Origin of the sequence: Neobacillus sp. DY30 (assembly GCF_030123065.1) — a bacterium.
In the GTDB taxonomy this organism is placed as follows: domain Bacteria; phylum Bacillota; class Bacilli; order Bacillales; family Cytobacillaceae; genus Neobacillus.
In genome coordinates, this window is sequence record NZ_CP126093.1 from 4,311,372 (window position 1) to 4,368,656 (window position 57,285).

General features: G+C 37.1%; 70 protein-coding genes and 1 riboswitch (2 of these 71 running past the window's edge). Of the genes, 7 read left to right on the forward strand and 63 right to left on the reverse strand.

Translation table 11 applies throughout. The annotated features are described in order from the left end of the window. The 14 genes from aroC to QNH29_RS21290 form a co-directional block, all read right to left on the reverse strand. Nucleotides 1–106, reverse strand: the start of a protein-coding gene (aroC, locus tag QNH29_RS21225; protein ID WP_283865705.1) for a chorismate synthase. The gene continues 1,067 nt to the left of window position 1, outside the view; 106 of the gene's 1,173 nt are visible here — the first part of the coding sequence; its start codon is at nt 104–106; its stop codon lies beyond the left edge, outside the window. A gap of 243 nt (nt 107–349) precedes the next feature. Further along, nucleotides 350–796 (reverse strand): nucleoside-diphosphate kinase, encoded by a 447-nt coding sequence (ndk, locus tag QNH29_RS21230; protein WP_283861301.1) that lies wholly within the window; start codon nt 794–796, stop codon nt 350–352. A gap of 157 nt (nt 797–953) precedes the next feature. Continuing rightward, nucleotides 954–1,916, reverse strand: a complete 963-nt coding sequence (gene hepT / locus QNH29_RS21235; RefSeq protein WP_283861302.1) for a heptaprenyl diphosphate synthase component II — start codon at nt 1,914–1,916, stop codon at nt 954–956. Nucleotides 1,917–1,960: 44 nt separating this feature from the next. After that, nucleotides 1,961–2,665, reverse strand: a complete 705-nt coding sequence (locus tag QNH29_RS21240; RefSeq protein WP_283861303.1) for a demethylmenaquinone methyltransferase — start codon at nt 2,663–2,665, stop codon at nt 1,961–1,963. A gap of 4 nt (nt 2,666–2,669) precedes the next feature. Beyond that, nucleotides 2,670–3,491 carry a heptaprenyl diphosphate synthase component 1 gene (locus QNH29_RS21245; protein ID WP_283861304.1) on the reverse strand — a complete coding sequence of 274 codons (822 nt, stop codon included), beginning with the start codon at nt 3,489–3,491 and terminating at the stop codon, nt 2,670–2,672. A 167-nt stretch (nt 3,492–3,658) separates the two neighbouring features. Further along, nucleotides 3,659–3,895, reverse strand: a complete 237-nt coding sequence (gene mtrB, locus QNH29_RS21250) for a trp RNA-binding attenuation protein MtrB (protein ID WP_283861305.1) — start codon at nt 3,893–3,895, stop codon at nt 3,659–3,661. A gap of 12 nt (nt 3,896–3,907) precedes the next feature. Next, the gene (gene folE / locus QNH29_RS21255; RefSeq protein ID WP_283861306.1) at nt 3,908–4,474 is read right to left on the reverse strand and encodes a GTP cyclohydrolase I FolE; all 567 of its coding nucleotides are present in this window, start codon (nt 4,472–4,474) and stop codon (nt 3,908–3,910) included. A 141-nt stretch (nt 4,475–4,615) separates the two neighbouring features. Further along, the gene (gene hbs, locus QNH29_RS21260; protein ID WP_034676225.1) at nt 4,616–4,888 is read right to left on the reverse strand and encodes a non-specific DNA-binding protein Hbs; all 273 of its coding nucleotides are present in this window, start codon (nt 4,886–4,888) and stop codon (nt 4,616–4,618) included. A gap of 362 nt (nt 4,889–5,250) precedes the next feature. Beyond that, the gene (gene spoIVA / locus QNH29_RS21265) at nt 5,251–6,729 is read right to left on the reverse strand and encodes a stage IV sporulation protein A (protein WP_283861307.1); all 1,479 of its coding nucleotides are present in this window, start codon (nt 6,727–6,729) and stop codon (nt 5,251–5,253) included. A 325-nt stretch (nt 6,730–7,054) separates the two neighbouring features. After that, nucleotides 7,055–7,765, reverse strand: coding sequence for a YphF family lipoprotein (locus QNH29_RS21270; RefSeq protein WP_283861308.1), 711 nt, complete (start codon nt 7,763–7,765; stop codon nt 7,055–7,057). A 22-nt stretch (nt 7,766–7,787) separates the two neighbouring features. Next, nucleotides 7,788–7,973, reverse strand: a complete 186-nt coding sequence (locus tag QNH29_RS21275; RefSeq protein WP_283861309.1) for a DUF2768 domain-containing protein — start codon at nt 7,971–7,973, stop codon at nt 7,788–7,790. A gap of 240 nt (nt 7,974–8,213) precedes the next feature. After that, nucleotides 8,214–9,269 (reverse strand): NAD(P)H-dependent glycerol-3-phosphate dehydrogenase, encoded by a 1,056-nt coding sequence (locus tag QNH29_RS21280; RefSeq protein WP_283861310.1) that lies wholly within the window; start codon nt 9,267–9,269, stop codon nt 8,214–8,216. Between the two features lie 22 nt (nt 9,270–9,291). Further along, nucleotides 9,292–10,602, reverse strand: coding sequence for a ribosome biogenesis GTPase Der (gene der / locus QNH29_RS21285; RefSeq protein WP_283861311.1), 1,311 nt, complete (start codon nt 10,600–10,602; stop codon nt 9,292–9,294). A 322-nt stretch (nt 10,603–10,924) separates the two neighbouring features. Next, nucleotides 10,925–11,533, reverse strand: coding sequence for a YphA family membrane protein (locus QNH29_RS21290; RefSeq protein WP_283861312.1), 609 nt, complete (start codon nt 11,531–11,533; stop codon nt 10,925–10,927). Between the two features lie 110 nt (nt 11,534–11,643). Between QNH29_RS21290 and QNH29_RS21295 the strand changes: the two genes are divergently transcribed. After that, nucleotides 11,644–11,787, forward strand: a complete 144-nt coding sequence (locus QNH29_RS21295; protein ID WP_283861313.1) for a YpzI family protein — start codon at nt 11,644–11,646, stop codon at nt 11,785–11,787. Between the two features lie 30 nt (nt 11,788–11,817). On the opposite strand, the gene fni is transcribed toward QNH29_RS21295, so the two are convergent. The 16 genes from fni to QNH29_RS21375 form a co-directional block, all read right to left on the reverse strand. Then, nucleotides 11,818–12,876, reverse strand: coding sequence for a type 2 isopentenyl-diphosphate Delta-isomerase (gene fni, locus QNH29_RS21300; protein ID WP_283861314.1), 1,059 nt, complete (start codon nt 12,874–12,876; stop codon nt 11,818–11,820). 12 nt (nt 12,877–12,888) lie between these two features. Continuing rightward, complete coding sequence (rpsA, locus tag QNH29_RS21305) at nt 12,889–14,028, reverse strand: 30S ribosomal protein S1 (protein WP_283861315.1); 1,140 nt, start codon at nt 14,026–14,028, stop codon at nt 12,889–12,891. A 127-nt stretch (nt 14,029–14,155) separates the two neighbouring features. Further along, the gene (locus QNH29_RS21310; protein WP_283861316.1) at nt 14,156–14,737 is read right to left on the reverse strand and encodes a lysophospholipid acyltransferase family protein; all 582 of its coding nucleotides are present in this window, start codon (nt 14,735–14,737) and stop codon (nt 14,156–14,158) included. A 2-nt stretch (nt 14,738–14,739) separates the two neighbouring features. Further along, entirely contained in the window at nt 14,740–15,414 is a 675-nt protein-coding gene (gene cmk, locus QNH29_RS21315; protein ID WP_283861317.1) for a (d)CMP kinase, read from the reverse strand. Between the two features lie 154 nt (nt 15,415–15,568). Beyond that, nucleotides 15,569–15,745, reverse strand: a complete 177-nt coding sequence (locus tag QNH29_RS21320) for a YpfB family protein (RefSeq protein WP_283861318.1) — start codon at nt 15,743–15,745, stop codon at nt 15,569–15,571. A gap of 64 nt (nt 15,746–15,809) precedes the next feature. After that, entirely contained in the window at nt 15,810–17,162 is a 1,353-nt protein-coding gene (gene ypeB, locus QNH29_RS21325) for a germination protein YpeB (protein ID WP_283861319.1), read from the reverse strand. A 13-nt stretch (nt 17,163–17,175) separates the two neighbouring features. After that, a complete protein-coding gene (sleB, locus tag QNH29_RS21330) occupies nt 17,176–18,045 on the reverse strand; it encodes a spore cortex-lytic enzyme (protein ID WP_283861320.1) in 870 nt (289 codons plus the stop codon). Nucleotides 18,046–18,134: 89 nt separating this feature from the next. Then, complete coding sequence (gene prsW / locus QNH29_RS21335; protein WP_283861321.1) at nt 18,135–18,824, reverse strand: glutamic-type intramembrane protease PrsW; 690 nt, start codon at nt 18,822–18,824, stop codon at nt 18,135–18,137. A gap of 90 nt (nt 18,825–18,914) precedes the next feature. Next, nucleotides 18,915–19,871, reverse strand: coding sequence for an asparaginase (locus QNH29_RS21340; RefSeq protein ID WP_283861322.1), 957 nt, complete (start codon nt 19,869–19,871; stop codon nt 18,915–18,917). 5 nt (nt 19,872–19,876) lie between these two features. Further along, nucleotides 19,877–20,848: a YpdA family putative bacillithiol disulfide reductase gene (locus QNH29_RS21345; protein ID WP_283861323.1), complete on the reverse strand. Its 972-nt coding sequence runs from the start codon at nt 20,846–20,848 to the stop codon at nt 19,877–19,879. A gap of 87 nt (nt 20,849–20,935) precedes the next feature. Then, on the reverse strand, nt 20,936–22,213 hold the full coding sequence (locus QNH29_RS21350) for a Glu/Leu/Phe/Val family dehydrogenase (protein ID WP_283861324.1): 1,278 nt from the start codon (nt 22,211–22,213) through the stop codon (nt 20,936–20,938). 209 nt (nt 22,214–22,422) lie between these two features. Continuing rightward, nucleotides 22,423–23,004 carry a genetic competence negative regulator gene (locus QNH29_RS21355; protein WP_283861325.1) on the reverse strand — a complete coding sequence of 194 codons (582 nt, stop codon included), beginning with the start codon at nt 23,002–23,004 and terminating at the stop codon, nt 22,423–22,425. Nucleotides 23,005–23,075: 71 nt separating this feature from the next. Further along, the gene (locus tag QNH29_RS21360; protein ID WP_283861326.1) at nt 23,076–23,987 is read right to left on the reverse strand and encodes a MerR family transcriptional regulator; all 912 of its coding nucleotides are present in this window, start codon (nt 23,985–23,987) and stop codon (nt 23,076–23,078) included. Nucleotides 23,988–24,026: 39 nt separating this feature from the next. Next, nucleotides 24,027–24,797 (reverse strand): metallophosphoesterase, encoded by a 771-nt coding sequence (locus QNH29_RS21365; RefSeq protein ID WP_283861327.1) that lies wholly within the window; start codon nt 24,795–24,797, stop codon nt 24,027–24,029. Nucleotides 24,798–24,867: 70 nt separating this feature from the next. Continuing rightward, the gene (locus QNH29_RS21370; RefSeq protein ID WP_283861328.1) at nt 24,868–25,110 is read right to left on the reverse strand and encodes a hypothetical protein; all 243 of its coding nucleotides are present in this window, start codon (nt 25,108–25,110) and stop codon (nt 24,868–24,870) included. Between the two features lie 58 nt (nt 25,111–25,168). Then, entirely contained in the window at nt 25,169–25,801 is a 633-nt protein-coding gene (locus tag QNH29_RS21375) for a CBS domain-containing protein (RefSeq protein ID WP_283861329.1), read from the reverse strand. A gap of 142 nt (nt 25,802–25,943) precedes the next feature. Here QNH29_RS21375 and QNH29_RS21380 point away from each other — a divergent pair, with 142 nt between their 5' ends. The 3 genes from QNH29_RS21380 (at nt 25,944) to QNH29_RS21390 (ending at nt 27,077) form a co-directional block, all read left to right on the forward strand. Then, on the forward strand, nt 25,944–26,174 hold the full coding sequence (locus QNH29_RS21380) for a spore coat associated protein CotJA (protein ID WP_283861330.1): 231 nt from the start codon (nt 25,944–25,946) through the stop codon (nt 26,172–26,174). Then, nucleotides 26,171–26,431: a spore coat protein CotJB gene (locus tag QNH29_RS21385; RefSeq protein ID WP_283861331.1), complete on the forward strand. Its 261-nt coding sequence runs from the start codon at nt 26,171–26,173 to the stop codon at nt 26,429–26,431. The genes QNH29_RS21380 and QNH29_RS21385 overlap by 4 nt, the downstream gene beginning before the upstream one ends. A gap of 76 nt (nt 26,432–26,507) precedes the next feature. Next, nucleotides 26,508–27,077 (forward strand): manganese catalase family protein, encoded by a 570-nt coding sequence (locus QNH29_RS21390; protein WP_283861332.1) that lies wholly within the window; start codon nt 26,508–26,510, stop codon nt 27,075–27,077. 33 nt (nt 27,078–27,110) lie between these two features. Here QNH29_RS21390 and QNH29_RS21395 read toward each other — a convergent pair whose 3' ends face one another. The 5 genes from QNH29_RS21395 to QNH29_RS21415 form a co-directional block, all read right to left on the reverse strand. Next, entirely contained in the window at nt 27,111–27,566 is a 456-nt protein-coding gene (locus tag QNH29_RS21395; RefSeq protein WP_283861333.1) for a DUF2663 family protein, read from the reverse strand. 87 nt (nt 27,567–27,653) lie between these two features. Then, the gene (locus tag QNH29_RS21400) at nt 27,654–28,301 is read right to left on the reverse strand and encodes a LysM peptidoglycan-binding domain-containing protein (protein ID WP_283861334.1); all 648 of its coding nucleotides are present in this window, start codon (nt 28,299–28,301) and stop codon (nt 27,654–27,656) included. Beyond that, nucleotides 28,298–28,903 (reverse strand): CPBP family intramembrane glutamic endopeptidase, encoded by a 606-nt coding sequence (locus tag QNH29_RS21405; protein ID WP_283861335.1) that lies wholly within the window; start codon nt 28,901–28,903, stop codon nt 28,298–28,300. The genes QNH29_RS21400 and QNH29_RS21405 overlap by 4 nt, the downstream gene beginning before the upstream one ends. Further along, on the reverse strand, nt 28,900–30,405 hold the full coding sequence (locus tag QNH29_RS21410) for a RecQ family ATP-dependent DNA helicase (RefSeq protein WP_283861336.1): 1,506 nt from the start codon (nt 30,403–30,405) through the stop codon (nt 28,900–28,902). Before QNH29_RS21410 ends, QNH29_RS21405 begins: the two co-directional genes overlap by 4 nt. After that, a complete protein-coding gene (locus QNH29_RS21415) occupies nt 30,396–31,442 on the reverse strand; it encodes a YpbB family protein (protein ID WP_283861337.1) in 1,047 nt (348 codons plus the stop codon). Before QNH29_RS21415 ends, QNH29_RS21410 begins: the two co-directional genes overlap by 10 nt. Before the next feature lie 234 nt (nt 31,443–31,676). On the opposite strand from QNH29_RS21415, the gene QNH29_RS21420 reads away from it, so the two are divergent. Beyond that, on the forward strand, nt 31,677–31,925 hold the full coding sequence (locus QNH29_RS21420) for a ferredoxin (protein WP_026573327.1): 249 nt from the start codon (nt 31,677–31,679) through the stop codon (nt 31,923–31,925). Nucleotides 31,926–32,027: 102 nt separating this feature from the next. Here QNH29_RS21420 and QNH29_RS21425 read toward each other — a convergent pair whose 3' ends face one another. The 18 genes from QNH29_RS21425 to QNH29_RS21510 all read right to left on the reverse strand — a co-directional run bounded on the left by QNH29_RS21425 (nt 32,028) and on the right by QNH29_RS21510 (nt 48,692). After that, on the reverse strand, nt 32,028–32,597 hold the full coding sequence (locus QNH29_RS21425; RefSeq protein WP_283861338.1) for an ECF transporter S component: 570 nt from the start codon (nt 32,595–32,597) through the stop codon (nt 32,028–32,030). Between the two features lie 165 nt (nt 32,598–32,762). Further along, nucleotides 32,763–32,893: riboswitch (FMN riboswitch) on the reverse strand. Nucleotides 32,894–32,983: 90 nt separating this feature from the next. Further along, on the reverse strand, nt 32,984–33,706 hold the full coding sequence (locus QNH29_RS21430) for a peptidoglycan DD-metalloendopeptidase family protein (RefSeq protein WP_283861339.1): 723 nt from the start codon (nt 33,704–33,706) through the stop codon (nt 32,984–32,986). Nucleotides 33,707–33,887: 181 nt separating this feature from the next. Then, complete coding sequence (locus QNH29_RS21435; RefSeq protein ID WP_283861340.1) at nt 33,888–35,075, reverse strand: hypothetical protein; 1,188 nt, start codon at nt 35,073–35,075, stop codon at nt 33,888–33,890. Continuing rightward, a complete protein-coding gene (gene sigX / locus QNH29_RS21440; RefSeq protein WP_283861341.1) occupies nt 35,050–35,601 on the reverse strand; it encodes an RNA polymerase sigma factor SigX in 552 nt (183 codons plus the stop codon). Before sigX ends, QNH29_RS21435 begins: the two co-directional genes overlap by 26 nt. A 195-nt stretch (nt 35,602–35,796) precedes the next feature. After that, the gene (locus tag QNH29_RS21445) at nt 35,797–37,578 is read right to left on the reverse strand and encodes an ATP-binding protein (protein WP_283861342.1); all 1,782 of its coding nucleotides are present in this window, start codon (nt 37,576–37,578) and stop codon (nt 35,797–35,799) included. After that, nucleotides 37,575–38,291, reverse strand: coding sequence for a response regulator transcription factor (locus QNH29_RS21450; RefSeq protein WP_034677293.1), 717 nt, complete (start codon nt 38,289–38,291; stop codon nt 37,575–37,577). Before QNH29_RS21450 ends, QNH29_RS21445 begins: the two co-directional genes overlap by 4 nt. Nucleotides 38,292–38,464: 173 nt before the next feature. Beyond that, the gene (gene ccsB, locus QNH29_RS21455) at nt 38,465–39,649 is read right to left on the reverse strand and encodes a c-type cytochrome biogenesis protein CcsB (RefSeq protein ID WP_283861343.1); all 1,185 of its coding nucleotides are present in this window, start codon (nt 39,647–39,649) and stop codon (nt 38,465–38,467) included. After that, nucleotides 39,650–41,281, reverse strand: a complete 1,632-nt coding sequence (gene resB, locus QNH29_RS21460; protein WP_283861344.1) for a cytochrome c biogenesis protein ResB — start codon at nt 41,279–41,281, stop codon at nt 39,650–39,652. Between the two features lie 23 nt (nt 41,282–41,304). After that, nucleotides 41,305–41,829 carry a thiol-disulfide oxidoreductase ResA gene (resA, locus tag QNH29_RS21465; protein WP_283861345.1) on the reverse strand — a complete coding sequence of 175 codons (525 nt, stop codon included), beginning with the start codon at nt 41,827–41,829 and terminating at the stop codon, nt 41,305–41,307. Between the two features lie 103 nt (nt 41,830–41,932). Then, entirely contained in the window at nt 41,933–42,670 is a 738-nt protein-coding gene (gene rluB / locus QNH29_RS21470; RefSeq protein WP_283861346.1) for a 23S rRNA pseudouridine(2605) synthase RluB, read from the reverse strand. A 226-nt stretch (nt 42,671–42,896) separates the two neighbouring features. Further along, nucleotides 42,897–43,433: a spore maturation protein gene (locus QNH29_RS21475; RefSeq protein ID WP_283861347.1), complete on the reverse strand. Its 537-nt coding sequence runs from the start codon at nt 43,431–43,433 to the stop codon at nt 42,897–42,899. A 5-nt stretch (nt 43,434–43,438) separates the two neighbouring features. Further along, on the reverse strand, nt 43,439–44,026 hold the full coding sequence (locus QNH29_RS21480) for a nucleoside recognition domain-containing protein (protein ID WP_283861348.1): 588 nt from the start codon (nt 44,024–44,026) through the stop codon (nt 43,439–43,441). Next, nucleotides 44,019–45,164, reverse strand: coding sequence for a D-alanyl-D-alanine carboxypeptidase family protein (locus QNH29_RS21485; protein WP_481858749.1), 1,146 nt, complete (start codon nt 45,162–45,164; stop codon nt 44,019–44,021). Before QNH29_RS21485 ends, QNH29_RS21480 begins: the two co-directional genes overlap by 8 nt. A 141-nt stretch (nt 45,165–45,305) precedes the next feature. Then, entirely contained in the window at nt 45,306–46,196 is an 891-nt protein-coding gene (locus QNH29_RS21490; RefSeq protein WP_283861349.1) for a superoxide dismutase, read from the reverse strand. A gap of 105 nt (nt 46,197–46,301) precedes the next feature. Beyond that, entirely contained in the window at nt 46,302–46,790 is a 489-nt protein-coding gene (locus QNH29_RS21495; protein WP_283861350.1) for a YpuI family protein, read from the reverse strand. A 32-nt stretch (nt 46,791–46,822) separates the two neighbouring features. Continuing rightward, nucleotides 46,823–47,242: a hypothetical protein gene (locus tag QNH29_RS21500; RefSeq protein ID WP_283861351.1), complete on the reverse strand. Its 420-nt coding sequence runs from the start codon at nt 47,240–47,242 to the stop codon at nt 46,823–46,825. 102 nt (nt 47,243–47,344) lie between these two features. Then, entirely contained in the window at nt 47,345–47,932 is a 588-nt protein-coding gene (gene scpB / locus QNH29_RS21505; protein WP_283861352.1) for an SMC-Scp complex subunit ScpB, read from the reverse strand. Between the two features lie 16 nt (nt 47,933–47,948). Then, the gene (locus tag QNH29_RS21510; RefSeq protein WP_283861353.1) at nt 47,949–48,692 is read right to left on the reverse strand and encodes a segregation/condensation protein A; all 744 of its coding nucleotides are present in this window, start codon (nt 48,690–48,692) and stop codon (nt 47,949–47,951) included. 198 nt (nt 48,693–48,890) lie between these two features. Between QNH29_RS21510 and QNH29_RS21515 the strand changes: the two genes are divergently transcribed. Both QNH29_RS21515 and QNH29_RS21520 read left to right on the forward strand, forming a co-directional pair. Further along, nucleotides 48,891–48,980 (forward strand): YjcZ family sporulation protein, encoded by a 90-nt coding sequence (locus QNH29_RS21515; RefSeq protein WP_179596512.1) that lies wholly within the window; start codon nt 48,891–48,893, stop codon nt 48,978–48,980. Nucleotides 48,981–49,100: 120 nt separating this feature from the next. After that, entirely contained in the window at nt 49,101–49,631 is a 531-nt protein-coding gene (locus QNH29_RS21520) for a DUF309 domain-containing protein (RefSeq protein ID WP_283861354.1), read from the forward strand. A 26-nt stretch (nt 49,632–49,657) separates the two neighbouring features. Here QNH29_RS21520 and QNH29_RS21525 read toward each other — a convergent pair whose 3' ends face one another. From QNH29_RS21525 to QNH29_RS21570, 10 genes are all read right to left on the reverse strand, one after another. After that, a complete protein-coding gene (locus QNH29_RS21525; RefSeq protein WP_283861355.1) occupies nt 49,658–50,008 on the reverse strand; it encodes a GNAT family N-acetyltransferase in 351 nt (116 codons plus the stop codon). Between the two features lie 412 nt (nt 50,009–50,420). After that, nucleotides 50,421–51,725, reverse strand: a complete 1,305-nt coding sequence (gene lysA, locus QNH29_RS21530; protein ID WP_283861356.1) for a diaminopimelate decarboxylase — start codon at nt 51,723–51,725, stop codon at nt 50,421–50,423. Between the two features lie 164 nt (nt 51,726–51,889). After that, entirely contained in the window at nt 51,890–53,374 is a 1,485-nt protein-coding gene (locus QNH29_RS21535; RefSeq protein WP_283861357.1) for a spore germination protein, read from the reverse strand. Further along, a complete protein-coding gene (gene spoVAEA, locus QNH29_RS21540) occupies nt 53,337–53,936 on the reverse strand; it encodes a stage V sporulation protein SpoVABEA (protein ID WP_283861358.1) in 600 nt (199 codons plus the stop codon). The genes QNH29_RS21535 and spoVAEA overlap by 38 nt, the downstream gene beginning before the upstream one ends. A gap of 51 nt (nt 53,937–53,987) precedes the next feature. Further along, nucleotides 53,988–54,410: a stage V sporulation protein AB gene (locus QNH29_RS21545; RefSeq protein WP_283861359.1), complete on the reverse strand. Its 423-nt coding sequence runs from the start codon at nt 54,408–54,410 to the stop codon at nt 53,988–53,990. After that, entirely contained in the window at nt 54,400–55,020 is a 621-nt protein-coding gene (locus QNH29_RS21550) for a stage V sporulation protein AA (RefSeq protein ID WP_283861360.1), read from the reverse strand. Before QNH29_RS21550 ends, QNH29_RS21545 begins: the two co-directional genes overlap by 11 nt. A gap of 341 nt (nt 55,021–55,361) precedes the next feature. After that, nucleotides 55,362–56,120 (reverse strand): RNA polymerase sporulation sigma factor SigF, encoded by a 759-nt coding sequence (gene sigF, locus QNH29_RS21555; protein WP_283861361.1) that lies wholly within the window; start codon nt 56,118–56,120, stop codon nt 55,362–55,364. A 12-nt stretch (nt 56,121–56,132) separates the two neighbouring features. After that, complete coding sequence (spoIIAB, locus tag QNH29_RS21560; protein ID WP_283861362.1) at nt 56,133–56,573, reverse strand: anti-sigma F factor; 441 nt, start codon at nt 56,571–56,573, stop codon at nt 56,133–56,135. 1 nt (nt 56,574) lies between these two features. Continuing rightward, nucleotides 56,575–56,925, reverse strand: a complete 351-nt coding sequence (gene spoIIAA, locus QNH29_RS21565; RefSeq protein WP_283861363.1) for an anti-sigma F factor antagonist — start codon at nt 56,923–56,925, stop codon at nt 56,575–56,577. A 133-nt stretch (nt 56,926–57,058) separates the two neighbouring features. Next, nucleotides 57,059–57,285: the final stretch of a D-alanyl-D-alanine carboxypeptidase family protein gene (locus tag QNH29_RS21570; RefSeq protein ID WP_283861364.1), read on the reverse strand. The gene runs 943 nt beyond the window's last position; 227 of the gene's 1,170 nt are visible here — the last part of the coding sequence; its start codon lies beyond the right edge, outside the window; it ends in the stop codon at nt 57,059–57,061.

Below are 57,285 nucleotides of genomic sequence, written 5' to 3' on the forward strand. Positions count from 1 at the left end.
GCTCTGTGTTAATATCTTCCGCTAATAAAGGCATTCCTGCTGGTAGTCCTTCTATTATTGTCGTTAATTGTGGACCGTGTGATTCTCCAGCTGTTAAATATCTCATTCCCATTACACTTTCTCCCTTCAACTCATTAAAGGATTTTTATCAATATACCACAAACAGACCAATAAACCTAGTATAATTATCTGAAAATAGCATAAATTGATTGATGATTATTTATTTAATGATAATAACAGTTAATCAATTTGTACACTATTGTTTCTGAAATATTTTTTATTTTTCATATGAATACGCATACAAAAAAGGCACCTGTATAAGCTATACATGTGCCTTTTTCTATCTAAATTAGTAAATCCATTCGTTAACTAGTTTAGAGTACTCCACAACTCCTCCATCTTTAAAAAACAATCCAATTTCACGCTCTGCACTTGCAGGTGAATCTGAACCATGAATAACATTCTTTCCTACAGTCAAGCCAAAATCGCCGCGAATTGTACCAGGCGCTGCATCCTTAGGATTAGTTGAGCCCATCATTTGACGTGCAGTTGCAATAACATTTTCCCCTTGCCATACCATAGCAAAAACTGGCCCTGATGTAATGAAATCTACTAACTCACCAAAGAATGGACGTTCTTTGTGCTCACCATAGTGCTCTTCTGCTAATTCAGTCGGAATATTCATTAGTTTTGCGCCTACTAATTGGAAACCCTTTTTTTCAAAACGAGCAACGATCTCTCCGATTAAATTACGCTGTACACCATCAGGCTTCACCATTAAAAATGTTTTTTCCATGTATTCCACTCCTAATATAGTATGTATAATAATTGCCATAGTGGGACAATCCATGAAGATGTTACCATTTTTTCGAATATTTCGCAAGTCGAAAGCGCCTTCATATTATCAAAAACAATATAAAAAGAGAGAAAACAATTGTTTTACTCTCTTTCCACTAATATTTTCGACGCCCTATAAATTTTGCAATATCACGCAGTGTCTTTTTAGCCTTATTAGTCGGAAGCTCTTCTAGGACCGCTAGTGCCTTATCTAGGTACATATCACTTAATGCGATAGACTTTTCAATTGCACCTGACTCTTTAATAAGGGTAATAATCTTTTGAATTTGAACTGGCTCCATATCCAGCTGAACCTTTTCAATTTCGCAGCGAATTGTCTCATTTTCCATTGCATAAAGAGCAGGAGCTGTAATATTTCCCTGAAGCAAGTCACTTCCTGCAGGCTTTCCAAGCTCCTCTTCGGAAGAGGTAAAATCTAAAATGTCATCGGTAATTTGAAATGCCATTCCGACATAATAGCCAAATAGATACAGTTTCTTATGTACAGAAGCTTCTACATCAGCAGCAATAGCACCGAGCTGGCAGCTTGCTGAAATTAACAAAGCTGTCTTCCGCTTAATTCTTCTTAAATAATCTCTAAGATTTTGATCAAAGCGATATTTGTCCTTTATCTGCTGAATCTCACCAACGGAAACCTCAAAGATGGTATTAGCTAATATTTTATGAGCTAAAGGCTTATTCATATCACTCATGAGTTCAAGTGAAAGCGCAAAGATAAAATCGCCTGTATACATGGCTGTTTTATTGTCCCACTTTGCTTTAACCGTTGGCTGACCTCTTCGCAAATCTGCATCGTCAATTACATCATCATGAACAAGCGAAGCCATATGAATGAGTTCAAGGGCAACCGCAACGTTTTTCATCACATTAATATCGTAACGGCCAAACTTTCCTGCCAATAAAACAAAAACAGGCCGTATTCTTTTACCACCTGCCTGTAAGGTATGCAAAGAAGCTCGTTTCAAAAGAAGAGAATCCGCTTGGATTGCCTCTTCCAATGTTTTTTCGATCGTATTAATATCTGAATTCAAAAATGAATACATCATCTTTAATTTCATTTGTATTCACCAGCTTTTCGTCCTGTTTACAAATCTAAATAAAATTATCTCTTATTACCAATATGAACCGCTGCAGCCCCGCCGCTATATGGTTTATAAAATACATCTTTAAAGCCTGCGGTCTCAAACATTAGAGCTAATTCTTTCATACCTGGGAAGCTGCGTGCCGATTCATTTAACCAAGCATATTCCTGATAACTCTTAGCAAATAACTTACCGAACAACGGCATGATAAATTTGAAATAAAAATAATAGAGCTGTTTATAGCCAAATAATGTTGGCTGCGAGGTTTCAAGGCAAACGGCAATTCCTCCTGGCTTTAATACACGATTCATTTCTTTCAAAACCTGGAGGTAATCTGGTACATTTCTCAGCCCAAACCCTATCGTTACATAGTCAAAACTATTATCAGGGAAAGGCAGCTCCATAGCGTTGCCATGTATTAGATTAACCTGCTTTAGGCCCAGTTTTTTTACCTTTTCAATCCCTACATTAAGCATATTTTGACTAAAGTCCAATCCAGTAACTTCACCTGAAGGACCCACGGCTTCAGCTAGAGCAATCGTCCAGTCTCCTGTTCCACAACAAACATCCAGCGCTTTCGAACCTGGTTTGACATTCATCCGTCGCATGGTATCCTTACGCCATTTGATGTGCTGCTGAAAACTAATTACCGAGTTCATTTGATCGTAGTTATCAGATATTTTTTCAAAAACCTTATGAACTCGTTGTTCCTTAGATTGCTGCATATGCTTACCCTTCTTCCACTAAAGTTTTCGCAATGGTTTGATGTTCGTTAATGATCGAAGTAATTCTAGCTTCAAGCATATCATTTAAATATGGCAGCTGACTCATTCCTTTTAATAGGAACTGTTTTGAAGAATCAAGGTAACGATCACAAATTATTAGCAAATCTCTCTGTTGTTTGTCAGACAAATTTTTAACTGAGTGGCTTTGTTCTCCTATGGTTAATTCTTTCAAAGTTTCAAATACCAAGCTGCTTCCAGCTTCTATAAAAAGCCTTTTCTCATTTAGTAAACGCTTGAAAAAGAATAGTTTAGCAATAAACTCATTCCACAATTCGACTTTAAAACGCTCAGAAAATTTCACCAGTAAAGAGCTTTCAATTTTCTTTATGCTTGTCATTAGATTTTCAATTCCATTTAATTCTTTTTGATAAATGGTGATTTTATGTTCATTAATTTCTTTTACTCCCTTTGAGAGTTCTTTGATCATATTTATATCTTCAGCCTCTGCCAATAACTTATAATACAGGCCGCTATAATAATCCCCAGCAAGGACCGTTAATTGTCTATTTATCTCATCAACTGCAGCATTAGATATACGCTCATGGGTATCAAGGGCAATTTGAATAAGCATAGTTGTCATCGCATAATTTTTCATCTCATTGTAAGACAATTCGAGTCGATCCATAATGGACACGAGAAAAAGCAGTTTGTCTTCATCAATTACTGGCGTCTCAATATATTTTAGCAAGTAAGGATGAAATACTTTTTGCTCAACTTGCTCCTTAATGTCTGTAAACTTTTGTCGAATGTCTGGCAATTTAATCACCCTTGCTTCCCCGAAATTATATGTTTATGACGATCCTTTTGTTTAAACAAGGCAGTGACAATTATATCATAAAAGCTTTTGTATGGGCAGAAATTCACAAAATAAATACATCTCCGCCGTGAAGAAATATTAATCACTAAAAATCATACACAGTAAAAACATTAAAATTATTTTTTCATTTCACTTTCGATTTCACCAAAATGTGTCATTATTTTTGCATTTCCCCTAATTTTAATAGCTGAAGTATGCTCGGTGAACTGGGCAATTAATACCTCCCCTTTATCGAGCTTTTCGGAATGATGAAATTTTGTATCTGTTCCTCTTGTCAAACCAATTACATTAACGCCATCATCAATCGCTTTTATGACAACAAAGTCACTACTTTGTGAATGTCGTTTTTCCATAGTATCACCCCATTAATTCTTAATTAACGATAGTATTTCAGAACGAGCAATGGTATCATTTGCAAGATTACCTCGAACTGCTGTTGTGACAGTCTTTGACCCAGGTTTTTTCACCCCGCGCATTGTCATACACATATGTTCTGCTTCAACAACCACCATGACCCCATGGGGTGCTAATTTTTCCATCATACTATCAGCAATAGTAGAGGTAATTCGCTCTTGCAGCTGCGGTCTCTTTGCCACAGCTTCTACAGCCCTCGCCAATTTACTCAATCCTGTTACGCGGCCGTCTTTTGGAATATATGCTACATGTGCTTTTCCAAAAAAAGGAACAAGATGATGTTCGCACATAGAATAAAATGGGATATCCTTCACCAGAACTAATTCTTCATGGTCTTCACTAAATATCGTTTCGAAATGTTTCTTCGGGTCTTCATTCAGGCCGCTAAAGACCTCTTCATACATTTTTGCTACTCGTTTCGGCGTATCAAGAAGACCTTCTCTGCTTGGATCTTCACCAATTGCCGTTAGTATTAAACGCACAGCTTCCTCAATTTGGGTGCGATTCACTTCAGTCATGCATATTCCCCCTACTATGTATCAAACAAGTATATATGACAAATACATATTAGCACAACCACAATTATGTTCAAAGTTACATAGAAAAAAGGTCATGGAGTGTTACCATGACCTTTTTGCCGAAGCAATAAATTTATGTAATTATTTTACTGCATCTTTAAGCGCTTTACCTGGTTTGAAAGCAGGAACTTTGCTTGCACCAATTTCGATTTCCTCACCAGTTTGAGGGTTACGGCCTTTACGTGCTGCACGTTCGCGTACTTCAAAGTTACCAAAACCGATTAATTGGACTTTATCACCATTTTTCAAAGCATCTAGAATTGAATCAAAAACAGCATCAACTGCTTTCGTAGCGTCTTTTTTAGAAAGTTCGCTTGCTTCTGCAACTGCGTTAATTAGTTCTGTCTTGTTCATGCTATTCACCTCCTCCCAATAATGTAAGTAAAGAATCGTAAATAAGATTACCTATCTACATTTCTAAACACTTTTTCTAATTTCTATACGTCATAGTGCGGTTTTATTGGCAAAGTATTTAAAAATTTCATTTTTTGATATTTTAATCTACTTTTTAATAAAAAACCTTATTATATAAAGGTTTTCAAGCACTAAACGTGAATCTGTTAAAAGATTATCACAATCATTTACGCTTATCAAGAATATTTCATGAAATAATGGTAATCTTTTCTTCAATTCTACAAAATTCTCCTGTTTTTGACTAAACTAGATGTTGATTTTTGTAAAAAAAGAAAAAAGACTCCAACTCGGAGTCTCCAGGATTAAAGAATTATTGCAATTAAACCGCCTGAACCTTCGTTAATGATTCTCTCTAATGTTTCTTTTAGTTTATACCTCGCATTCTCCGGCATTAAAGAAAGTTTCGCTTGGATACCCTCCCTAACGATGGAGCTTAATGAGCGTCCAAAAATATCAGAATTCCAGATGGATAGCGGGTCATCCTCAAAGTCTTGCATTAAGTAGCGAACCAACTCTTCACTTTGCTTTTCTGTTCCGATTATAGGAGCGAACTCAGATTCAACATCGACCTTTATCATATGAATTGATGGAGCTACTGCCCGCAGCCTTACTCCGAACCTTGCACCTTGGCGGATAATTTCCGGTTCTTCCAGGCTCATATCAGATAGTGACGGTGAGGCTATACCATAACCCGTCTGTTTCACCATTCTTAAAGCATCTGAAATATGATCATATTCCGCTTTTGCATGAGCAAAATCCTGCATTAGTTCAAGGAGATGGTCTTTACCCCTAATCTCTACCCCAACGATTTCCTTTAGAATATCATCATAAAGTTCATCTGGAGCAAATAAGTCGATCTCTGCCACACCTTGCCCCATTTCAATACCGGCCAATCCCGCCTTCTCAATGTAGTCAAAGTCACTAAACTGCTGTACGACCCGGTCAACATCTCTTAATCTCTTGATATCTTTAACCGTTTCCTTAACTGCTTCTTGATAGCTTTCACGCAGCCAGTGATTCTCCCTCAAGACCATTACCCAGCTAGGGAGATTAACATTAACCTCAAGCACCGGAAACTCGTAAAGGGCCTCTCTAAGGACGTTAAGTACATCACTGTCACGCATGCTTTCAACACTCATTGCCAGCACAGGAATGTCATACTTTTCCGCTAAGCTGGATCTGAGTGTTTCCGTGCTTGGGTGATATGGCTGAGCACTATTAACAACCATTATAAATGGTTTGCCCACTTCCTTAAGCTCATTTATCACTCTTTCCTCAGCTTCGATATAATTACTTCTAGGTATTTCGCCAATCGTGCCGTCGGTAGTCACTACTACACCAATTGTAGAATGCTCTTGAATGACTTTCCGAGTTCCAATTTCTGCAGCTTCATGGAATGGAATCGGCTCTTCGTACCAAGGAGTGGTGATCATCCTAGGACCATTTTCATCTTCATACCCTTTCGCACCTGGAACAGTATAGCCAACACAATCAACCAGTCTTATATTAACATTAAGACCTTCGTCAACATGGACACTGGCAGCTTGATTCGGAACGAATTTAGGCTCAGTTGTCATAATCGTTTTCCCTGCAGCACTTTGAGGGAGCTCATCCACCGTTCTAGATCTTTCTGCTTCGTTTTCTATATTCGGTAAAACCACTAGCTCCATAAATTTCTTAATAAATGTGGATTTTCCTGTTCTTACAGCACCTACTACTCCTAAATAAATATCACCGCCGGTTCTTTCGGCAATATCTTTGAAAATATCAACCTTTTCCAAGTGATCCCCTCCCGATCATAGAGTAAAGTGGGATAATATTATCCATCAAGATATTTTTGGACAATATATATTTATGACGTTGTCCTACATTGTTATGACAGTTTTTAAAAATTTTTTTACCCCCTTACTATTTGTTTCTAAAATATGCTAGTATCTGTTGTGTCTGAACAGTTGATTGAATGAGGGTCTATGGTAAAGTAACACGGGAGAGACTCCTAAACCGTATTTCTTTAACCTAATTGGTATATGGCATTGTTGTGCCCAAAAAAAAACCCTTCTCCTACAATATATTTCGAAGGAGAAGGGTTATGACTATTTGATTTTCTTATTGCTTTAAAAAAACTGGTTCATTGGTCTCAGGATCCACTGTATATGGCAGTGAATAGGCGGGAACAAACATGGAATCTTCTACAAGTATATTACGGATATCCTCACCCGGAATTACCTTCTCGTCCTTTTTTTTCAGTACCTGAAATAAATCCTGACGGTAATCAACGTAAACTTCCGCATTAGTCGTTACTACAAACGGCAGATTTTGATTAGAGTAAGGACTAATTGCGTATGGCTCCTGCTTATACCCTAATTTATCAAAATCAATTGTATAAACATTATCAGCCAATTTTTCTTTATATGGCGGGTAACCATTAGATTTTATTCTAATATTAATATCACGAATCGTATCAGCCATTCTCAGGTCTAATAGTTTTACAGCAGGCTTGGTTTCTACATCTACCAGGACATATTGAAAGATACCGCCGCTTTCAAATGCATTCCCTGGGGGCTCTGCGATATATTTTGGTGCAATTTTCTTAAATTCTATTGGGTATTTTTGATAGATTGGAGTCACAGCATCTCGTGTTTTTATCGGCAAGATTCCGCCATTATCCTCCTTAAAAGAATCGACCGCCTGCTGAACCGCTGCGATTTGATCTGTATATGGTACTTGATTCTCCGCTAACCTCTCAGAAGGATACATACATCCAGATAAAAACAAAGAAGTTAGAATGAGCAATGTGACAACAGACTTCCAATTCATACAATCACCTATTTTTTCTGTTTTATGTAAATAGTACAATAACTAATGTAATTCCCGAAATGATTAAAAAAATGTAAGCTAGGACCGCAGTAAAAAACTTTAAGACTCCAGTTAATTTATAACGGCTCAAATAAATTGTAATAATAGCAAGGAACATAAGTCCCATTCCTGCAATTGAAATCCACATTTTCAACATACCTGGTGACATCAGGACACCCCCTTATTCCGAAAGCTATTATAACATAGCAGGAGCATTTCATAAAAAATTTTTATTTATAACATAAAAAAACTGAAGTAAAGAGGGGCGAGTTCCTTACTTCAGTCTTAGTGACTAAATAACCCAATCATTTAGGTTCATACTTCACGTGTGCTTCGCTTGCATTGTATGCAACTACGCGGAGAAACGCACTCCATAAATGCCTATTTTTCAATGAAAAATGCACATTTTTTAATCTTCAAGGTTTCTCTCTTCAAGAATATTTACTAAATCTTCCATTTCATGAGTTTTTCCACGTGCCATCAATACATCAACTGCATCTTTAGCATTTTTCCCATTAAATAAAACATCGTAAAGTGCAAATGTAATTGGCATGCTGACATCATACTTCTTGGCAAGCTGGTAGGCTGCCTTCGTTGTCCTAACTCCTTCAACAACCATTCCCATATTGTCAAGTACTTCATCAAGGTTTTTCCCTTTACCAAGAAGATTTCCCGCTCTCCAGTTCCTTGAATGAACGCTTGTACAAGTTACAATTAAGTCCCCGATACCAGTTAAACCGGAAAAAGTGAGAGGATTTGCTCCCATTTTTGTTCCTAGACGGGCTATCTCAGCTAAACCTCTTGTTATTAAAGCAGCTTTAGCATTATCACCATACCCAAGCCCGTCCGTTATACCGGCAGCCAAAGCAATGATATTCTTTAATGCTCCTCCTATTTCAACCCCTATTACATCAGGATTGGTATAAACTCGAAAGTTATGATTAATAAACAAATCCTGTATTTCTTCAGCTGCAACCATATTTTCCGACGAAACCGTTACAGTTGTCGGGTGTCTCAAGCTGACTTCCTCAGCATGGCTTGGACCAGAAAGGACTACCACGGCTTTTAATAGCTCATTCGGCATTTCCTCTTTTATCAGTTCGGATATTCTTAAAAGGGAATCTGGTTCAATCCCTTTACTAACATGCGCAATCGTCAATGGTGAGTTTTGAACCGTGCGCAGTTTCCCAAGTACTTCTCGAATGGCTTTGGTCGGTACCGCTAGTATCACGGTTGTGACACCAGCTAAAGCATCACTTAATGAAGCATACCCGACAATTAATTCAGGCAGATCGATTTCTGGCAGGTATTTCTTATTTGTATGGAACTGATTGATTTCTTGAACTTGTGATTCATTATGACTCCACAATCGGACTTCATGTTCATTGTCTGCAAGGACCATTGCAAGTGCAGTCCCCCAGCTACCAGCGCCGATAACTGCTACTGCTTCTTTTTTTTCCTGCATTTAGCTCACTCCCACCGTAAAATTATTTTCTTTCTCTTGCATAAATTTTTATCGGGGTTCCCTCAAATCCAAATGCTTCCCGGATTCGATTTTCTAAGAAGCGCTCATAAGAAAAATGCAGTAATTCCGGTTCGTTTACAAAGACCACAAAGGTTGGCGGCTTTACCGCTACTTGTGTTGTATAATAAATCTTTAATCGACGGCCTTTGTCCGTAGGTGTTGGGTTCATAGCTACCGCATCCATGATTATATCATTAAGTACACTTGTTTCTACGCGCATTGCATGGTTTTCACTGGCCGTATTGATCATTGGCAGGAGAGTATGAATACGTTTCTTCGTTTTTGCAGATAAAAAAACAATCGGAGCATAACTTAGAAAGAGAAAATGCTCTCTAATTTTTTGTTCAAGTTCCTTCATCGTTTTTTCATCTTTTTCAACAGCATCCCACTTGTTGACGACAATCACAATTGCCCTGCCTGCTTCATGTGCATATCCAGCAATCTTCTTATCCTGTTCGATGATTCCTTCTTCAGCATTAATAACCACTAATACAACATCAGAACGTTCTATTGCCCTTAGGGCACGGAGTACACTATATTTTTCTGTACTCTCATACACTTTTCCTTTTTTTCTCATCCCTGCAGTATCAATAATCACATACTTTTCTCCATTGTATGTATAAGGAGAATCTACGGCGTCTCTTGTTGTTCCGGCAATGTCACTTACAATGACACGCTCTTCTCCCAAAATTGCATTCACTAATGACGACTTACCGACATTAGGGCGGCCAATTAAAGAGAATTTAATAACATCTGCATCATAATCCTGTCCTTTATTCTTAGGAAAATGTTTAGCTGCCTCATCTAGCAAGTCGCCCAACCCCAAACCATGTGAGCCTGACACAGGTATTGGTTCACCAAAACCTAAAGAATAAAAATCATAGATTTGTTCACGCATTTCAGGATTATCAATTTTATTAACAGCTAAAACGATTGGCTTTTTTGATTTATAAAGAATCTTCGCAACTTCTTCATCTGCGGCCGTTACCCCTTCCCTGCCATTTGTTAAGAAAATGATAACATCTGCCTCATCAATAGCGACTTCTGCCTGCTGACGAATTTGCTCGAGAAAAGGTTCATCGCCAATATCAATTCCACCTGTATCAATTACATTAAAATCATGTGTCAACCATTCCCCTGAGCTATAAATTCGATCACGTGTCACTCCTGGGATATCTTCAACGATGGAAATTCTCTCTCCTACAATTCTGTTGAAAATAGTTGATTTTCCAACATTTGGCCGACCCACTATGGCTATAACAGGTTTTACCATTATAATCCATCCTTTCATTCATATGATTACGATTTATTTTGTTATTTTTTATCGTTAAAGCAGAGAAACTCAATTTATATAATTAAGCAATTGCGTACTAATGATAAAGAAACCCTTCTTTTGAAGAGAAGGGTCTAACCATATTATTTTAGCAATGTTATTCCTTTACCGCAACCAGAAAAGCGGAAGTCGCCCGTTTATCGGCGACAAGCAAAAAGACGAGCCGACATGAAGGTTGCTTTTTAACCTTCTTGGCGGATTGGCTTTTGACCTCGAGCCGATGACGACTGCAGCTAGACAATTCTCTAATTTAAAATGAGTTTTAAGAAGATTTTTGTTTCCCTTTCTCCAAAAAATGAAAATGATTTTGAAAGAATGGTCCTGCATTTTCTAGTATGCTCCAGCTTACCAAAAGTATTGTAATTAACGAAATAACATCTAGGTATGCCATAGTCCCAATCGGATAAGAGAATTCAAATTTACTCAGGTAAACGGCATAAAGAATTTCTCCATGCATGCTGCCACTTATAATCATTAACAATCTTTCTTTTAGAGAAGTTTGTAAAAAGATTGCTAAGCAGCAAAAACATACTCCCATCATCCATTCCTTTTGGAATATCACCCAGACCGGATCATAAATGACAAATAGGTTAAAGGCCACGTATGCTATCATTACAATAAACGAACAAATAAAGGCATAGAGCAATGAACCCAGCTTTTTCTTACTAAGAATAATATAAGATAGTAGCAGCATATATAATCCACTAAGATAAAACTCGAAGCTCATAAACTTTACATGTACATTTGAAAGGATAATTAAAATTAAAATAACTGCCGCTAATTTAGTACGATATGGATTTTGCTTATTCATAAAAAAGGTTATGTATACCCAAAACACCCAAAGTATCCAATAAGACATAGAACCTTCCATTTTTACACACCTCCTATTATTTCCATTATCGGTATTCTCTATGTAGTTTCATACTTCCCTGAATAATCTTTCGTCAACAAATTCATGTTAATAGTAGGAGGTGTGGAGGAATGGGAAAGGACCGACAAGAAAAAAAGGTTAAAGCAAGTGGCAGAGCTGGAATAGACCGTGATCAGGCGTTGCATTATCCCGGTTCAACGAAGCTTCAAAGCCCTGAAGAGGCACGCAAATTAAACGATAATCAGTATAGCTGACAAAAATAAGCTCCCGCTGGCGGCGGGAGCTTATTTTATAGTACGCTGGCTGTATATTTTTGTATCAATTCCCCGTTGATTTAACCAATGGTACATTTGACCAGATATCATCAAAGGTGCTCTTTGAAGTTCTTGAATAGATTTAGCCCCTAAAGCGGTCATGATGATGGTTAACTCTTGATGAAGGGACGTGATTTCTTCGAATAGTGCGTCTATTCCTTCTTCAACGAGGATTTTTAGAAAAAAGCCTGCAAAACCAATTGCACTAGCTCCTAACGCTATTCCCTTTGCAATTTCTTCACTAGAGGTAACTCCACCAGACCCAATGATGGACATCGATTTTGAGGCTTGTGAGGCTTCAGTAATAGAGATTGCAGTAGGAATTCCCCATTGATTAAAGAAATCATGTGATTTTTTACTTCGCTTGTTTTCTATCTCCGCAAAATTTGTTCCCCCGAAACCACCGATGTCCACAATTGATACACCTGCTGACAAAAGGGATTCAACGGTTTCTTTACACATTCCAAAGCCAACTTCCTTCACTATGACGGGAACGTTTACTTCTTTTACAATGGCTTCTATTCTTTTTAGAGCGCCAGAAAATTCGCGGTCTCCTTCAGGCATAGTGAGTTCTTGGATGACATTTAAATGGATTTGTATGGCATTTGCGGCAATCATTTCAATCGCAGCTTTGGCTTGAGCAGGAGTTGCTTCACTGCCTAAGTTAGCAATCAACACTCCAGATGGGTTTTCTTTCCGTACTACTTCGTATGTATATCTCTCAGATTGATTTTTCAATGCTGACATTTGGGATCCGACTGCCATGGCAAGCCCTGCTTCTCTTGCTACAATTGCCAGCTGCTTGTTAAGTGTATACGTTTTTTCGCCTCCGCCACCTGTCATAGCATTGATAAAAATTGGCGAACTTAAAGAAAGTCCGCCAATTTTTTGATGAAAGGTGACATCTGAAACATTAATGTTCGGTAAACTTTGATGAATAAATTGGACATCATCGAATGCCGTTGATTGCTTTTGCCCAGTTTCTAGAGCATAGCGAATATGATCCCATTTGCGTTGTGATCTAGACACTTTATATCACCATTATTTTCCTAGATTCTTTAATTTATCGCCTATCATTTCTCCCAGCTGAAATCCTTTTGATTCCTCTGGCAGTTCGTAATCAAAGTTTTCTTCCACTTCTTTTTCAAGAAGATCTTTGATACTTAGTGAAAGTCGCTGTTCTTGTTCGTTCGCATCTAGTACCTTCACTTGAACCTCTTGCCCTTCTTTCAGTACCTCGTGTGGTGTGCCAATATGCTTATGGGCAATTTGCGAGATGTGAACCAGACCTTCGACGCCAGGGAAAACTTCAACAAATGCACCATATGAGACCAATCTTTTAACTGTTCCTGTTAACGTGCTGCCCTTAGGTGCTTTTTCAGCTATTTCAGACCATGGTCCAGGCTGTGTTTCTTTAATAGATAAAGAAATTCTTTCATTATCGCGATCAACACTAAGAACCTTAACTTTTACCTTTTGACCTTCTTGTACTACATCTGAAGGTTTATCAATATGTTGATACGACAATTGAGAAATATGAACAAGGCCATCGATACCGCCAATATCAACGAATGCACCAAAATCTGTAATTCTTTGAACACTTCCATCAATAACAGAACCTGGAGTAATACTGCTAAGAAGATTTTTCTTTTGTTTACCCTTTTCTTCTTCTACTACTGCACGGTGTGATAGAATCAGACGATTTTTTTCTTTATCAAGTTCAACGATCTTAAAAGTTAAATTTTTACCTTTATAATCTGAAAAATCTTCAACAAAGTGAGCTTCTACTAGTGATGCAGGTACAAAGCCTCGTACGCCAAGGTCAACGACAAGACCGCCCTTTACTACATCCTTTACTTCCGTTTCAAACACTTCTCCGTTATTGAAACGATTTTCTAAGTCTATCCAAGCCTTTTCCGCATCTACTTTTCTTTTTGATAGAACAAGGGCATCCTCTTCTACTTTCAATACCTCAAGTTCTAATTCATCGCCTTCTGAAACAACATCAGAGGCTTTTTCAACATGAAGACTGGAAAGCTCACTAATTGGAATAATACCATCATGTTTACTATCCTGAATGTTCACAATAACTTGCTTTTCTTCTACTTTGGTAACTTGTCCAGTGACTTTATCACCAATGGTATAATTTTTCACTTCAACTTGGTTCATTTCTTCCGACATATGTATTCCTCCTTAGTCCACTTACTGCTAATAAATTATATAATATCAAAATGATAAACGAGTGAATATTCTAATAAAATCTCTTTTTATTAACTTCTTACAAATAGAGGATTTTGTCAAGCAGAACCTACCGGTGCTCCATAATAAGTTTATGAATTTCTGCCATTATTAATTCTGTTACCTGTTCTGCAGAGGCCTTTGAAGCCCTCATTTCCTCCATTGGAATTGGCTTACCATAAACAACCTTTAACTTTTTTAAACTTTTATATGGACCAATTATGGCACAGGGTACCACATCCGCATCAGTTCTAAGAGCAAAAAAACCCGCTCCCGATAGCCCTTTTCCGATTTCACCTGTTTTACTTCTAGTCCCTTCAGGAAAAAGCCCAAAAACATTTCCGTCTTTTAATACCTTTAATCCTGCTCTTAAGGATTCCCTATCTCCCTTTCCTCTTTTTACTGGGAAAGCGTTACATTTTCTCACGATATTCCCTAATACAGGCACGTTGAATAATTCTTCCTTTGCCATAAAATGGACAGGTCTAGGAGCCGTGATACCAACGACTAAAGGGTCAAAATTATGAATATGATTTGTACAAAGCAACACTCCGCCGTCTTTAGGGAAATCCTCAATTCCAATGACTTCAATTCGATACCACGGTTTAAAAACACCAGCAACAACTGATCTTGCAAACGAATAAAACGTCACACTTATCCAACCCTTTCATGCACGAGAGCCATTATTTTTTCTACTACTTCTGGAATCGTCAAGGATGTTGTGTCAATTTCAAATGCATCGTCTGCTTTTCTTAATGGTGCAAATTCTCGTTCAGAATCTATTTTATCACGACGGGCGATTTCTGCCTTTAATTGTTCCAAGTCTGAAGGATAGCCTTTTTGGAGATTTTCCGTATGGCGTCTAACAGCTCTTTCTTCTACACTTGCAAGTAAGAAAACCTTTACTTCCGCATTTGGAAGCACATGTGTCCCAATGTCCCTGCCATCCATCACAACCCCTCCATTTACGGCAAAGGATTGCTGCATTCTCACCATTTCTTCACGAACCCTCTGATGCTTGGCTACTATCGATACCGAATTTGTTACTTCCGATGAACGTATGTTTTCCGTTACTTCTTCTTGATCAAGAAACACCAATTGACCTTTTGGTGAAGGGAAAAGTTCTAATTTTGTTGATAACAGAGTGTCTAAAAGTGAGTTTTGATCTTCTAAGTTAAGATTATTAACTAGTGCTTTATATGTTAAGGCACGATACATTGCACCTGTATCTATATAAATGTAGGATAGTTTTTCTGCCACCACTTTTGCTACTGTGCTCTTACCGGCTGCGGCAGGTCCGTCAATTGCGATTGATAATTTCTTTTTCATAGATCCTCCTAAGTTTACTCATGTTCGTCTGATGCACTCTCTTTTATTTTACCATAAGAAAGCTGAATGCCTCTTTTTTTTAACATTTTTCTATTTGATTTTCTTATATACTTTTCCCACTTTGAGAACAAAAAAAAAGCAGGAATCCTGCTTTTTAATCACTAAAGGTTTGTAGTATTTCGGTAAATGTATTTTCATTTACACCTTCATATTTTGTTAACTGTTCTAATTGCGGAAAAATATCTAGTTGATGTAAGAATAGCTGAGCGAAAAAAAGAAAGATAAATTGGATTATAATTACCTTTATTAATATTCTCTCTATAATCTTCATACCATCACTCCAAATTCCAATTACTACTATTATTGGAGTGATGGTATAATTTTATTCCAACACCTTATATAACTTCATCGTATACTTCTTCGGCATTTTTTAGTTTTTCTACTTCCTCTTCGACTCCGTCTGCTGCATTAATGAAGATTCTATAGGTATCGTCACCTATGGTTCCTAAGAATTCATAGCATAATACTTCTTTGTTTAAGTCGTTAACAATCACGGCTTGTCTCTCTTCCATTACTTTTAAGTTAGGATTTATTTTTGCTCGAGCTTGTTCACTGGTTAGCACGGGTTTTACAATTTCTCTTTCATCATTTAATGATTTCAAATATTCCTCTGCAGAAAAACCAATGATGTGGCCATTATCGAGTGCCACTTCTACTTTGATAGCTTCAGGATAAATTCTTATATTGTTTTCTTTCCTTACGAAATTAAATACACCCGTATTATCATATTGAGTACTTTCGAACAACTCGAGGTTTTTATACCCGTTCTCCTTTAGAAATGCTGCAGCTCTTAAATTCGCATCGTTTAAACTAATTTTCTGCTTGGCAACATCTCTATGATTAATAAACCATATAGGATACCCTGCTTTTTTGGTAATATCCATACTTCCTTCTTGACCTGTTTTCTTATTTCTTATCGAGATACTATAAAAACCATAGTCAGACCCTTTTCCATTCTCTGTCACTTTAACTTCCGCATTCCCGTCAAATTTCATATATTTTTTCGCAATGCTGATGGCTTCTTTTTCTGAAATTGTTTTCCCCTTAATTTTTTTAAAGTTGTCATCCTTCTTTTGCAAGTTTGTAAAACTCGGGCCAAAGTCACTTTCATCATAGCCTGATACGGTTTTTTCAACTGTTTTAAATCCATCAATAATCGTATTGTCAGTTTGCTCTTTTCCTGAAGCTAACGCAAGTTCTACATCCATCCAGCGTAGATTGTTTTCCAGAACCATATGCTGTACTTTACGCAGTTCATTTTGAATATCACCTGATTGCTTGTATAAAACCTTTAAGGTTTCATACTCGTCTTCTGATAATGGATCTTTATCTAAATCTCTTACCGCTGTTTGATAACTAAACTTTCCAATTTTAGCTAAAAACTCTTCCGTTTTATTGAATGGAAGCAATGTCAGCGGCAGCTGACCTACATCACTATGTGCTTCAGAGGTTAGTCTCCAAACTTCAACTAGTGAAGGGGATAAAGAGTGCCTAGAATTCATCGCCAGAGTGGTACCAATCTTATCGTGAAGCAAATCCATTTGATAAGTAAGATCATGAAAGGCACGTTGATAATTATTTTCAGCATTTAACAATACCGCATTTTTCTCACGATGTTCTTGATATCCCCAGTAGGCTGTTCCCGCCACACCCACTGCTAAAACACCAATAATTATTCCTCTTATCATCCTTTTCACCCCTCTATTCGCAGAATATATGTTTCCCAATTCTTTTAATTTGCGGCCTTGACCAAATCCACTTGCTAGTAGCTGTTACTGGATTAAAATAATAAAGAGCTTCGCCAGTAGGATCAATACCATTAATTGCGTCTAAAACTGCTTTTTTAGCTGTTTCATTCGGAGTAAGCCAAATTTGCCCATCAGCGACAGCAGTAAAAGCACCTGGTTCGAATATAACTCCTGATACTGTGTTAGGAAACGAAGCGCTATTTACTCTGTTAAGGATAACAGCCGCCACCGCCACTTGACCTGTATATGGTTCACCCCTTGCTTCTCCATAAACAGCATTAGCCATCAATTGGATATCATTACTTGAAAATCCACCTGGCGTATTAGCCGCAGTTGGTTTAGTTGGTGCAGCTTTTGGAGCCGGAGCAGCAGGTTTTGGACTGCCTGTTTTGGCAGGTGCTTTAGCAGCAGGCGCTTTTGGAGCAGGGGCACTCTGCTTTTTTTGATCTACTCCACCGTAATGTGTAAACTTATTTCCTTTGTTGATTTGTTCGTTTACAAACTGTTTATTATATTTACTAGCCTTGACCAATTTTGCCTTTGTTTCCGTTCCTGCTAGACCATCGATAGGTAACCCAAACTCATATTGAAAATTCCTTAATGCCCAGTAGGTGCTCCAACCGAACACTCCATCAATCTTCTTATTGTAGAATCCCAAATACTGAAGTCTAGATTGTAGTTCAATGACATCATCTCCAACCGCACCTTGCTGAATAACCTGATTAGAAAATGCAAATGCCCTGTTTTTTTCTAGAAATGTAAATGGCATTATACAAATGGAGATTAAAACTAGAATTGTCAATTTAACGATTTTCTTCTTCATGGTAAAGTAACCCCCAGTTGTAAATCTTTTTAGATGTAAGCCTATTTTTTGTCTTTATGGCAAATTTATTCAAAAAAAATCCCCTTCATTTAAGAATGAAAGGAATTTTGAGTTGAATATTGTTTTTTCTTATGGTTAGTCGTTAATATTCTCGCAATCTTAACCTTCCTTAAACCAAACCACCAAAGGAAGATCATAAAAGGTAAAATCATATATAACCAGTTTTTTTGTGAGATTAAAATATAATCATAAAATCCATGTAGAACAAATGGAAAAAACAAGGAGGCTATTACCCAATTTGCCTTTTTGCCTTCCGTGAATTTTGCTTTGCCAATATAAAATCCCATTATTACTCCAAATAGAGCATGGCTGGAGACAGGTAGGAGCGCCCTTGCCATTGCATGTTCGATTCCATTGGCAATTAAATAAAAAATATTTTCTACGGTAGCAAAGCCTAGTGATACCGCCACTCCATATACAATTCCATCAAATGGTTCATCCAACTCAACATGCTGGTAAATTGCATAGAAAAGGATAAACCATTTGAAAAATTCTTCGAGCAGGCTGGAGGAAATGAATGCTTCTATAAATTCAGATTTAATAATATTCTCCGTATGAAATACATGCTGAATAAACATAATTGGAAACACCAGCAGAGCACCAAACATGAATGTTCTAAAAACTACAGAAATAGGCTCTGACTCATATTCATCCTTTAGATAAAAGTAACTTAACAAGGCCAGTCCGGGGGCAATGCCGGCTGATAAGATTCCCAGCATGGTTAATCCTCATTTCAAATCAATTCGTTACTTTTATCCTAACACGATATTGTCATTAATTAAATGATTATATCGATTATAAATTGCCCTTTAAAAATGGATTTTTTCCAGCCCGCTTGCAAGTGCTACGGCTAACTTTATTCTAGCCTTTTTGGAATCATTATCACTTCCAAGGATGACGCCTTTATTATAAAGGTCATATGCACTGCCTTTATAGTCATATGTCGTGTACACTGAACCTTCTTCTGCGCTCGTTGTGATAACTAAAACAATTCCTTCTTGAAGTGATCTTTCTATCTCCTCCATCATTTGAGGTGCTACTTGACCGCGTCCAACACCTTCAAGAATAATTCCTTTTACCCCTGATTCTCTCGCAGCTTTTATAAATTTACCATCAGCCCCAATATAACATTTTATGATATCTACTTGAGGTACCGGTGATTTGATTGCAAAGTATTCACGCTTAATTGGCTTTTGAAAGATTTGAACAACATCATTATCGATAATACCCAAGTACCCAAACCCAAATACGTTAAATCCCTGAATGTTAGAAGCATGCTCTTTCTTTACATACCTTGCAGCAAAAATTCGTTCATTAAAAACCACGACTGCACCTGCATTTAGCAAGTCCTCTGAACATGCGGAGTAAATAGCATGTCTCAGATTAATGTAGACATCACTTCCTAAGTCTTCTGGGGACCGCTGTGATCCTGTAATTACCACAGGGCGCGGGTCCTTAATCGTTAAATCGAGAAAATAGGCAGTTTCTTCAAGAGTATCTGTGCCATGAGTTACGACCACTCCGGAAACTGTATCATCTTCATAATATTTTTCAATTTTACTCTTTAAGAGGACTAGGTCATCAAATGTAATATGTATGCTTGCCTTTTGAAATACAGATTCGATTATCACTTCGATATCATTAGGCAGGTTACACATCGATGCGAGTTCTTCACCGGTTAACTCCCCCGAAGCTAATTTCCCTGATTCCTTATTCGTTTTACTGGCAATCGTTCCTCCAGTGGTTAACAATACAACTTTTTTCATTTTTATCACCCTTTAATTACTTTTCCTTGTATTGATTGTGCAATAAGCCCGCCATGAAACCTGCCATTTTCAATAAAAATTTCGTTTGCATTATTTCCTGCTGCGATGACACCTGCAATGAATGCTCCCTCAACATTCGTTTCCATTGTCTCAGGGTTAAAAAATGGTCTTCCTGTTTCCTCATCTATTTGTATCCCCATCTTTTTTAAGAATGAGTGATCTGGTTGATAACCCGTCATCGCAAATACAAAGTCGTTGTAAATAGACTTTTCTTTTCCATCTTTTTTATACCTAACCTCATCTTCCGTTATTTCCATAACATGTGCTTCAAATTCCATTTTAATTATTCCATTTCGTACTAATGCTTCAAATTCCGGGAGGATCCACGGTTTAATACTCGGTGAATATTCTTTTCCTCGGTATAAAACTGTTACTCTAGCACCCGCTTTTACAAGTTCAAGAGCTGCATCTACACTGGAGTTTTTTCCTCCTATAACGCATACATCCTTATCAAAATAAGGATGTGCTTCTTTAAAATAATGAGATACCTTCGGCAGCTCTTCCCCAGGGACATTCATGTAGTTTGGATGGTCAAAGTAACCTGTAGCAATCACCACATACGACGCTTGATAGTTTTGTTTTTCCGTAACTACATGAAAACCTTCTTCTTCCTTCATAACTTTTAATACTTGTTCAAAAGAGTTGACACGCAGATGTTTCCGCTTTACTACATCCCGATAGTAGACGAGAGCTTGATTTCTCTTTGGTTTATAGCTTTCAGTAATGAATGGTACATCGCCGATTTCTAATTTTTCACTTGTACTAAAAAATGTTTGATGGGTTGGGTAATGGTAGATAGCATTTACAATATTCCCTTTTTCAATTATTAGGGGGTTGAGCCCAATTTCTTTAAAGGCAATCGATGCTGCCAAGCCACATGGTCCACCACCAACGATAATAATATCTTCTGTTTGCAAATTGATCACCTCACTTTATTATTCCATAAAAAAACTCCTACCGTCATATGATAGGAGTTTTTCGAATTTGTTTCAATAGTAATGTTTTTAAATCCAGCCTCTGAATCGGCTTGCTTCTGCCATTTTGCGAACACCGACCATGTAAGCCGCAAGGCGCATATCTACACGTCTAGTTTGTGCTGTTTCATAAATATTGTTAAATGATTTTACCATTACTTTTTCGAGTTTTTCTTCTACTTCTTCTTCAGACCAGTAATAACCTTGGTTATTCTGAACCCATTCGAAATAGGAAACAGTAACGCCGCCGGCAGACGCAAGTACATCCGGAACCAACAACACACCACGTTCTGTCAGTATTTCGGTTGCCTCTAGTGTGGTTGGTCCATTTGCAGCCTCGACAACAATTCCCGCCCGAATATTATGAGCATTATCAGCTGTGATTTGATTTTCTATCGCAGCAGGTACGAGAATGTCGCACTCAAGTTCTAGCAATTCCTTATTCGAGATTGTATTATTAAATAATTTTGTAACGGTACCAAAACTATCACGACGGTCTAAGAGATAATCAATATCAAGTCCTTCCGGATCATATAAGGCCCCATAAGCATCGGAAATACCAACAACCTTAGCTCCTGCGTCATGCATGAATTTCGATAAATAGCTACCCGCATTACCAAAACCTTGAATAACAACCCTGGCACCCTCAATTTGGATTCCTTTTCTTTTCGCTGCTTCACGAATACAAATGGTTACACCTTTAGCCGTAGCAGATTCACGCCCATGAGAGCCTCCTAACACAAGCGGTTTACCAGTAATAAATCCTGGAGAATTAAATTCATCAATCCGGCTATATTCATCCATCATCCATGCCATAATTTGCGAATTTGTAAAAACATCCGGCGCAGGAATATCTTTCGTAGGACCAACAATTTGACTAATTGCTCGTACATATCCACGGCTTAGTCTTTCTAATTCTCTAAATGACATATCACGCGGATCACAAATAATCCCGCCTTTTCCACCGCCATATGGAAGGTCAACAATTCCACACTTTAAGCTCATCCAAATAGAAAGGGCTTTTACTTCTGTCTCGGTTACATTTGGATGAAACCTAATCCCACCCTTTGTCGGGCCGACTGCGTCATTGTGCTGCGCACGGTAGCCAGTAAATATTTTTACTGAGCCGTCATCCATTCTTATTGGAATTTTTACTGTCATCATACGTAAGGGCTCTTTTAAGAGCTCATATACTTCTTCAGGATAACCTAACTTTTCAAGAGCTTTATGTATAACCGTCTGTGTTGAAGTTAGTACATTATCTTCTTCCTCTTGACTAGTATTTTCATTCCTTTTTTCGGCTGCCATCCTGTAAACCTCCTAGAAAATCACTTTACTAATGTTGTCGCTTTCAGACACAAGTATACACGTTTAAATGATTAATGCAAGATTAAAGATTGACTATTTACTGTTAAAAAGTCACTTAATGTAAACGCTGTCAAATATTTAAACAAGGAATTTTTGTAAAACAAAAAGGAGCGGTGAACTCCTATTTATATTTACTCAAAGTATTGAAATTATTTGAAATATTTTTTAATCGTTTCCACCGCTTTATCTTCAATAATTTTATTTCCATATTCTTCAAGTATATATGTGCTAAGAATTGATGGATTACCGTACTCGGATAAAAATGCTGCAATTTTTTCCACTATAGAAGTATCAATGTTATTCATATTTAGATAATATCGATCGTTATAAGAATATAAACTGCCGCCCCTTACGTTTAGTGCAAACAGCCTATGCGACAGCGCGATAATATCTTCTAAACTTTCGAATTGATACAGCAGGTTTTCAAAACCATCAACCCTTACTTGCATCTCTACAAAGCCATCAAATAAGACTTCTTCGTCCTCAATATTATCGTCAACTGTTATAATCATAATCATTCCTTGAGCTTGTAAAGAGAAAATTTCAACTGCAACAGAACCCTGTATCTCAACATCAAATTCTTCACTTGCCTCCTCCAGCATGTCGTGGAAAAGTTGATGCCATTTTATAGAATCCTTCCAAATATCATCCTTGGAAAGTCCCCTTTCCAATAAATCATCAGAGGTTAAGAAAATTTTTATCTTATTAACCGTTAAGCGTTCTAAGCGCATGCTCTTTTTCCCCCTGCCGTGACATAACTCTTATCCCTAGTGTATGTCGGCGGCTTAGGTTGGTGCTTTGTCTATAATACCATCTGCTGCATCAGCCATATATCCCATTGATCAATGGTTTGTCCGAAAATAAAGGATGAGTATTGTTCTTTATCGGAAGATTTCATCGTATTTATAGCCTGTCCTACAAGTCCAATGGTAATATCCTGATATTTTATTGATAGATGCTTTACCAGTAAAAGTGCTTCTTTTAGTTCTTCCCGGACTTCACAGCAAATGATGACCAAATCAGGATGGATCATGTCTATTATTTGATCATTCTCCACATCTGAACTATATTTGCCTGTATTTATTACTTGGATACCTCTTTTTTTTAAATAAAAAATAAACATTAGCAGTTCAATATTATCCTCATCTTCCTGCCAGTGGATACATAAGGCTTTTATCTGACGAGCAGGAGAAGGTAAACCGTGAATAATGATTGTAATCCTGGCTTTTATGAGCGCTAAGGAAAAATACTTCTGTGCCGATATAATTTTCCCCGTACGGTAAGAATCTTCAATTCTCTTTAGTATCTGAGTAAAAATATCAATGATAACCTTTTCCATTGAAAAGATACAAAACATTGTATTAATAATATCGTTTATCCTCTCGTACTCAAAGTGGATTAGGGCTTCATATAGCGAGTCTGCTAAATCGATTACGGGACTTTCCTGCTTCAGCTTTATTTCCTCCAAATTCATTGGAAACTGATTTTGCCCCATTAAAGAGACAGCCTGACTGATGGTAAATCCCTGATTAACCTTCTGTATTAACCACTTTAGTATTTTGATATGCGCTTCAGTATATAATCGATGTCCTGCCTCATTTCTAACTGGAGCAATCATTTGGTATCTTCTTTCCCATGCTCTTAACGTTCCTGGCTGTATTCCCAGCATTAGAGCAGCTGCTTTAATATTATATTTACCTTCTTGGTCTGACATCCTAATTCCTCCGATAGTTAACAAAATTCTTTTTAAAAATTAACTACCCTTTTTTATCGTAATTAGATGACACTGTGCAGGTGCACCAAGTCTTAGCGGAACCCCTGTAGTACCGTACCCATTACTAATTAATAATGTTGTATGTTCTAATTTTTCGACTTTCCCTTTTTTAAATGGACTGTAACCTAAAATATGTATTTGTCCTCCATGTGTATGACCACTCAACACAAGACGAATATTATGTTCGGGCAATATCTTATCCGTTATATCTGGGTAGTGACTTGCCAATATTTTAAAACTTTTATCCTCCGCATCCAGCAAAGCCAAATCTAATCTGTCTCGACCTTGACCTACTTCATCCACACCAAGCAAAGATAATTTGTCTCCACTTTTTGATTCAAAGATCGCAGCTGTATTATCTAAAACTTTTATTCCATAATCTAAAAGAATGGCGTCCAATTTACGAAAGTCCGTTTCATAATCATTATTGCCCCAAACAAAATATACTGGGCCTGCCTGTTTTAATTTCTCGAGATTTTTCTTAACCCGTTCAAAAGGCACCTTCTTTTCGGTTAAATCCCCTCCAATGATTACAATATCCGTTTTTCCTTTAACTGCCGTGATAATTTCATCATTAATAATTCTCTTATGTATATCAGAAATAAAAAAAATTGACACCGACCCGAACGACTCGGGGAAATCTTCAAAGGTCATTTCATGAAGTACCACGTTATTTAATGTGGCCTCTTTCACCATATACACGATTAAAGCTATTCCCAAAATTAACAGTAAAACAAAAATAATAATCATCCATTTCCCCTTTTTCTTATTAAATATTCTACGAAAATCATACCATAAAGAAAACGAAAACTAAAAAGAACTAAAGCTTACTCCGTTTTTTCTTTTCATCCTTTAATGTCAGTCTGAGAATCTCTTGTAATAGTTGTAGACTTACGAATAACCCGAAGAAAAAAGCAAATGAAGCTGCAAAAAATTCCAATGGATATAAAATTGGTCCGACCCAAATATCAGAAAAATGAAATGGAAAAGTGATTGGAAACCATTCAATAAATAAATATACACACAGAAAAATAAAAGATACTCTCCAGATTATCCTAAACACAAAAATCCCTCCCATACAATGTATGAGAAGGGATCTCAATTCTTTCCATTTTGATTTCCTAGTCTTCCTGGATACTTAAAATACGGAAGCCTTGCTCTTCCAGCTTCTTTGTAAACCGATCAATATTATCATTCTTTTCAACCTTCATAACAATTCTTCGAACTAATTTATCAGTCTCATCAAACGTTACAAGTGAAATGATATGTTCATGGAAGTGATGGGCAATTTCAGAAAGGCGGGCAATTCGGCCTTCTGTTTCTACCGATGTAAAGGCAATCCTTACCCCAGGACGATTTACACCGAAAGCGCTCTGAAAAGTGGAGAGTACATCTGAACGTGTCACAACCCCTAGGAATTTACGATTTTGATCAACGACAGCCAATAATGGAAAGTCTTTTAAATCAAGGAGTGTCTTTTCAAAAACTTCTTCGCCCAACAGGAACTTTTCTTGATGTGTAGCGATTTCTTTTACAGTAACGCTGCTTAAATATTCATCCTTCTGCTTTCCTGATAAAAAGTAGTTTTCATAAATATTGTAACGTGTAACGACTCCTAAATACTTTTCCCCTTGTAAGACGGGTACACCATCAATCTGATTGGTCTCTAATTGTTCTAACGCAGCACCCAATGTCGTATCTTCCTGTACCGTCACACATGCATGATTTGGAATCATCATATTTTTTACAAACACTTACCATCACCTCTATGGAAATATCCTACATTCCTATTATACTTCAACAAAACATTGAAATATCCTTTTTATTTCAAGATTAAGTCATCAAACTGTATAAACTTCCATATTTATTAATGATGTTTACTAAGGGAGGGAGACAATGTTTACTCTTTATAAAACATATTGTCCAATCGTTAGTCCGTTTGACCCCTGTAAGCCGATTCTAGAAAAAACGTATTCTACTCCACCAAATCTATATATCGGATTTCAACCGCCAAACCTTCCACAATTTACACCACATGAAGCACTAAGAGCAGGAACACTCTGGAAACCATTTTACGACCCCTATTACAACCCATTTGAGAAAGCTAAAGGGGGGCTTCCACGATGAAACAAATCCCACCAGAATATTATCAAATAATGGAACAGCTACAAGCCGTTGATTTTGTTTTAGTTGAACTAACATTGTATCTAGATACACATCCTGATGACCTGGAAGCTATTAGGCAATTTAATCATTATGTAAAAGAAAGAAAGACCATCAAAAAAGCATTTGAAAGTCAATTTGGTCCACTAATGCAATATGGGCATAGCTACTCTGGACATCCATGGAATTGGAATGAGCCACCTTGGCCTTGGCAGGTTTAAAAGAGGAAGCAGCTTGTTTAGTCGCTGAAGCTAGAAGGTTAGCTAATTTTATAAACTAAGGGAGGGAATAGTGTAAATGTGGATATATGAAAAAAAGCTTCAATATCCGGTGCGTGTAAGTACTTGTAATCCAACATTAGCGAAATATTTGGTTGAGCAATATGGCGGGGCCGATGGCGAGCTTTCAGCTGCATTACGATATTTAAATCAAAGATATTCCATACCTGATAAAGTAATTGGATTATTAACGGATATTGGTACAGAGGAATTTGCACATCTTGAAATGATTGCCACAATGATATATAAACTTACAAAGGATGCAACACCAGAAATGATGAAAGCAGCCGGTTTAGGAGATCATTATGCCATTCATGATAATGCTCTATATTATGAAAATTCCTCAGGGGTTCCATGGACAGCTGCTTATATACAAGCAAAAGGTGATCCCATTGCCGACCTCTACGAAGATATTGCAGCTGAAGAAAAGGCAAGAGCTACTTATCAATGGATTATTAATCTGAGCGATGACCCAGATTTAAATGATGGGTTACGGTTCCTTCGTGAACGCGAAATTATTCATTCACAACGTTTCATGGAAGCAGTAGAAATATTAAAAGAGGAACAAGGAAAGAAGAAGTTTTTTTAAAATCGGCCGAAAGAAGCAGTTTAAGGCTGCTTCTTATTTTTTTTCGTGATAAAGATTAATGTCATAGTTTTTTTTCATTACCTCAAAATCAAGATGGCGATTTTTCCAATGCTCTTCTTTTTTCCAAAGATCCTTGCTGCGATTTACTATTTCGCACCTTAATTCCTGATATTCTTTCTCCTTTTTATCTTTCTGCTGTCTTAGAACATTCATTGCTCCATATAGGATTACTGTAATTGCCAATAAACCGATATTCATGGCATCACTAACAGAAGCTGAGAACATTGCAAAGAAAGAATAGGAGTATTGTTTGGCAATCATAAAATAGAAATAACTAAAAAACAGAAAGGCAAAAAGCAGCATAGAATAGATCGTTAAATAATGCCATCTTTTGGCTGCATCAAACTTAATTTTCCTTTTACGTACGTTTTCGAGCATTTGTTTTGTTGCTTCATCAGTGTGCTCGAGTGAACGAATTGGTTTATCCATACTATTAACCACCTCAGTACCATAGATATGAACTTGTCCGATAAATTATGAAAAATAACATAAAAAACCGATCAAAATATTGATCGGCTAGTTTTTTAGTGGAATTTTTAATACCTGACCCAAATATATTTCATTCCCTGAAAGATTATTGGCTTTGCGGATGATATCTTCTCCAGCTTTTGAATGATAATATTTTAAGGAGATACGATAAAGATTTTCTCCTGTTTTAACTTTATGATAAATCACTTGAGGTGCAGGTTCAGCATTTTTATCAGTGCCTTGTCCGGCAATGGCAGTAGGTTTAGAAGCTGGGCTTTCAATTGGGGTATCCTGGATGACAGGCTTTTGAACTTCAATTGCCTCAAGATTCTCCTCTGCTGGAGTATCTACTTTTTCCTCTTCTTTGGTTTCAATGGTACTTTCCGTTTCAGTTTTTTCAAAGTTAATGACTTCATATCCAGAAGTGTCACCGTTGACTTTTTCAGCCTTGTTGCCTTTTTCCTCCTCAAGATACGAATATGCACTAAAAATAACGATAGGAAGAAGAATAAAAAATAATACCAAGATTCGAATAATCGGATACTTTATTTTTAATTTCGTTTTCTTTCTTTTTTCTCTATGAATTTGCTCTCTAGGAGGCAATTGATCACGAACCTCGGTTTGTTCTTCATTAATTTTTTCAATTCGGCGTTTTAGCCGTTCCGCCTGGCTTCTAAAAGGTTCTTCTTTATTCATGAAGCAGCCCCCTCCTGTTCATCGGCATCTATGGTGTATTTATACTTAATATAAAGCCCCAATAAAAAATCAATTGTAAAATGCATGATAATTGTAATGGCTAAATTGTTACTCCATTCATATACGGAGCCGATAATAAAACTTAGAATGACAATATTAGAAAATAAAAACCAATTAAAAAGGTATCGATAATGTATAATGGCAAAAATAATACTTGCTAGAACTAATCCAAGCTTTGTTTGGATGATACCACGGAAAAGTAATTCTTCACTGAATGCTACAAATGCTGCAATCCAAGCTATGTGAATAACACTTCTATTTTTAAATATTCTTACGTTTAAACCTCCATCGTCATAAAAAGACTTCGGCAACACCTTCATTAAGATAATATCAATAATGACTACAGCTGTACCGGCTGGAACGCCAATCAACCATATTCTTACATCATAAATGTCAATTGTGTTCAAATATGAAAAATGATCGAATAAAAGAATGCCTAAGATAAAAGTAATCGCAAGCAGTATGATTTGCGTCATATATAAATGAGAGAGCAGCTCTCTGTCAGTTAAACCTTTTATTAGTTCTTTATATTTATTTTTCATTTACTCAACCCGCGATTTAGTAGAATATTTGCTAAATAATCCTTCCATTTTTCTTCATGAACAGAATTACTTTGAGTACCTATTTCTGCTTGGTATTGTTCTAATTCAATTCCACAAACGTCACAGCAATTCGCTTTATTCCCCTTGCCAGGCTCTTCTTCAAAATACTCCAGAATTAAATCGCGCCTGCACGATGTCGATTTGACCCACTTTTTTAAATAATAAATACTGTCTTTCTTAACCCGTAATCTGTCATTAACGAAATCCTTCAAGCTCTGTTTTGCTTGGTTTATATTGGTGAAATCATGGGACTTAATGAAGTCTTCAATAATCCGCCATTGAATCTCAGAGAAACCTCCGACGTCTCTTAAATGCTGATTCATTTCAAGGAAATGGTCGTCCAGTTTTTCTACCTTTGGAAAATATGAAAATAACCAGTCAATTTGCAACTCAGACGGTAATTCACTTTCCGCAAGCTGTACAGGAAGCTGTTCATCTCCAGGAGAATATAAAAAATAAGCAATACTGTCAAGCCCATCGCGTCCTGCTCGACCTATCTCCTGGAGGTATGACTCAATTTGCATTGGCATATGGTAGTGAATAATAAAACGAATATTTTCCTTATTAACACCCATGCCAAAAGCACTTGTTGCACAAATAATATCAAGTTGTCCGTGAATAAATTGTTGTTGTATGATGATTCTTTGTTCTTGGTCCAAGCCCCCATGGTACGCCATGGATCTTGTAATTCCCTTCTCTGCTAATCGCAGAGCCATCTCTTCAGCCGTTTTCTTACTAGAAAAATAAATGATTCCAGGTTTCTGAAGCTGTCCAGCTAATTCTATCAGTCGTGAATGTTTATCGTAATAGTGAGATACCTCTTCAATATAAAAAGCAATATTTGGCCGGTCTATCGTGGATTCAACCTTGGTAAATTTTTGTAAGTTAAGAGATTTAATTATATCCTCTCGTACCTTTTTTGTTGCCGTGGCTGTTAAAGCTAAAGTAAGGGGATCTCCTAATTGTTTCCTATATTCTCCTAACTTCGAATATTCTGGGCGAAAGTCGTAGCCCCATTGTGAAATACAATGTGCCTCATCTACTACAAATAATGAAATCGTAAGAGCCTGCAGCTTGTTCATAATAATGGGTAAGCTTAACATCTCAGGCGAAACGAAAATATATTTGTATTTTTTTAAATTCCGTAATACGTAGCCTCTTCTACCAGGATCAAGAAAAGAATTCAAAGCAATGACTCGTTTCTCGCCAAACTTCATTATTTGTTCTACCTGGTCCTGCATTAGAGATAACAGTGGAGAAACGATTAAGATTTGACCATTGAGACAATACCCCGGAAGTTGGTAGCATAAGGATTTACCAGTACCTGTTGGAAGCATTGCAATCGTGTGGTTCCCAGCAAGAAGAGAAGAAATCACTTCTTTTTGCCCCGTTTTAAAGGTTTTATATCCAAAATACTTATTTAGAAGATTTTCTAATTCCATTGTCTATCACCATACTTTGCAAGAACGAGTCTTATTTGAAAATAGGAAGCTGTTTTTAAGTTATTCCTAATTACCTTAAGCTGCCTTGTAGATTCTCGCCTTGAAATTTCTAATATCCTATGTTGTATGTCTTCATTGACATACGAGTTAATCGAAAAATCTTTTACATTCAAAGCAAACTCTACTAAATGATCTTCAATCGTACTTATTTTTAAATTTCGAATCCGAGAGATTTCCTCAATCGTAAAGCCTTGATTCAAGAGTACCAAGGTTTTATGTGCCGAAAGTGTTAAAGAATCATTTTGAGCTATATTAGCTAGCAGTGATGATAACACTTTAAAACGAGAATGATCATTTTCAACAAAATAAAGTACACAATGGATTGAATTAATAAATTCGAGATGATATTGTATGGAATCAATATTTAATTGTTTCTCAATTTGGGAGGAGGTCCTTCCAATTTGCTTATATCCCGTTAATCTAAAAATCAAAACCTCTGGATTGACATCCCTTGCCTGTTCAAGAATATCCACTAATTCCGAAAAAAGCGATATTCCCAGTTCTCGCTTTGAAACAGGTGTAGACTTTAGAAAATTCTTTAACCAGTTATGAACTTCAACATTTTTTTGTATTGGAATATATTTCGTTTCTTGGAATGTAAAATTTGATATTACTTGTACTAATAACGAAAGTCTTTCCCAAACTAATGAAGTAAAGGGCTGATATCGCCAACCATTCACATAATATGGCTGTGCATAATATACTAAATACTCTTCACCTTTCGAAGTTAGTTGAAATCTTTGTTCCCCACTTGCTTCAACAAGTTCTTTTTCAAGTAAGTGGTAGAAAATTTCCTCGAAAGTTTCACGGGTTAAGGGTTCTAGAATTCGAAAGTACCTCTTTAATGAAAATAAATGGGCATCCTGAAGTGTTTGTGACGATTTTTTTCCATTTAAAAGGTGATAGATGGAGTACATCGTCCGTTCTCCGTTTAATTGTTTTATACAATATAACAAAATGTTTTCAATATTAAACATTCGGCCCCACCACTTTTTGCTCATTATCGACAAAATCACCTAATTTTCTATCCCTTATTCTATCATGAAATTGAGAATCTTGTTGCTAAAAATTGTGGAAGATTAGGGGAATCCATATTCTATAGGCATTTTTCTATTGAAAAGTTAGTCGTAGAGTTTTACAATAGGAATGAGTAATGCGTTTCCATAATATATGGAAGGTAGTAAGTTATTTTATTGGGAGGTTTTTTTTTCATGGCAAAGTATACGATTGTTGACAAAGAAACTTGCATTGCATGCGGAGCATGCGGCGCAGCAGCACCAGACATTTATGATTATGATGATGAGGGTATTGCATTTGTAACTCTTGATGATAATGAGGGTATTGTTGAAATCCCTGATGTTTTAATTGATGACATGATGGATGCTTTTGAAGGCTGTCCAACAGATTCAATTAAAGTTGCTGAAGAACCGTTTGACGGCAACCCAACTAAATTCGAATAATATTTTGTCATTAAAATATTGTTAAGCTGCTGCCTCCGCCAACTTAGGCGGAGGTTATTTATTTTAATAAAAGAAACCAGGCGAACGCCTGGTTTCTTTGGTTTAAGCACTTTTTACAATTGTTAATTTATTAATCCAAGACTGCATTCTAATAAATAACAGCATAAATATGGATGACATCATTATGCCTTTAATTATATTAAAAGGTAAGATAGCAGGTACTACTAAATTACGCATGTCTGGGAACTTCAACAGCGATGTATAAGCCGGTAAAATAAACAAATAATTTAAAACGCTCATCATGACTGCCATTATAAGGGTTCCGGCAATTAGTGCCAGTGTCATGCCTTTTCTGGTTTTCATTTTGTTGTAAACATAGTAAGTTGGCAATACAAACAAGATACCAGCTAAAAAATTGGCAATATGGCCAACCGGAATACCTGTTGCACTTCCAGTAGCAACATAGTTAAGTGCATTTTTGAAAAACTCAACCAATATTCCTGCAACAGGTCCAAATAGTAAAGCTGCAATTAATGCTGGGATATCGCTAAAATCAACAAATAAAAAATTGGGAAATGGCGGAAGCGGAAAATTTATCAGCATTAGAAGATATGCGATACTGCTCAGCATTCCAATGGATACAATTGCTTTGACACTCATTTTTTTCTTCATTCTTATCCTCTCTCCTTTTGATCCATCACTTTAGGAAGAGAGGTTCAGCATCGCTAAGGTGCCCTCCAGTAAAATAAAAACCCCCAAGAAAAACATCTTGAGGGAGTTACAAAGGCACGCTTAATAAACGTCCAATATACCATCGTTTTTTGAACGTCGCAGAACCTCCATCTTCTCCCATCCAGACTATACTGTCGGCTTTGGAATCACACCAAATCCTGCCATAAAGGCTCGCGGGCTCAAGAGTTTACTCTAATACCGCCGGTCGGGAATTTCACCCTGCCCCGAAGATAGATCGATATTTAATTTCTTTTTAATTATACTAACAAATATTAGTTTTGAAAAGAAAAACGCTAACCCATATGTGATGGTTAGCGTTTTGTCATTTATTTATGGATAACTAATACTTGCTCTGGCATGATAAGATCTGATTTCAGTTGATTTACTTCTTTAAGCTTTTCAACTGTAAGATTACTTTTCTTTGCAATCGAGGTCAGTGTATCTCCTGCTTGTACAATATATTGGGCTTTATCCCCATTAACATTTGTACTAGCTGCCAGGCTTTCATTAGTACTGGCCATACCACCCTTTACAGCCGCGCCTACACCAGCATTGCCAAGCAGCCTTTCAGGGTCAATTGCATTTTTTTTATCATATGTCCATTCGATTTGATGACTCTCAAAATGGAGATGAACTCCTGTAGATTCGCCCGTTCTCCCCATTGTCCCTATTCTATCACCCTGCTTAACCTCTTGCCCTTCATGTACATGGCGATTATTTAAGTGGGCATAAACGGTAACATAATTATTGGGGTGCTTAATAAAGATTACATTCCCATATGTATTCGAATAATAGGATTTACCTACCATACCATCCGCCGCAGCAACAATAGGCGAATTAAGACCCCCAGCTATATCAATTCCTTTATGTGTTCCATGCCTTGTCCCATATGTATCAGATATGACACCATCCGCGGGCCATATCCATCCAGCTTTTATTTCTCTTGACTCCTGCATACTCGCTTCCGTCTGCTTACCTCCTAGAAATAATAAGCTGACACAAAGCGCCATAATTGCGGCGATTAAAAGCCGCCTTATGTAGTCTCGCATTTAATTTTTTTCCTCCTTAATCTTGTCCTCTTCTCCACAAACCATATGTTTATCCATTCATGTTTAGAACATATTGTTGATGTGAGCGGTTGAACATACTTGTTATAATTTGGAGAGAATTAGGTTTTTATTCATAAAAAAAGATTAACCCTCAGAAAGGTCAATCTTTTTTTACTCTTTTTTATTGAAGTGTACGGTGATTTGGGGCTAATGGAACTTTCATTTCCTTTGTCAAATCAAACGGACCTAAAAGCTTAATAGGAGCATTTAAAATCGTAATTGTATCAATTCCAAACTCCTTAGCTGTTAATAAAATAGCTTCAAAGGAGTGTGTATTCTCTAGGTTATTCTCCATATCTGCATTATCATCCATAGTGATAATTAGTTTATTTTCCCTGACAGTAACATCCTTAAAAGGAAATGAGGGTGCTAGTGAGGCTGCTAAACCCAGCTCCGGTTGACCTGTCTTCATCGCTTCAAAAGCAGCGGTAATGTCTTGATACCTAACGGTCGATGGGACGAGATAGGTAGTTTCCATTCCATCCGGTGTATAGAAGAAGTAGGCATGTTTTTCTTCTGGTTCAACAGTTATTTCTTCCACTACACCAAAATTACCAAATTCTATACCCGGTTGACCATTTGTTGTCAGCATAATTTTATTTACTTGGCTATTCGACGCAAAATTCTTCTTTAATAAGTTGATAAAATTGGTTTCAGATGTAGAACCTTCTCCATAGTTATGATCATTAGGTACATCAACAATGACGGTGTTTTTTGAATTATCTAATGTAAATGTTGCATTTAAAGGATAATAATCTGATAATCCCCATTCCTCTTCCTTTAATAATGCCATATTTTCTGTGAAATAAGTAAGCCAGTTTTTATTACTATCTTTTGGGACAACCGTTGCGACAGGCACTAAAACTTGAGCTTGAGAATCAGGAATCCAGTAGGTAATTACTGTCCCATCGACTACCTCATCTTCATATAGTGCCGTTTTATCGCTGCCTGTCATAAGCATTTTTGATTCAGCACCTGATAATCCTGTTTCATTTTTCATTGAATCTTCTTTTTTCATCTGAATTGATGAGTCTTCTTGCGGGAGACTTATTTGTTCCTCTTGGGACGATTTTTCCTGACCAATACGGTCAAGAGAATATTCCGTTCTATCCAACATTTTAGGTACTAATAAGAAAAATAGGAGTAATGCGGCTGCAGTTGCAATACCTGGTAATATCCATGCAGGCCTTTTTCTCTTTTTAATAGAAAGATTTTGGTATATGTCTCGAGGATTGCGATGGTCATGTATTTTGGGCATTTGCCTTAGTAATTCTTCGAGCTGCTTATCGCTCCACTCTGACTTTTTCACTCTCTAATCCCTCCTTTTCTTGAAATAATTCCATATGCTTCTTTAATACCTTTAAAGCGCGGTGTTGTGTTGTTTTTACTTTACTCTCTGTCCACCCCAAGGTTTCGGCTGTTTCCGTTATCGATAAATCATTTAAAAAACGTAATATGATAACAGAACGTTGGTCAACTGTACAATGATTTAAACATTTATAAATCCATTTAATTTCTTCGTTATGAACCATAATTTCTTCCGGAATTGGGTATTCATCTTTCACTTGGCTGGAGGACCAGTCAAACTTTTCAAGCAATCTGCCTTTCCATCCCTTTTGCTTTCGAAAAGAATCAATTGCAACATTCCGGGCAATAGAAAATAGCCATGTTTTTTCGCTGCTCTTTCCTTCAAAGCGATGATAGGATTTAAACACCCTTATATATACTTCCTGTACTAAATCCTCTGCCTGTTCTTTGTTTCTAACCATATAAAATAAAAATTGAAAAACATCATGATGATATTTTTGATATAGTTCATCGAAAACGGAGTCCATCCATTCCCCTCCCCGTTCATAGAATTAGTCGATACTTATGTACAAAAGGTTTCACTTTTAAATATAGACTTTTTAAGCCAAAAAGTGAAGGCATTCTTATCAACCATAAAAAACAAAAAACCACTCCCTAAAGAATGGATTTTGTGTAAAATATAAAATGTTCCTCGTGAATCAAGAGAAAACGCCATATTTTTCTTATTTTCGTGGAAGTAAGAAGGTAAATGTCGTTCCTTGTCCGATTTTACTCTGAACAGAAATATGCCCTCGATGAGCATCAATGATATTTTTCGCGATAGCGAGTCCCAGCCCAGTACCAGCTCTTCCTCTAGTTCGAGCTTTATCTGCTTTATAAAAACGTTCAAAAACGAATGGTAAGTCCTCTTCTGGTATACCTGAACCAGAATCGGAAACCTCTACTTTAATCCCGAAATCTTCATTTTTCACAAGTAATCGAACAGATCCTCCCTGCGGAGTATGTCTAATCGCGTTATCAATTAAATTGGTTAGCACTTGCTCGATACGATCAGGGTCAAATAAAATATTCGGTATATCATTTTCTAGGTCAGCACTGAGGGAAATATCATTGTCTCTTGCCAGCCCCTGAAATTTATGAATAATTCTATTCATAAACGAAGGCAAATTAACTTGATCAAGTGTTAATTGAATATGCCCTGCTTCCATTCTAGCAAGGTCAAGAAGCTCATTTACAAGCCTGCCCATCCTAAGTGATTCATCATAGATGACTTTAGCCATTTCCTTTTTCTCTTCCTGAGATTCTGCAATATCATCTACAATAGCTTCACTATAGCCCTGTAACATAGAAATCGGTGTTCGAAGCTCATGAGAAACATTTGCTATAAAGTCTTTTCTCATTTTTTCTAATAGCCGTTCCTCTGTCATGTCTCTAAGAACAGCTACTGCTCCACGTATAAACCGGTTACTATACAGAGGGCTGACTAGAATCACCCAATGACGGCCTTGAAGAGAAATTTCTCCTACTTGCTCTTTCTCCGTATCAACAGCTCGTTGAAAAAGTTCCATTGCTTCTGTAGGTATTTCTTCAGAAGTGCTGCCGGGTCCACCTTTTTCATAGTACCAATATTGTAAAAAACGGTCTGCTGGAGGATTGGTTATTAAGATGGTGCCATCACGGTTAAAGGTTATTACGCCATCTGCCATACTACTTAGGATACTAGCTAGCTGCTCTTTTTCCTGACTAAGAGCATTCATATTGAACTTTAACTGCCGCCCCATTTGATTAAAGGCTGTAGCAAGTTCCCCAATTTCGTCATGAGTTAGGATTGGTACTTTCGTATCAAATTTCCCTCTAGCTACTTCAAATGCTGCTTCTCTCATTTTCCTTAATGGTGCTGTAATTCTGGTAGACAAAAAGAAGGCAAAAATAGTTGTTAGGATAATTGCCACACCTGCAACAAGTAATATAAAATTGGTAGTTGAATGGGTAGTTTCTTCAACAACCTCCAATGATTGGTAAATAAAAACAGCACCAATTTTTCCTTCATCCATATGCAGAGGAACACCAATAATTGAATATTTTGCAACGTCTTTATCAGATTCATTAGACGAGAGCTTCGAGACTTTTTCAACTATTCTGTTCTCCTCAAAGACCTTTGACAATTCCACATCATTTCGGATGTCTGGGACGGATAATTTTACTGATTTCTCCGAGTTAGGAGAGAAATAAACTTCCTGGTCATTTTTTATGATGACCACATTTGTAACTTCATCAATAATTTCCCAAGAGATTTCTAACCCTAAAGGGAATTGCTCATCAGGATGATTTTCCAATACATTGGCTATTTTCACAGCCTGATGAGTTAAATCATTTTTGGTTTCCATAATGGTGTTATTCTCAAAGAATTCTAAGAGCATTACTGTTAGGATGAATAGGATAAAGGCAACCAAAAATATGATGGTAAACCAAAGCTTACCAACTACACTTCGTAAAAAGGTCATTCATTCACTACCTCGAATTTGTAACCAACTCCCCAAACTGTTACAATCATTCTTGCTGCCTGCTCAGAAACTTTATTTAATTTTTCACGAAGACGCTTTACGTGTGTGTCAACCGTACGTAAATCTCCGAAAAATTCATAATGCCATACTTCTTTCAGTAATTGTTCTCGGTCAAATACTTTGTCTGGTGCTTTAGCAAGAAAATAGAGTAATTCATATTCTTTAGGAGTTAAACTTACTTCCTTACCATCTGCCAAAACTCTATGCGCGTCATTGTCGATGGTTAAATGCGGGAACACAATAACATCCTTCGTTGTTGTATCGGTTTGGAGATAACTCGTCTGAGATGACCTTCTTAATAGGGCCTTTACGCGTAGCACTACTTCTCTAGGGCTGAACGGTTTTACAATGTAGTCGTCTGTACCCACTTCAAAGCCCTGGACACGGTTTACCTCTTCACCTTTAGCTGTTAACATAATAACAGGCGTGGCCTTCTTTTCCCTTAATTCACGGCAAACCTCTAATCCATCTTTACCAGGCATCATTAAGTCTAAAAGGATGACATCATAATCATTTGCAATCGCTTTCGCTAATGCCTCATTCCCATCTTCTGCTTCATCAATCGAATATTCCTCACGCTCTAAATACATTTTTAATAAACGGCGAATTCTTTCCTCATCATCTACTACTAAAATTTTCACGTCTTTATCCATTAATAATCCCCCCATGCAGTTATTTTACAAAATGTGATTATTTTAATCTATAACTAAACGTAATTGTCTTGGCAAAAAGTGTCGAATTTATGACGAATAAACCTATTTGCCGCGATTAATTCAAAAAATAACCTTTACTTAGAGAAGTAAAGGCTATTAAGTTAAAGTTGATGTTAACCAGCATAAGAGTGTAAACCTGCAATAACTAGGTTTACTGCCACCAAGTTAAACATAATAATGACAAAACCAATTACAGCAAGCCAAGCTGACTTTTCCCCATGCCACCCTTTTGAAAGACGGAGATGTAAAAAGGCTGCATAGAATAACCACGTAATTAACGCCCATACCTCTTTCGGATCCCAGCCCCAGAATCTTGTCCAGGCAATTTGCGCCCAAATCATCGCGAATATTAATGCACCTAAGGTAAATACAGGGAAACCAATAAGGACTGAACGATAGCTAATTTCATCGACAAAATCGAGGTTAATGTTTTTAACTAAAGGCTGCAGTGCAGCAGAGATACGTTTTCTTAGTATTAATCTTAATAAACCATATAGGATAAAGCCACCAATAAATGACCAAATAACAGAATTCATTTTCTTTGCATTTATTAATGGGGGCATTTCAACAAATGGTTCAAATTTCTCTTTTGTTAGGAGTTCCCCTTCATGAGGACCAGTAATTGCTGGCATAGTATATTCAATTGTCGCCGCTTGGTCATTCTTATCAATCCAATTAAATTCTGCTTTATAATCCATAGCAGAGAACAAAGTGGAGACAAGAACAAATCCTAGTGTTGTTACTAATCCAAACATCACCGTTTCAAGCCAAAAGGTTCGTTTACTCGCTTTAGATTGATCAATTACCTTTACTAGGTAAATTAATCCGGCCGCAAAGCTTATTGCTAAAATCGCTTCACCTAAAGCAGCTGTTGTAACGTGGATATGAAGCCAGTCACTTTGCAAAGCAGGTATTAATGGCGAGATATCTCTAGGAAACATGCTTGCATAGGCAATCACGAGTATCGCAACAGGCATTGTAAACAACCCAAGAAGCGGTGTCCGATAAATAAAATAAATTACTATGAATGCCCCAACGAGACACATTCCGAAAAAGGTTGTAAACTCAAATAGATTACTTACAGGTGCATGTCCTGCGGCAATCCATCTTGTAATAAAGTAACCTGCCTGAGAAATAAACCCGACAATTGTTAAAAAAACGGCAATTTTCCCCCAGCGATTTGTACCTTTCTTTTCCCCGATATCTTTCTTAGCCTTGATGGCTCCACCAAAGAAGAGGGTCGCAACTAAATAAAGAATAAATGCAATATAAAGTAAATTACTACTTATTGTTACCAACTAGACTCCCTCCTTATCCGCTTTTTCCCTTTGAATTTGATCAATAGGAATATTAATTTTCGTTTCGGATAACGTACTTTCAATTTCTCTTTTTAGACCATACCAATTTTTATTTGTATGTGCAGCTATCCAAATTTCACCATTTTTATTTTGTACCCAAATTCTGCGATGGTTCCAATATGCGCCTTGAATGACACCAATCATAAAGATAATACCGCCTAAAGCGATAATCCAAATCGTTAAATCTTTACGAACAGTTAAGGCTGTAACATTTTTTGTTTCAATCCCTTTGAAAGCCATTTTGTATTGATTATCACCTAATGGCTCAATGGTTTGCTGAATCGCAACAAAACTAGTTTCCCCATTTGGTGCTTCTGGTGATGTCATTTTGAATACAAAGGCAGGATTATTCGGTATCCTTGATTTAGTGGTTGGCTCCCCATTTTCTGCAAATTCAAAGTCTGGGAAAAAACTCAAAACTTCAACTTGATAACCATTTCCTAGGTCATATTTCGGATTTGGATCATAAAGATTTATCTTTATGTCCCCAAACGTTTTCCCGGTTGCTTTGTTGGTTAATGAGAAAGACATTGTATTTAGTTCATCAAGTTTGTAGTCTACCTGATATAAAGCAAACCTTTCAAATTTCAATGGCTGATTGACTCTAATTTTGTGTTCTTTTACTTTTTCTAATTCTGGCTGTTCCCCTGGGATCGCTGGTCCTACCCTTTTATAAAGGACAGCATTTGTTTGATAATTCTTTACAACCATACCTGCTCGATCAATGGATGCTTCGAAGGTTTTGTCCTTTTCCTTATCATAATTCTCTAGGATAAATTTCTCGTTAGCTACATAGTATTGTCCGTCTGTTTCGGGAACAACCTTGGTTTCACCTTCACGAAGCCATAAGACTTTATCAATGTACATTCCTGGAACAAATCGCAGCATGCCGCCGATTAAGAAAATAATTAACCCCACATGGTTCACATATGGACCCCAGCGAGAAAAACGCCCCTTTTCCGCAAGCAAATCTCCGTTTTCTTCTCTTATATGATAACGTTTAGCCTGTAATCGTTGTTTAACCACTGCAATGTCTTGTTCATCAGCGTTTGGGCTTATTCCAAACAGACGCTGGCGCTTCAAAAACCCTTCGTGCCTAGTTACTCTTTGGGCTTTTAGCGCCTTATACAAAGGCACCACTCTGTCGAGACTACAAATGACTAAAGAAATGCCTATCATAGCAATTAATATTAAATACCACCATGAGCTATACAAATTGTTTAAACCTAACTCATAGTATAATTTCCCAAACCAACCATATTGATCTTCATAATATTCTTCTGCAGGCATAGTAGGTGGTATGTACATTTCCTGTGGCAGAATCGTTCCAGCTGCAGAAGCCACTAAGGTAATGACAATGAGCCATACACCTACCTTAACCGAAGAAAAAAAGTTCCATATTTTATCAACAATGGATTTATTATATGTTTGTGAACGGCGAGCACTGCCTTCATAGCGCATGTCCAGCAGGGTTTTCTCTTGAGATTGTTCATCAAAAACCTTTCCGCATGCCTCACACAATACGGTTCCATGTGGATTAACATGTCCGCATTCACATTTAACCTCTTTCATTGCAAAAAACTCCCTACAAACCCTTAAGGTTTAATTTTCTCCATATACTCCCTTACAGTTGACTCTGTTAATGTTCCAGTATGATATTTAACCACTTTCCCATCCTTGTCAATCAAAAATGTTGCAGGTAGCGGGTTAATTCCATATGCAGCCTGAACTTGTCCGTCTGTATCGATCACAATAGGAAAGTCTAGCTCCTTTCGCTCAGCAAATTGATTTACCGCTAATTCAGACTCACTAACATTAACTGCCAATACTTGAACACCATTGTTTTTGTAATGATTATATTGATTATTAATATAAGGCATTTCCGCTTCACACGGCTTACACCAAGTTCCCCAAAAATTTAAAAATACTCCCTGTCCTTTATAATCAGAAAGTTTATGTTTGTTCCCCTCCATATCAACCAATACAAAATCAGGAGCTTGTTTACCAACTTCCACTTTCATTCTATTATCCTTTGTTAAGTTGGCATAAAGCGTATAGGCAACGGCCGCTGCAAGAATAACTAGAATTGTTGTCCTCATAACTAATCGCCGTTTTTTCATGTTTCTCCCCCCTGAAAGTCTCAATTTCTAAACACAATTGTCTAAATTATATCACTTTCCACTACATATATAGTAAAAACATCTGAATACAATTGTGACAGCTTTATGAATTTTTCTTAGTAGACTCCAATGAAAGTCCTCTTAGGAGCTTGACTTCATGGTGTGTCAGCTCTCTAGCATCCCCGGCGGATAAACCATGCAATGTTAAGAAACCATAGCGCTCTCGTTTCAGCTTCAATACTTCATGCCCAATTGCTTCAAACATTCTACGAACCTGACGATTTCGCCCTTCGTGTATGATGATTTCAACAATTGCCGTTTGTTTCTGTTTATCTACCGAAAGCATTTTAACTTTAGCAGGGGCCGTTTTTCCATCTTCAAGTCGGATACCTCTTTCCAATTTACGAAGATTCTCCTTTGATGGAATACCTTTCGTTTTAGCCACATATGTTTTTTCAATCTCATTCCGTGGGTGCATAAGTAGGTTCGCAAATTCCCCATCATTAGTTAAAAGTAATAATCCCGAAGTGTCATAATCAAGTCTGCCTACCGGAAAAATTCTTTCCTGAATATATGGAAAGAAATCAGTGACGACCTTTCTACCTTTATCATCACTTACACTTGATATAACACCACGAGGTTTGTATAAAAGAAAATAAACAGGTTCCTCCTTCTCAATCTGAATCCCATCAACTTCAACTCTGTCGGAGTTAGTTACTTTTATCCCAACCTCCGTGACAATTTTCCCATTAACTTTTACCTTGCCTGCTTTAATCAATTCTTCAGATTTTCTTCTAGAAGCTATTCCTGCACGTGCCATTACCTTTTGCAATCTTTCCATTATGATCCACCTCAGCTGTTTACCTTTATTTTAAAATACCATGTCTAACACCACAGTTTATAGGAAACAATTTGTTTTTCTTTCCTAATGAATTATGACACAAAATCGACTATTTTCAAAGTAACGGCTTTTTTAAGAAAAAAATAAATAAGCAGACTCCTATTATTTTCATCTTCTCCTAGGAACCTGCTTATTTTATATTAATATATTGAGCAAATTATATTTCTTACTTTGCGCCAAAGACAAATACCACAACAAAAATGGCTGCTATAATCCCTACTACATCGGCCAGAAGCCCCACCTTTAATGCATCTCCCATTTTTTTAATACCTACAGCACCGAAATAAACTGTTAACACATAAAAAGTTGTATCGGTACTTCCCTGCAGAACGGATGCCAGCCTGCCAATAAAAGAATCCGGACCATAAACAGCAATTAAATCACTTGTCATACCAAGTGCTGCAGTTCCAGAAATGGGTCTAATCAGGATGAGGGGAACAATCTCCGCAGGGATGCCAATTGCTTCCATCACCGGTCTAATCCAATTCATTAATGCTTCTAAGGCACCAGAAGCCCTGAAGACAGTTATAGCCACCAACATGCCAACAAGAAATGGAATGATGGAAAAAGCAATTTTGATCCCTTCTTTTCCACCTTCAACAAAACTCTCATATGTCGGAACTTGTTTGAACGTTCCATAGAGAAGGATAATTCCTATTAAAACAGGGATAAAACCAAGGGATATGAGCGAAAGAAATTCCATTCCATTCATCCTTTACGACTTCGTCGATTATAAAAATAACGATCTATCATTACAGCTCCAAGCATAGAAATAATGGTTGCAATTAACGTTGGTACAACAATTTCGGTTGGGGAGGCAGAATTATAGTTCATTCGAATTGCAATGACTGTTGTAGGAATGATAGTAATACTTGCCGTATTTATTGCCAAGAATGTAACCATTGAACGACTGGCTGTATTCTTGCCTCCATTCAAATGTTTTAATTCCTCCATTGCTTTAATTCCAAGCGGCGTGGCTGCATTACCCAAGCCGAACATATTAGCAATCATATTAGATAATATATATCCCATCGCAGGGTGGTTCGTTGGCACATCCGGAAATAATCTTTTTACAAGCGGACGAAACAATTTTGATAACAATTCAAGTAACCCTGATTCCTGGGCAATACGCATCATTCCCAGCCAAAAAACAAGAATGCTGATTAAGCCCATACAAAGGGTTACTGCCTCCTTTGCCCCATCAAATATTGCCTTATTTACTTCTTCCATCGTTCCGTTAATCATTGCAAAAACAAAACCAACAATCGTCATAAATACCCAAATATAATTAACCATTTAGTTTCACGCCAATAACTGAAAGAAATATACTTTTTATCGAATCAAACAGTCCCTTTTTCTTCTCAGGACCTCCTTGATAATAAATAGGTGTTTCTCTAACCATCTTTCCATCCAGGAAAACCTGGGCTTTACCAACAGCCTCCCCGTTATGGTTCGAGTCCCCCCAATCTTTTCCAGGCTTATTTAATTTATATTTTATGGAGAACAAGTCCATTTCCTCACTTTTGGCAGGGTAAACAACCGTGTTTTTTAAATATAGATGTTTTTGATAAAACTTATTTGTTTTTATTTCTATCTTTCCTTTTGACAAAACTTCCGCCATATCGTAGGTTTTAAAACCATTTTCATACATAGAAATGTGATCATTCCAATCGTCTGGTGCATTCAATGTAACCGCAATTAAATTCATGTCCCCTTTGGTTGCTGTTGTAACTAGGGTTCTTTTTGCTCGTTTTGTATACCCAGTTTTTCCGCCAGTCGTATATTTGTACTTTGTAAGTAAGCGGTTCTTATTTTTCCACTGACGGTCCCAATTTTCGGTAGGATTTGGTGCTTTATACGTTTTTGTCCCAGCAATTTTTTGGTAAGTCTTATTTTGCATAGCATACTGTGTTAATAGAGCCATGTCATAGGCAGTTGAATAGTGGTCTTCGTGGTCGTCCAAACCGTGTGGATTAGAAAAATGAGTATTTAACATACCAATTTCGCTTGCCTTTTGGTTCATTAAATATACAAATCCATCCATACTCCCCCCGACATGTTCAGCTATAGCAACAGCTGTGTCATTTCCTGACCTTAGCATAAGTCCATAAACTAAATGCTCCAGTTTAATCTTTTCTCCCGGCTTTAAGTACACTGACGATCCCTCAGCGCGGGTAGCTTGTTCACTTACTTTCACTATTTCATTCATTTTTCCCGATTCAATTGCAAGAATTGCCGTCATTATTTTTGTAATACTAGCAATCCTTCGTTTTGTATGGGCATCTTTCTCAAATAGGACACGCCCTGATTCTTGCTCCATTAGAACTGCACCACGTGCACTTACGGAAACGGAAGCATCCACCTTTTGAGGAATGTTTGTAATGAATAGTGAGAACATGAGGGCAAAAATGACTAGCTTCCAAATCATTCTCATAAGTTTACCTCGTCCCCTTCGTTAACATTTCTAGCCATGCTACTATCTAGCTTTCTAAAATTTTATGCAGGACAAGGCTTGATATGACTATTTGTCCTAAAAAATGAAAAGGCAATCGACTTTCGCCGGTTGCCTTTCATGTTAAAATGCTGGCCACTTTATCTCAGAGGCTTTATCAAACCTCATTTCAACCTCATTCCAGTTTACGAGATTCCACCAATTTTCAACGTATTCAGCTCTATTGTTCTTATACTGAAGATAATAAGCATGTTCCCAAACATCTAAAACTAGTAATGGAATAGTGTCCCATTGCGTTAACAGCATATGTCTTTCCGATTGTAATACCTCGAGGTGCCTGGCACGCGGGGACCAGACAAGGAGCGCCCACCCTACTCCCTCAACCTGTTTTGCCGCTTCGGAAAACTGTTTTTTAAATTTGTCAAAACTCCCAAAATAATTTTCTATTTCCTTTTTTAGGAGACCTTGTGGGCTTCCTCCTCCTTTTGGAATCATATTTTTCCAAAAAATTGTATGCAAATAATGCCCAGAGCCATGAAAGGCCAATTCTCTTGACCAATGTTTAATGAGGGAGAAATCATTATTATCCCTAGCCTTCTTTAAGTTTATCTCGGCTTTGTTTAACCCTTCTACATACGAGCGATGGTGCTTATCATGATGGAGCTTCATGATTTCCTCCGAAATATAAGGTTCTAAGGCATTATAGGCATAAGGGAGCTCCGGGAGTGTATGCCCCCCAGGCGGGACAGTCTTTTTTTCACTCCAAATATTCCCTACACCTTGTTTACGCGAAAAATAACTCTCCAATTGTTCATGAATTTCTTCTGCTTTTGTTTGAAGACTTAGCATTTCCTGATCAGATAATGAACCATTTGCACTTTCAATTAATTCAGTGAAATGTTCGAGCTGCTCCCATAACTCTAGATTATCTTTTACCTCATCTGTTTGCAGGAACTGCTTCATTTGCTCATTCCATTCAAATAACTCGTGAACATATTGACTAAACCGATTCATATCATCCCACCCTTTAATTTCGCTCCCCCTAAAAGGTATGAATTATATTCTAGTTTATGAACAAAAAAACTGCCCTGAGTAAAAGGACAGTTGGTTTTAAAACAATTATTTAGATTGAATCATTTTAGTACGGTAATCTGTTTCGTAGTATTCGAGTTCTTCTCTAACCCTTTGAAATTCTCCTTCAAAGCCCTTAACTAATTTTTTTACACTTTCAGGTACAGTTTTATAAAATTTTATAGAATTTCGCCCTGTATAGGCAGAACGGCTATCCTCAAACCATGCGTCATTCTTAGGAGAGAAAAATTCTTCAATACACTGGTGAAAAATACGATAAAGAGTTTTCTCAGCAGTTGGCTTTTGAAAAGGTTCACTTTGCAAGATTACTGAACATGCATCTAGGCCTTCTTCGCAATAAACAAGCAGCTTCCTTAAATTAGAAAGAATTAATTTATAATAATTTGAATCACCAGATTGTTCTTGTTCCATTTGTGATAGCGTTGTTTCATTTAAATAATTTTCAAGTACTCCAATGGTAGAGGTTAAAAAACCTTGAACATCTTTTAGCTGTGTCTTAACTAGTGTATTTCCCATCCAAACACCCCTTCTGAATTGATTATCCCTTCTTATCTTGCTTGCTTAATGTAGTCAAGTGGAGAGCGGAGTTCAAATTTATGGTTTTGTTTAACAGCAAGTACTATTTCCGGTAATTTTTCAAAATCAATATCTTGAAAATATGAAGCAAATTCCTGTTTGGAGTTAATGTATAACCGTTTTCGATTACGTAAACCTGGATTTTTAATTAAACATACTAATGCTACAATATCCTTGAAGGTCACTTCAATATTGACTTTTGAGAAAATTGGGTTTTGCTGAAATGGAGTAAATTCTTGATAAAGCTCATCAAAGTATCTAACATACAATACGTGCAGTGTTTTTTCCTCAGAACCTTCAATAAATGTTACTTCACTTCTATTAAAGAAGTCTTCTGATGTGTTTGATTTTTCCTTTTCTAATTCGTATCCGATGCATTCTTTAATCAACAATTAGATCAATCCCCTTTAGCCATTAACGAATAAGTAGAATTTTCGGAAATCCTTCGAAATCATACCTCTATTCTATCACAACCATATGAAATTTTTTTACTTTTAAGAATTTATGCTTTCCTGAAATTTTTCAAAGAAGAGGTCTGCTTCTTCTTGTACAAATTCTTCTTCGATTCTATCAGGCAGCTTGGGCAATTCAGCTATGTTTTTTAAACCAAAATAATCTAGAAACTCTTTTGTGGTCCCATATAGGTATGCTCTTCCTGTACCTTCTGCTCTTCCAACTTCCTTTATAAGCGCCTTCGTCATGAGGGTATGAAGTGGTCTTTCTGTTTTTACTCCACGGATCTCTTCTATTTCCGCACGAGTTATTGGCTGTTTATAGGCAATAATGGCCAACGTTTCCAAAGCGGCCTGAGACAAAGCTGAGGTATTTGGAGAATCAACAAGTCTTTTAAGATACACGGCATTTTCTTTTTTTGTCGCAAGCTGATAAGTACCCGCGAGCTGAACAATCATAATGCCCCGACTCGTATCTTTTTCATATACTTGTCTTAATTCTTCAATAATCTCATCAGCCTTCCGTTCATCTACCTCCAGCACCTCGGCCACATGCTTTAACGTAAGTCCTTCATCACCAGCAGCGAATAAAAGACTCTCTAAAATACTTTGCCAATTAACAATTTCCAAACCTTTTTGCTCCTCCCTAAACTGCATGAACAAAAATATCTCCAAAATTTTCATGTTGTTCTACGTCAATTTCTTTTCTTTTGATAAGCTCCAATATCGCCAAAAATGTCACAACGACATGTTCTTTTTCAGCAACGGTAAACAAATCATTAAAGTTTTTCCGGCCTTTTATATTTTTTAATTCATTCATAATTTCTGTCATTCTTACCTCGATAGAAATTTCTTGTCTGGCAATCTTTGTAGCCATCGGACGCTGCAGCTTTTTCCTGCGCATTAGTTTTTGAAAAGCGGCTAACATATCGTAAAGAGTGACATTTAATTCTGTTTTCTCCGGCTGACTATCTTTTGCAAAATCTGAAAGGTCACTCGGAGGTTTCGTATACATGAGCCCCCGTTCCTCCTCAAGCGATTTTAAATCATGAGCAGCCTCTTTGTATTTCCGATACTCAATAAGCCTTTCAACTAACTCATCCCTTGGGTCTTCTTCATAACTTATTTCGGAATCTAAATCCTCCAATTCCTCTTCATGCTTTGGTAATAGCATTTTACTTTTGATCGCTAATAATGTTGCGGCCATGACTAAAAACTCGCTGGCTATATCCAATTTAAGTTCTGACATTGTTTTTATATAGATTAAGTATTGCTCGGTAATCTCAGCAACAGGAATATCATATATATCAATTTCAAGCCGATTTATTAAATGTAGCAATAGGTCTAATGGACCTTCAAACGCATCAATTTTTACATTGTAGTGTATCATCTTTCACCAGAATCCTTGAAGTAATTTTCTTATTTATGACTATTATTAGTATAGAGGAATCAAATACGTTATCCAATAGAAAAATTATTGGCTTTAGTAAATATTGAAAAAGTGATGTTTGCCCATAACACTGGACGAGCACTGGACATATGATGAGATTGAAAAGAATAACAAAACAACTATAGGAGGTTTTTACACATGGCTGATGGTTACGGTTTCGGAGGCGGTTTTGCATTAATCGTAGTTCTATTCATTCTGTTAATTATCGTTGGTGCTTCTTGGTTCTAAGTAAAGATTGAATTTTAGCCGGCCCGTCTTTTTTCAGGCGGGTTTTTTCAATTAGGTGATACTGAAGAAACACTAATTATATGCTACACTGTACATATCTTATCGATAAGGGGTGATTTAATGTACCCAGAGCAGTATATTGAATTTTTAATTCATTTTAATGGCGATAGGGATTATTTTGAATGCCACGAGATACTTGAAGAATATTGGAAAGAAGAAGCGGACGATAGAAGTAAAGATTCTATTTGGGTTGGCTTCATCCTTTTAGCCGTTTCAAGGTATCATCATCGGCGGAGAAACTTTAATGGTGCTAAACGAACATTAGAAAAAGCGATTAAAATTTTTTCCTTGCATGATTCTTGGGAGCCAATCCACCTTGGTTTGGATGGAGATATTTTTTTTCCAATGCTTTCAAAACTGTTAGCGCAAGCCGAAAAAGAAGAAAGCTATCAAAGCATAACTTTGCCTATTTCTGATCAAGCACTTTTACAGGCATGTATTAAGGCATGTCAAAATAAAGGATTTAAGTGGGGACAGGATAGTAACTTAGAAGATGCATTAAATATTCATAAACATATGTTACGAGACCGTACAAACGTTATTGAAGAACGAAGTGAAGCGTTGAAGAAGAATAAAAAAGGCAACGAATAAAATTTCGTTGCCTTCCTACTTTACGCCTAGCAAAAATCACATTTCTCAACAAATGGCGCAGTATTATCATTTGCCGTTATATTCCTATCAGGATACATATCCTTCAAAGCTTTAACCATTCGTTTTCCCACTCCTTGATAACGATGTGAGGGATTGACAGAAATATGTTGGATCATTAATGAAGAATCATTATCGTTCATATGAACCCCAATTAGTCCGATAATATCTTCTTCTTTCCAAAGAAAAAGCTGTAAGTTTTCTTCTGTTTCATACTCCTTTATGGTGAATTGGAGTTTCTTCAAGTCTTTTTCAGTAGGCATAAAGGACAATAAGCCCATGGCTATTTTTTCAAATGTTTTTTTATAACGAATTAACATAATAGCTCCCTCATTATATTAAATAAACCCGATTTAGGGGATAGTATATTTTTTCCAACCAACTTATAAATAAACAGTTTTCTCTATAATATGTAGTCAAATTCGTAAAGTGTTTCAATATTGTCAATCATACATAATAATTGTTTATCTATCAATCCCAATTATAATTATTATTTTGGTACAATAAAGACCCAATAGATAATCCCCCAAATCAAAGCTAGTCCTACGAGGGCACTAAAAACAGTCCAATTATTTTTCTTCATGAAAAATCCTCCAAAGGCAATTTGAAGATAGCGCATGTTGTCATTCTACACTATATCTAAAAAATAATCCATTTTCGCAACAAAAAGCTGAGCCTTGGGACTCGGAATAGATTAAAAACAAATAAACTGCCGCATTGGCGGCAGCTAATTTATTTTAAAGGAAGGTCTAAACGAAGCAGATCTTCGTAAGTTTCTCTTTTGACGACAAGAGTTGCCTTGCCATTCTCAACAAATACCACTGCAGGGCGTGGTATACGATTGTAATTGTTCGCCATCGAATATCCATATGCACCAGTACAAAATACAGCTAAAAGATCGTCATCCTCAGTCTCTGGAAGTGGTAAATCCCAAATCAGCATATCACCAGATTCACAGCATTTACCTGCTATAGAAACTTTTTCAGTTGCTTCTGCTAAAGGCCTATTCGCTAATACAGCCTCGTACTTAGCCTGATAAAGAGCAGGTCTAATGTTATCACTCATTCCACCGTCAACAGCCAGATATTTTCTAACCCCTGGAACTTCTTTCGAAGACCCTATTTGATATAAGGTTGTACCAGCGTCACCTACAAGTGAACGTCCAGGTTCTATCCAAATCTCTGGCATTTCCATGGAGTATTGCTGTATTAATCTCTTCACTTCTATAATAATTTCACTAACATATTGTGAAGGCAAAAGCGGTTCATCTTCACTTGTATATCGAATTCCAAAACCGCCGCCTAGATTCAGTACCTTGGCTTCATAATTAAGCATGTTTTTCCATTGGTTCATTTTACCAACGATTTTTTCTGCAGCTAACAAGAAACCAGTTGTTTCAAAAATTTGTGAGCCAATGTGACAATGCAGACCTAAAACATTAAAATGCTTAAACCGAAGTGCGTGGATTAACGCCTCTTCCGCTTGTCCATTTTGGAGATCAAAGCCAAACTTAGAATCTTCCTGCCCTGTTAAGATATAATCGTGAGTATGTGCTTCAATTCCAGGTGTAACCCGAAGTAGAATACTCATGCTTTCATTTTTTTCGAGGCAGATGGTTTTTAATAGTTCTAATTCGTAAAAATTATCGACCACGATACAGCCAATTTTGTGATCTAGCGCCATTTCAAGTTCTTCTCTACTTTTATTGTTTCCATGAAAGTGGATTCTCTCAGATGGAAAGCCAGCAGCGACCGCGGTATATAATTCCCCGCCAGATACTACATCAAGTGATAAACCTTCTTCTTCCGCCAGCTGCAGCATTGCAATCGTCGAAAATGCCTTACTTGCATAAGCCACCTGGGCTTTGACATTTTGTTCTTCAAATGTCTTTTTAAACCCTCTAGCTCGTTCCCTCATTAATGCTACGTCATAAACATAGAGAGGAGTTCCAAATTGCTCGGTCAACTCTACTGCATCTACTCCGCCTATTTCTAAATTACCCTTGCCGTTTACGCCTGTTGTCCCGTAAAAATACATTCCCTTCCCTCTCTCCGTAAAGACTCTTTATTAGTGTATGGTCATGCTATGAAAAAAGTAATAATAAATAGACAGAATCCTGAAAGGATACTGCCTATTTTAGCTACTTATCCTTTTATACAATTAAAAATACTTTAGCATAACCGTATCTTTTACGCAATAAGTTATTGTTCACCCGGCGGCTGGCGATATCGATTCCTAGGATGTACAATGCTGGGACGAAATAGCGACCCGGGTACAGCACGGCGGAAAATGATTTGTAAAAATCCCTTTGGCTCAAAAGGAAGAAATGGCCAAAAATATGGTGTATTAAGTGCACGTGTAGTTACTAAATGAATAAACAGCAAGGTAGAGCCTATCACAAAGCCCGGTGTATGGAATATTGCAACAAGAATTACCAGTATCATTCTGGCTATTTTATTTGCTACACTTAGTTCATAACTTGGTGTCGTAAATGAACCTATACCAGCAATTGCAACATACAGTATTACTTCTGGAACAAATAATCCAACATCAACTGCAATTTGACCAATCAACACTGCAGCAATTAACCCCATTGCTGTGGAAAGAGGTGTAGGGGTATGTATTGCTGCAATTTTTAAAAATTCCAGCCCAAAATCGGCTAATAAAATCTGTAGGACGATTGGAATATTGGTCTGCTCATTTGGTCCAATAAACGAAAGCCTCTCTGGCAGCAGGGATGGTTCTAACACAAATAACATCCATAATGGAAGTAAGAAAATTGATGTTAAAATACCTAAAAATCGAGACCAACGGACAAATGTCCCCATAACAGGTGCTTCACGAAACTCCTCAGCATGTTGAACGTGATGGAAATAAGTGGTTGGTGCTATAATAACACTCGGAGAGGTGTCAACATATATAACCACATGTCCCTCTAAAAGATGTGCTGCGGCGACATCGGCACGTTCTGTATACCTAACCAATGGATAAGGATTTAATCCTTGTTTTAAAAGAAACTCTTCAATGGTTTTATCTGCCATTGGGATTCCATCAATTTTTATAGCTTTAAGTTCTTTACGAATAATATTTATCAGGTCTGGATCAGCAATATCATTTATATAACCAATTGCTATATCTGTTTTTGAACGTTCTCCAACCTTTAGAATTTCAAAGCGCAGCCGTTCATCTCGGATTCTTCTTCTTGTTAACGCAGTATTTAACACAATGTTTTCGACAAACCCATCACGAGAACCTCTAACTACTTTTTCAGTGTCTGGCTCCATTGGTGTTCGGCCAGGATAACTCCTGACATCAACCGCAAGTCCTATACTTGATCCCTCAACCACGACAACTATTAACCCAGATAATACTTGAGTAACCATTTCGTCTAGGGTTTTAACCTGTTGAACAGACTGATTGACAAGCCTGTTTTCAACTATTTTAAAAAGGTCAGATGATACTTTTTCATGATCATTAATTTGAACAAGTTCTTCAACTGTTTCTATAATAAATCCAGTATCACATAAACCAGTTATCCAGTAGAAGTGTACGTCCTTTTTGAGAATTTTTAACTTACGAACACCAAAGTCAAAACTCACACCTAAACCGACTCGCTGTTTCATGTAATGTTCTATTTCTTGCAGTGACTCAGGAATCGGCCATGTTTGTTCGTTCTCTCTCGTCACGAAATCCACTCCTTTCTAGTATTAACTCTACCGCTTTTTTCGTAATAGGCGCTCCGCGTTCATAGTGATCGCGCCGTGCCATTTTCCCTACATCTCCGATTCCCACAATAATGGGAACATCTAGTTCATCAAGGCAATACACCGTATCTCCATTTAATCTTCCAATCTCCAGCTCTGGTATGCCGTGTTTATCTACGCCATAGGGCGTTAATTCACCATCCCGGTCGATACTTACATCGATTCTTGTCCACTCTGCCTGATGGGTTTTAGCAGCAACAGCAATAATACCTAGTACTTCAATATCATTATGGGTGGCGACATACTTTAATGCCCGTTCGCCTGCACCTTCACCTACAAGTCCACTATCATCAAACATTACTAATACCGGGTCATTAGCAGCCTTTTTAATTAGTTTTACTAGCTCCTCCCCTGTTAGAGCAGAAGGATTTCCATGAGACTGCGTAATGCAACGCCCTCCCACTTCATGAGCGACACGTTCTATAGCCCTCTTCGCATACTCATCACCATCAGTAATTAATATAACCCGCCTTCGTATACTCATACTGTATGTCCTTTCTAGTTAGAAATGTTAAAGAAGCTAGACAGGCTTAGATTAATGATGAACAAAATAGACCCATTGAAAAATTGACCCAACAATTTTTCCTAAAACAATTGCCATAATTAGAATAATAATTTTTCCATCAATCCCCAGTCTCTTCGCAAGAACTGGGAATACATTTAATGCCTCTGTAAGTCCTGCAGCTAACATCCCAACAAAGACTCCTCCGGTCAATCCGAGAGGCGCCATAAAATATGGAGTAATTCCTAACACTGGGTCTCTTAGACTTCCTGCTATCCCTGTTAATGCTCCTAAAACAACAGCCCATTCGTAATGCCGAATCATTTTCATTGTCTTTGTTAGCTGTGTTAGTCTTGGTATAATACCAAGCACTGTTAAAAAAGCTACAAAACCAGAACCAACTGCTAATCCACCTGCAAGTCCGATAAACATCACGACAATAACTTTAATCGTCATTCGTTCGCTTCATACTTTCTTTATTTTCATGAATGATGACATAGTTATCTAGGTCCATTTGATAGTTAAACATCTCGACTTCCAGGGGACTTGGTTCTTCGTTGATCCTTTTTTGAAATACATGATTAAAGAATAAAATCATGCCAAGACCTAAGCCAATGGAATAGGGAATTTGAAATATCCACGGCTTGGAATCTTCCACGCCTGTTATGATTTTGTATAACTTTTCTTGAACACTCCGCATACTGACATCGTCATGAAAGTTCATAATGGCCATCGCAGAACCAAAAAATAATAAAAACCAAATTAAGATAAAGAAAGGTAAAGACATTTGTTTTTTCTTTATTATGACTTCTACGATTGTTTGGGCTGGTCCAATGGTTTGGACATCTGCATTTTCGATTACGGTTGAAATCAATCTAATAACTGTCATAACATCAATGATGACAATATTTCTGTCGTTAACAGATATTTGATGGACTATTAGTTTTTTTAATTTAGGGATTATGATTTCTGGAGCAATGATCTGGGCGATATCTTCTAAAAAGATACTCTCTTCCGGTTTGGCCAGAACACGATTCCGCATGCGGATGTAGATTGTTTTTTCCAAAACATTCACTCCCCACACATTGATTTCCTTGTATACCTAGTATGAGCAAAAAATCTATCTTTACTAAAAAAAGAACAGAAATGCCTAAATTGGCGGGCTGATTGCTCCGATAATTGGGGGAGTCTTAATTTAGCGGCACTATCTCGGGTTGATTGTTACGGTAATTTGAGGAGTCTTAATTTAGCGGCACTATCCCGGGCTGATTGTTACGATAATTTAGGGAGTCTTAATTTAGTGGCACTATCCCGGGCTGATTGCGTCGATAATTTGGAGAGACCAGGTTTATCGGCACTATCCATTCCATTTTTAGCTGAACACAACAAAAAAGACCGAATGAATCATTAGAGATCCATTCGGTCTTTCATTTGTTGTAAGATCTTTTTTTCAAGCCGGGAAACTTGAACCTGAGATATTCCCAGCCTCACAGCTACTTCCGATTGAGTCTGATCCTTATAATATCGTAAATAAACAATGAGTCGTTCACGTTCATCCAATTCCCGGATTGCTTCCTTTAAGGCGATTTTATCGAACCATTTACCTTCATTTCCGTCATCTATTTGATCTAATAACGTAATAGGATCGCCATCATTTTCATACACTGTTTCATGAATGGAAGATGGTGTCCGACTTGCTTCCTGGGCGAGAATAACATCCTCCGGCGACAGCTGAAGATGCTCTGAAATTTCGTTAACAGTTGGAATTCTTCCATATATTTTCGATAATTCATCCTTCGCCTTGCGAATTCGATTTCCCATTTCCTTTAAAGAACGGCTAACTTTTACCGTTCCATCATCACGAATAAACCTCTGGATTTCACCAATAATCATTGGAACCGCATAGGTAGAAAATTTCACATCATAGGAAAGATCAAATTTATCCACTGATTTCAGCAAACCGATACATCCGATTTGGAAAAGATCATCCGGATCATATCCCCTATTTAGAAACCGCTGGACAACGGACCAAACGAGACGCATATTTTTTTCAGCAATTAGGTCTCTTGCTGCTTGGTCTCCGTCTTGGCTTTTTTTAATCAAATCCTTCACTTCATGGTCCTTTAAATACGTTTGCGCTTTATCTTTTTTGACCTCCACATCCATTGGCAAGTCTCCTTAATTGCATAGCATTTTGCTTGTGTGTAAATGCTTTTTTAGTCTTACTTCGGTTCCTTTACCTGGTTGTGTGAGAACCTCAACCTCATCCATGAAATTTTCCATGATAGTGAATCCCATACCAGACCTTTCTAGATCTGGTTTCGTTGTAAATAATGGCTGTCGAGCTTCTTCCACATCTACAATTCCTAATCCGACATCTTTAATCGAAATATCAACTAAATTATCTTCAATCGTCACCTGGATATATACAATTCCTTCTGGGTCATTTTCATACCCATGAATTATGGAGTTGGTAACTGCTTCTGATACTACTGTTTTAATTTCAGTAAGTTCATCCATTGTTGGGTCAAGCTGTGCAATAAAAGCAGCCACAGTGACACGTGCAAATGATTCATTTTGACTTAAAGCACTGAATTGAAGATTCATCTGATTCTTCATCTCAGGCCACCCCCAATCTTTGCAATGCAAACTCTTCAGTCGGTTCTAGCTTGATGATTTTAAACATCCCCGACATATCGAATAATCGTTGTATTGCTGGGGAAATTGCACAAACGACCATTTCACCATGCACTTGCTTTATTTGCTTGTACCGCCCTAATATGACTCCTAATCCAGAACTATCCATAAAAGAAAGCTGTTCCAAATTTAAAACTATATGACGAATATCATTCTTCTCTATTGCATTTGCTGCCTGTTCTCGTAATTCGTCCGCTGTATGATGATCTAGTTCACCACTTAATCGCAGCAATAAAACATCATGTTTTATTTCCATTTCAATGTTAAGACTCACTATTCCTAGCCTCCTTCATCTGGTATAGTGAGTCAATTCGTTATTTAAAGTGTAATCTCCTTCTCTCAAGACAAAACTAGTTGATATTTGCTAAAAAAAGTAGGTATTCGACACGAAAAGCGGAAGCAGAATGCTACTTTCCTGCTTTTGTAAACATTCCGAATGAACGTTTATATAGCGTCCACCAGGTTGCTTCTTTAACGTCGTTTTTTGCAACTAATTCACTTTCAAGGATTACTTTGCTTTCTTTTACAAGCTGGATGGTTCCAACCTTATCGCCTTTTTTTATAGGGGCATTAAGGTTTTTATCAAGTTTCACTTTACGTGTTACATCTTCAGTCTTTTCGCCCTTTTTTGTTA

Coding starts and splice junctions, on each gene's coding strand:
- QNH29_RS21515 (WP_179596512.1), top strand. CDS start 48,891: ATGGCTGATGGTTACGGTTTCGGAGGCGGTTTTGCATTAATCGTAGTT.
- QNH29_RS21390 (WP_283861332.1), top strand. CDS start 26,508: ATGTGGATATATGAAAAAAAGCTTCAATATCCGGTGCGTGTAAGTACT.
- QNH29_RS21430 (WP_283861339.1), bottom strand. CDS start 33,706: ATGCGAGACTACATAAGGCGGCTTTTAATCGCCGCAATTATGGCGCTT.
- hepT (WP_283861302.1), bottom strand. CDS start 1,916: ATGAAATTAAAGATGATGTATTCATTTTTGAATTCAGATATTAATACG.
- spoIIAB (WP_283861362.1), bottom strand. CDS start 56,573: ATGAAGAATCAGATGAATCTTCAATTCAGTGCTTTAAGTCAAAATGAA.
- QNH29_RS21545 (WP_283861359.1), bottom strand. CDS start 54,410: ATGACGATTAAAGTTATTGTCGTGATGTTTATCGGACTTGCAGGTGGA.
- QNH29_RS21295 (WP_283861313.1), top strand. CDS start 11,644: ATGGGAAAGGACCGACAAGAAAAAAAGGTTAAAGCAAGTGGCAGAGCT.
- QNH29_RS21400 (WP_283861334.1), bottom strand. CDS start 28,301: ATGAATAAAGAAGAACCTTTTAGAAGCCAGGCGGAACGGCTAAAACGC.
- QNH29_RS21290 (WP_283861312.1), bottom strand. CDS start 11,533: ATGGAAGGTTCTATGTCTTATTGGATACTTTGGGTGTTTTGGGTATAC.
- QNH29_RS21520 (WP_283861354.1), top strand. CDS start 49,101: ATGTACCCAGAGCAGTATATTGAATTTTTAATTCATTTTAATGGCGAT.
- hbs (WP_034676225.1), bottom strand. CDS start 4,888: ATGAACAAGACAGAACTAATTAACGCAGTTGCAGAAGCAAGCGAACTT.
- QNH29_RS21280 (WP_283861310.1), bottom strand. CDS start 9,269: ATGCAGGAAAAAAAAGAAGCAGTAGCAGTTATCGGCGCTGGTAGCTGG.
- QNH29_RS21340 (WP_283861322.1), bottom strand. CDS start 19,871: ATGAAAAAAGTTGTATTGTTAACCACTGGAGGAACGATTGCCAGTAAA.
- lysA (WP_283861356.1), bottom strand. CDS start 51,725: ATGTATTTTTACGGGACAACAGGCGTAAACGGCAAGGGTAATTTAGAA.
- QNH29_RS21495 (WP_283861350.1), bottom strand. CDS start 46,790: ATGGGAAATACACTAGTTAAGACACAGCTAAAAGATGTTCAAGGTTTT.
- QNH29_RS21355 (WP_283861325.1), bottom strand. CDS start 23,004: ATGCGCTTAGAACGCTTAACGGTTAATAAGATAAAAATTTTCTTAACC.
- cmk (WP_283861317.1), bottom strand. CDS start 15,414: ATGAAAAAGAAATTATCAATCGCAATTGACGGACCTGCCGCAGCCGGT.
- der (WP_283861311.1), bottom strand. CDS start 10,602: ATGGTAAAACCTGTTATAGCCATAGTGGGTCGGCCAAATGTTGGAAAA.
- QNH29_RS21425 (WP_283861338.1), bottom strand. CDS start 32,597: ATGAAGAAAAAAATGAGTGTCAAAGCAATTGTATCCATTGGAATGCTG.
- resB (WP_283861344.1), bottom strand. CDS start 41,281: ATGAAAGAGGTTAAATGTGAATGCGGACATGTTAATCCACATGGAACC.
- QNH29_RS21350 (WP_283861324.1), bottom strand. CDS start 22,213: ATGGCAGCCGAAAAAAGGAATGAAAATACTAGTCAAGAGGAAGAAGAT.
- QNH29_RS21320 (WP_283861318.1), bottom strand. CDS start 15,745: ATGAAGATTATAGAGAGAATATTAATAAAGGTAATTATAATCCAATTT.
- QNH29_RS21240 (WP_283861303.1), bottom strand. CDS start 2,665: ATGCAGCAATCTAAGGAACAACGAGTTCATAAGGTTTTTGAAAAAATA.
- QNH29_RS21475 (WP_283861347.1), bottom strand. CDS start 43,433: ATGGAATTTCTTTCGCTCATATCCCTTGGTTTTATCCCTGTTTTAATA.
- QNH29_RS21450 (WP_034677293.1), bottom strand. CDS start 38,291: ATGGATAAAGACGTGAAAATTTTAGTAGTAGATGATGAGGAAAGAATT.
- spoVAEA (WP_283861358.1), bottom strand. CDS start 53,936: ATGAGTATACGAAGGCGGGTTATATTAATTACTGATGGTGATGAGTAT.
- QNH29_RS21275 (WP_283861309.1), bottom strand. CDS start 7,973: ATGTCACCAGGTATGTTGAAAATGTGGATTTCAATTGCAGGAATGGGA.
- sigF (WP_283861361.1), bottom strand. CDS start 56,120: ATGGATGTGGAGGTCAAAAAAGATAAAGCGCAAACGTATTTAAAGGAC.
- QNH29_RS21270 (WP_283861308.1), bottom strand. CDS start 7,765: ATGAATTGGAAGTCTGTTGTCACATTGCTCATTCTAACTTCTTTGTTT.
- QNH29_RS21445 (WP_283861342.1), bottom strand. CDS start 37,578: ATGACCTTTTTACGAAGTGTAGTTGGTAAGCTTTGGTTTACCATCATA.
- resA (WP_283861345.1), bottom strand. CDS start 41,829: ATGAAAAAACGGCGATTAGTTATGAGGACAACAATTCTAGTTATTCTT.
- ypeB (WP_283861319.1), bottom strand. CDS start 17,162: ATGATAAGAGGAATAATTATTGGTGTTTTAGCAGTGGGTGTGGCGGGA.
- QNH29_RS21490 (WP_283861349.1), bottom strand. CDS start 46,196: ATGAATCGGTTTAGTCAATATGTTCACGAGTTATTTGAATGGAATGAG.
- mtrB (WP_283861305.1), bottom strand. CDS start 3,895: ATGGAAAAACGACATTCACAAAGTAGTGACTTTGTTGTCATAAAAGCG.
- QNH29_RS21420 (WP_026573327.1), top strand. CDS start 31,677: ATGGCAAAGTATACGATTGTTGACAAAGAAACTTGCATTGCATGCGGA.
- QNH29_RS21485 (WP_481858749.1), bottom strand. CDS start 45,164: ATGAGAATGATTTGGAAGCTAGTCATTTTTGCCCTCATGTTCTCACTA.
- QNH29_RS21395 (WP_283861333.1), bottom strand. CDS start 27,566: ATGGATAAACCAATTCGTTCACTCGAGCACACTGATGAAGCAACAAAA.
- QNH29_RS21360 (WP_283861326.1), bottom strand. CDS start 23,987: ATGTCAGACCAAGAAGGTAAATATAATATTAAAGCAGCTGCTCTAATG.
- QNH29_RS21510 (WP_283861353.1), bottom strand. CDS start 48,692: ATGATACACTACAATGTAAAAATTGATGCGTTTGAAGGTCCATTAGAC.
- QNH29_RS21380 (WP_283861330.1), top strand. CDS start 25,944: ATGTTTACTCTTTATAAAACATATTGTCCAATCGTTAGTCCGTTTGAC.
- QNH29_RS21525 (WP_283861355.1), bottom strand. CDS start 50,008: ATGTTAATTCGTTATAAAAAAACATTTGAAAAAATAGCCATGGGCTTA.
- QNH29_RS21385 (WP_283861331.1), top strand. CDS start 26,171: ATGAAACAAATCCCACCAGAATATTATCAAATAATGGAACAGCTACAA.
- ndk (WP_283861301.1), bottom strand. CDS start 796: ATGGAAAAAACATTTTTAATGGTGAAGCCTGATGGTGTACAGCGTAAT.
- QNH29_RS21365 (WP_283861327.1), bottom strand. CDS start 24,797: ATGATTATTATTTTTGTTTTACTGTTAATTTTGGGAATAGCTTTAATC.
- rluB (WP_283861346.1), bottom strand. CDS start 42,670: ATGGAAAGATTGCAAAAGGTAATGGCACGTGCAGGAATAGCTTCTAGA.
- sigX (WP_283861341.1), bottom strand. CDS start 35,601: ATGGACTCCGTTTTCGATGAACTATATCAAAAATATCATCATGATGTT.
- sleB (WP_283861320.1), bottom strand. CDS start 18,045: ATGAAGAAGAAAATCGTTAAATTGACAATTCTAGTTTTAATCTCCATT.
- QNH29_RS21410 (WP_283861336.1), bottom strand. CDS start 30,405: ATGGAATTAGAAAATCTTCTAAATAAGTATTTTGGATATAAAACCTTT.
- folE (WP_283861306.1), bottom strand. CDS start 4,474: ATGACTGAAGTGAATCGCACCCAAATTGAGGAAGCTGTGCGTTTAATA.
- QNH29_RS21480 (WP_283861348.1), bottom strand. CDS start 44,026: ATGGTTAATTATATTTGGGTATTTATGACGATTGTTGGTTTTGTTTTT.
- prsW (WP_283861321.1), bottom strand. CDS start 18,824: ATGCTGGGAATCTTATCAGCCGGCATTGCCCCCGGACTGGCCTTGTTA.
- QNH29_RS21415 (WP_283861337.1), bottom strand. CDS start 31,442: ATGTTTAATATTGAAAACATTTTGTTATATTGTATAAAACAATTAAAC.
- rpsA (WP_283861315.1), bottom strand. CDS start 14,028: ATGTCGGAAGAAATGAACCAAGTTGAAGTGAAAAATTATACCATTGGT.
- QNH29_RS21405 (WP_283861335.1), bottom strand. CDS start 28,903: ATGAAAAATAAATATAAAGAACTAATAAAAGGTTTAACTGACAGAGAG.